This is a genomic window from Collinsella sp. HCP3S3_E5, from assembly GCF_052067635.1.
Lineage (GTDB): Bacteria > Actinomycetota > Coriobacteriia > Coriobacteriales > Coriobacteriaceae > Collinsella.
Genome location: NZ_JBQHQF010000011.1, coordinates 1 through 57,671 on the forward strand (window position 1 = coordinate 1; position 57,671 = coordinate 57,671).

At 60.3% G+C, this 57,671-nt stretch carries 46 protein-coding genes (1 of these 46 running past the window's edge); 9 read left to right on the forward strand and 37 right to left on the reverse strand.

Going from position 1 to position 57,671, the window contains the following annotated elements; all coding sequences use genetic code 11:
- Positions 1 to 252 precede the first annotated feature (252 nt).
- The 4 genes from pyrE to ACTM82_RS04760 all read right to left on the reverse strand — a co-directional run bounded on the left by pyrE (position 253) and on the right by ACTM82_RS04760 (position 5,869).
- Positions 253 to 936, reverse strand: a complete 684-nt coding sequence (gene pyrE / locus ACTM82_RS04745) for an orotate phosphoribosyltransferase (protein WP_154518188.1) — start codon at positions 934 to 936, stop codon at positions 253 to 255.
- A gap of 121 nt (positions 937 to 1,057) precedes the next feature.
- The gene (locus tag ACTM82_RS04750) at positions 1,058 to 2,593 is read right to left on the reverse strand and encodes a LuxR C-terminal-related transcriptional regulator (protein WP_441054710.1); all 1,536 of its coding nucleotides are present in this window, start codon (positions 2,591 to 2,593) and stop codon (positions 1,058 to 1,060) included.
- A 324-nt stretch (positions 2,594 to 2,917) separates the two neighbouring features.
- On the reverse strand, positions 2,918 to 4,231 hold the full coding sequence (locus ACTM82_RS04755; RefSeq protein ID WP_441054712.1) for an apiosidase-like domain-containing protein: 1,314 nt from the start codon (positions 4,229 to 4,231) through the stop codon (positions 2,918 to 2,920).
- Between the two features lie 210 nt (positions 4,232 to 4,441).
- Positions 4,442 to 5,869, reverse strand: a complete 1,428-nt coding sequence (locus tag ACTM82_RS04760) for a PTS transporter subunit EIIC (RefSeq protein ID WP_441054714.1) — start codon at positions 5,867 to 5,869, stop codon at positions 4,442 to 4,444.
- 490 nt (positions 5,870 to 6,359) lie between these two features.
- On the opposite strand from ACTM82_RS04760, the gene ACTM82_RS04765 reads away from it, so the two are divergent.
- The 6 genes from ACTM82_RS04765 to ACTM82_RS04790 all read left to right on the forward strand — a co-directional run bounded on the left by ACTM82_RS04765 (position 6,360) and on the right by ACTM82_RS04790 (position 13,976).
- A complete protein-coding gene (locus tag ACTM82_RS04765) occupies positions 6,360 to 7,694 on the forward strand; it encodes a prolyl oligopeptidase family serine peptidase (protein ID WP_441054716.1) in 1,335 nt (444 codons plus the stop codon).
- A gap of 264 nt (positions 7,695 to 7,958) precedes the next feature.
- Positions 7,959 to 9,470, forward strand: coding sequence for a nucleoside hydrolase-like domain-containing protein (locus ACTM82_RS04770; RefSeq protein ID WP_441054718.1), 1,512 nt, complete (start codon positions 7,959 to 7,961; stop codon positions 9,468 to 9,470).
- A 208-nt stretch (positions 9,471 to 9,678) separates the two neighbouring features.
- On the forward strand, positions 9,679 to 10,416 hold the full coding sequence (locus ACTM82_RS04775; RefSeq protein WP_154518194.1) for a DUF4428 domain-containing protein: 738 nt from the start codon (positions 9,679 to 9,681) through the stop codon (positions 10,414 to 10,416).
- A gap of 24 nt (positions 10,417 to 10,440) precedes the next feature.
- A complete protein-coding gene (locus tag ACTM82_RS04780; RefSeq protein ID WP_441015342.1) occupies positions 10,441 to 11,763 on the forward strand; it encodes a hypothetical protein in 1,323 nt (440 codons plus the stop codon).
- Between the two features lie 48 nt (positions 11,764 to 11,811).
- Entirely contained in the window at positions 11,812 to 13,053 is a 1,242-nt protein-coding gene (locus ACTM82_RS04785) for an SPFH domain-containing protein (RefSeq protein ID WP_441041545.1), read from the forward strand.
- 80 nt (positions 13,054 to 13,133) lie between these two features.
- Positions 13,134 to 13,976: a hypothetical protein gene (locus ACTM82_RS04790; RefSeq protein WP_441054720.1), complete on the forward strand. Its 843-nt coding sequence runs from the start codon at positions 13,134 to 13,136 to the stop codon at positions 13,974 to 13,976.
- 192 nt (positions 13,977 to 14,168) lie between these two features.
- On the opposite strand, the gene ACTM82_RS04795 is transcribed toward ACTM82_RS04790, so the two are convergent.
- The 13 genes from ACTM82_RS04795 to ACTM82_RS04855 form a co-directional block, all read right to left on the reverse strand.
- Positions 14,169 to 14,792 (reverse strand): response regulator transcription factor, encoded by a 624-nt coding sequence (locus ACTM82_RS04795; RefSeq protein ID WP_441054721.1) that lies wholly within the window; start codon positions 14,790 to 14,792, stop codon positions 14,169 to 14,171.
- Positions 14,789 to 16,288 (reverse strand): sensor histidine kinase, encoded by a 1,500-nt coding sequence (locus tag ACTM82_RS04800; RefSeq protein WP_441054723.1) that lies wholly within the window; start codon positions 16,286 to 16,288, stop codon positions 14,789 to 14,791. The genes ACTM82_RS04795 and ACTM82_RS04800 overlap by 4 nt, the downstream gene beginning before the upstream one ends.
- A complete protein-coding gene (locus ACTM82_RS04805; protein WP_441054725.1) occupies positions 16,285 to 18,084 on the reverse strand; it encodes a histidine kinase N-terminal 7TM domain-containing protein in 1,800 nt (599 codons plus the stop codon). Before ACTM82_RS04805 ends, ACTM82_RS04800 begins: the two co-directional genes overlap by 4 nt.
- A gap of 226 nt (positions 18,085 to 18,310) precedes the next feature.
- Entirely contained in the window at positions 18,311 to 19,741 is a 1,431-nt protein-coding gene (locus ACTM82_RS04810; RefSeq protein ID WP_441054727.1) for a 6-phospho-beta-glucosidase, read from the reverse strand.
- A 344-nt stretch (positions 19,742 to 20,085) separates the two neighbouring features.
- Positions 20,086 to 20,730: a DUF4867 family protein gene (locus tag ACTM82_RS04815; protein WP_441054729.1), complete on the reverse strand. Its 645-nt coding sequence runs from the start codon at positions 20,728 to 20,730 to the stop codon at positions 20,086 to 20,088.
- Between the two features lie 143 nt (positions 20,731 to 20,873).
- The gene (locus ACTM82_RS04820) at positions 20,874 to 21,362 is read right to left on the reverse strand and encodes an S-ribosylhomocysteine lyase (protein ID WP_427727273.1); all 489 of its coding nucleotides are present in this window, start codon (positions 21,360 to 21,362) and stop codon (positions 20,874 to 20,876) included.
- A gap of 150 nt (positions 21,363 to 21,512) precedes the next feature.
- Positions 21,513 to 23,003 (reverse strand): FGGY family carbohydrate kinase, encoded by a 1,491-nt coding sequence (locus ACTM82_RS04825; protein ID WP_441054731.1) that lies wholly within the window; start codon positions 23,001 to 23,003, stop codon positions 21,513 to 21,515.
- Between the two features lie 170 nt (positions 23,004 to 23,173).
- A complete protein-coding gene (locus tag ACTM82_RS04830) occupies positions 23,174 to 24,112 on the reverse strand; it encodes a transketolase family protein (RefSeq protein WP_427718099.1) in 939 nt (312 codons plus the stop codon).
- Positions 24,105 to 24,941 carry a transketolase gene (locus ACTM82_RS04835; protein WP_427718096.1) on the reverse strand — a complete coding sequence of 279 codons (837 nt, stop codon included), beginning with the start codon at positions 24,939 to 24,941 and terminating at the stop codon, positions 24,105 to 24,107. The genes ACTM82_RS04830 and ACTM82_RS04835 overlap by 8 nt, the downstream gene beginning before the upstream one ends.
- 2 nt (positions 24,942 to 24,943) lie before the next feature.
- Positions 24,944 to 26,344 (reverse strand): L-fucose/L-arabinose isomerase family protein, encoded by a 1,401-nt coding sequence (locus ACTM82_RS04840; protein WP_441054733.1) that lies wholly within the window; start codon positions 26,342 to 26,344, stop codon positions 24,944 to 24,946.
- A 254-nt stretch (positions 26,345 to 26,598) separates the two neighbouring features.
- Positions 26,599 to 27,609, reverse strand: a complete 1,011-nt coding sequence (locus ACTM82_RS04845) for a LacI family DNA-binding transcriptional regulator (RefSeq protein WP_427793677.1) — start codon at positions 27,607 to 27,609, stop codon at positions 26,599 to 26,601.
- Between the two features lie 219 nt (positions 27,610 to 27,828).
- A complete protein-coding gene (locus ACTM82_RS04850; protein ID WP_441054735.1) occupies positions 27,829 to 28,803 on the reverse strand; it encodes a nucleoside hydrolase in 975 nt (324 codons plus the stop codon).
- Positions 28,804 to 28,807: 4 nt separating this feature from the next.
- On the reverse strand, positions 28,808 to 29,803 hold the full coding sequence (locus tag ACTM82_RS04855; RefSeq protein WP_441054737.1) for a ribokinase: 996 nt from the start codon (positions 29,801 to 29,803) through the stop codon (positions 28,808 to 28,810).
- Between the two features lie 186 nt (positions 29,804 to 29,989).
- On the opposite strand from ACTM82_RS04855, the gene ACTM82_RS04860 reads away from it, so the two are divergent.
- On the forward strand, positions 29,990 to 32,182 hold the full coding sequence (locus ACTM82_RS04860) for an acyltransferase family protein (protein ID WP_441054739.1): 2,193 nt from the start codon (positions 29,990 to 29,992) through the stop codon (positions 32,180 to 32,182).
- Between the two features lie 189 nt (positions 32,183 to 32,371).
- Here ACTM82_RS04860 and ACTM82_RS04865 read toward each other — a convergent pair whose 3' ends face one another.
- The 20 genes from ACTM82_RS04865 to ACTM82_RS04960 all read right to left on the reverse strand — a co-directional run bounded on the left by ACTM82_RS04865 (position 32,372) and on the right by ACTM82_RS04960 (position 55,887).
- On the reverse strand, positions 32,372 to 33,568 hold the full coding sequence (locus tag ACTM82_RS04865; protein WP_427747655.1) for an Nramp family divalent metal transporter: 1,197 nt from the start codon (positions 33,566 to 33,568) through the stop codon (positions 32,372 to 32,374).
- A gap of 74 nt (positions 33,569 to 33,642) precedes the next feature.
- Positions 33,643 to 35,487, reverse strand: a complete 1,845-nt coding sequence (locus ACTM82_RS04870; RefSeq protein WP_427718082.1) for a magnesium transporter — start codon at positions 35,485 to 35,487, stop codon at positions 33,643 to 33,645.
- A gap of 320 nt (positions 35,488 to 35,807) precedes the next feature.
- Positions 35,808 to 37,214 carry a polysaccharide deacetylase family protein gene (locus ACTM82_RS04875; protein WP_441054741.1) on the reverse strand — a complete coding sequence of 469 codons (1,407 nt, stop codon included), beginning with the start codon at positions 37,212 to 37,214 and terminating at the stop codon, positions 35,808 to 35,810.
- Positions 37,215 to 37,287: 73 nt separating this feature from the next.
- On the reverse strand, positions 37,288 to 38,043 hold the full coding sequence (locus ACTM82_RS04880) for a PRC-barrel domain containing protein (protein WP_441054743.1): 756 nt from the start codon (positions 38,041 to 38,043) through the stop codon (positions 37,288 to 37,290).
- Entirely contained in the window at positions 38,043 to 38,432 is a 390-nt protein-coding gene (locus ACTM82_RS04885) for a YtxH domain-containing protein (protein ID WP_441054745.1), read from the reverse strand. Before ACTM82_RS04885 ends, ACTM82_RS04880 begins: the two co-directional genes overlap by 1 nt.
- A gap of 136 nt (positions 38,433 to 38,568) precedes the next feature.
- Positions 38,569 to 39,396: a cyanophycin synthetase family protein gene (locus ACTM82_RS04890; protein ID WP_441054747.1), complete on the reverse strand. Its 828-nt coding sequence runs from the start codon at positions 39,394 to 39,396 to the stop codon at positions 38,569 to 38,571.
- 24 nt (positions 39,397 to 39,420) lie between these two features.
- Complete coding sequence (locus ACTM82_RS04895) at positions 39,421 to 40,794, reverse strand: hemolysin family protein (protein WP_427793690.1); 1,374 nt, start codon at positions 40,792 to 40,794, stop codon at positions 39,421 to 39,423.
- Between the two features lie 114 nt (positions 40,795 to 40,908).
- On the reverse strand, positions 40,909 to 41,592 hold the full coding sequence (gene trhA, locus ACTM82_RS04900) for a PAQR family membrane homeostasis protein TrhA (protein ID WP_441015314.1): 684 nt from the start codon (positions 41,590 to 41,592) through the stop codon (positions 40,909 to 40,911).
- 851 nt (positions 41,593 to 42,443) lie between these two features.
- Positions 42,444 to 43,862, reverse strand: coding sequence for a 6-phospho-beta-galactosidase (lacG, locus tag ACTM82_RS04905; protein ID WP_441054749.1), 1,419 nt, complete (start codon positions 43,860 to 43,862; stop codon positions 42,444 to 42,446).
- Positions 43,859 to 45,373 (reverse strand): glycoside hydrolase family 1 protein, encoded by a 1,515-nt coding sequence (locus tag ACTM82_RS04910; RefSeq protein WP_441054751.1) that lies wholly within the window; start codon positions 45,371 to 45,373, stop codon positions 43,859 to 43,861. The genes lacG and ACTM82_RS04910 overlap by 4 nt, the downstream gene beginning before the upstream one ends.
- A 2-nt stretch (positions 45,374 to 45,375) precedes the next feature.
- Positions 45,376 to 46,716, reverse strand: a complete 1,341-nt coding sequence (locus ACTM82_RS04915) for a PTS sugar transporter subunit IIC (protein WP_441054783.1) — start codon at positions 46,714 to 46,716, stop codon at positions 45,376 to 45,378.
- Between the two features lie 81 nt (positions 46,717 to 46,797).
- Positions 46,798 to 47,106: a PTS sugar transporter subunit IIB gene (locus ACTM82_RS04920; RefSeq protein ID WP_441054753.1), complete on the reverse strand. Its 309-nt coding sequence runs from the start codon at positions 47,104 to 47,106 to the stop codon at positions 46,798 to 46,800.
- A gap of 47 nt (positions 47,107 to 47,153) precedes the next feature.
- On the reverse strand, positions 47,154 to 47,468 hold the full coding sequence (locus tag ACTM82_RS04925) for a PTS lactose/cellobiose transporter subunit IIA (protein ID WP_441054755.1): 315 nt from the start codon (positions 47,466 to 47,468) through the stop codon (positions 47,154 to 47,156).
- Between the two features lie 11 nt (positions 47,469 to 47,479).
- The gene (locus ACTM82_RS04930) at positions 47,480 to 49,360 is read right to left on the reverse strand and encodes a BglG family transcription antiterminator (RefSeq protein WP_441054757.1); all 1,881 of its coding nucleotides are present in this window, start codon (positions 49,358 to 49,360) and stop codon (positions 47,480 to 47,482) included.
- 659 nt (positions 49,361 to 50,019) lie between these two features.
- Positions 50,020 to 50,220: a hypothetical protein gene (locus ACTM82_RS04935; RefSeq protein WP_441054759.1), complete on the reverse strand. Its 201-nt coding sequence runs from the start codon at positions 50,218 to 50,220 to the stop codon at positions 50,020 to 50,022.
- Positions 50,221 to 50,235: 15 nt separating this feature from the next.
- Complete coding sequence (locus ACTM82_RS04940) at positions 50,236 to 50,436, reverse strand: hypothetical protein (RefSeq protein WP_441054760.1); 201 nt, start codon at positions 50,434 to 50,436, stop codon at positions 50,236 to 50,238.
- A 631-nt stretch (positions 50,437 to 51,067) separates the two neighbouring features.
- Positions 51,068 to 52,273 (reverse strand): DUF362 domain-containing protein, encoded by a 1,206-nt coding sequence (locus tag ACTM82_RS04945; RefSeq protein WP_441054762.1) that lies wholly within the window; start codon positions 52,271 to 52,273, stop codon positions 51,068 to 51,070.
- Positions 52,274 to 52,559: 286 nt separating this feature from the next.
- Positions 52,560 to 53,765: an ABC transporter permease gene (locus ACTM82_RS04950; protein WP_441054764.1), complete on the reverse strand. Its 1,206-nt coding sequence runs from the start codon at positions 53,763 to 53,765 to the stop codon at positions 52,560 to 52,562.
- Positions 53,752 to 54,939, reverse strand: a complete 1,188-nt coding sequence (locus tag ACTM82_RS04955) for an ABC transporter permease (RefSeq protein WP_441054766.1) — start codon at positions 54,937 to 54,939, stop codon at positions 53,752 to 53,754. Before ACTM82_RS04955 ends, ACTM82_RS04950 begins: the two co-directional genes overlap by 14 nt.
- A gap of 9 nt (positions 54,940 to 54,948) precedes the next feature.
- Complete coding sequence (locus tag ACTM82_RS04960; RefSeq protein ID WP_441054768.1) at positions 54,949 to 55,887, reverse strand: ATP-binding cassette domain-containing protein; 939 nt, start codon at positions 55,885 to 55,887, stop codon at positions 54,949 to 54,951.
- 166 nt (positions 55,888 to 56,053) lie between these two features.
- On the opposite strand from ACTM82_RS04960, the gene ACTM82_RS04965 reads away from it, so the two are divergent.
- Positions 56,054 to 57,199, forward strand: coding sequence for a sensor histidine kinase (locus ACTM82_RS04965; protein ID WP_441054770.1), 1,146 nt, complete (start codon positions 56,054 to 56,056; stop codon positions 57,197 to 57,199).
- Positions 57,196 to 57,671, forward strand: the 5' portion of a protein-coding gene (locus tag ACTM82_RS04970) for a response regulator (protein ID WP_441054772.1). 154 nt of this gene lie beyond the right edge of the window; only the first 476 of its 630 coding nucleotides appear in the window; its start codon is at positions 57,196 to 57,198; the stop codon falls past the right edge of the window. The genes ACTM82_RS04965 and ACTM82_RS04970 overlap by 4 nt, the downstream gene beginning before the upstream one ends.

Here is a 57,671-nt window from a genome sequence, read left to right on the forward strand (position 1 = left end):
CATGCCGGGGGCGGACCGGGACGGGTTAACGGCAGGCCCCGCCGACCGATTGCAAGCGGTCGGCGGGGCCATTGTGGCTCTTGACAGCGGATTGGGTCATATGAGCGAGCGACGTCCAGGTCGAACAAGTTGGCATGAAAAAGGCGAGGCATTGACCTTTTGGTCATACCTCGCCTTTTGAATGACAAATTGTCGCCCTGGGCGGCGCGCAGCGTCAACTGGTTGCGCGGGTTGGTAAACCCACGTAACTACCTACTCCTGTGCTCCGTACTGCTCGTAGTAGGCGTCGATGGCAGTCTTAAGTTCGTCATCGATGACGACCTTGCCGTCGATCTCGTGATTGTAGAGGGTCTCGACGACCTCGGCCATGGAGACGATGCTCGCGACGGGGAAACCGTACTTTGCCTCGATCTCCTTCTGCGCGGTGGTCACGCCGCCCTTGCCGACCTCCATGCGGTTGAGGGACACAATCAGGCCCTTGATTTCGACGTCGGCGGCAGCCTTAACCTTGGGATAGGTCTCGTCGATGGACTTGCCGCTGGTGGTAACGTCCTCGACCATGACCACGCGGTCGCCGTCCTGGGGCTCATAACCCAGCAGGTTGCCCTTATCGGCACCGTGATCCTTGGCCTCCTTGCGGTCGCAGCAGTACTTGACCTCCTTGCCGTACAGCTCGTGGTAGGCAATTGCGGTCACGACGGCCAGCGGAATACCCTTGTAGGCCGGTCCAAACAGCACATCAAAGTCGTCGCCAAAGTTATCGTGGATGGCCTGGGCGTAATACTCGCCCAGCTTCTTGAGCTGATAGCCTGTCACGTAAGCGCCGGCGTTCATAAAAAACGGGGACTGACGGCCGCTCTTGAGCGTAAAGCTGCCGAACTTAAGAACGTCGGACTCAACCATAAACTTGATGAACTCTTGCTTGTAAGCCTCCATGCGGGCTCCTCTCGTAATCGCGTACGTGCCCTCCAGTTTAGCGCAGGCGAAGCGTCGATGCGGGTGCGCTTTGGAGCCACATCCCCCCGTTAGAGTAAGGAACTGGGCGGCGCCTCATACGCTAGTCCTTGGGTGCCCAGGACCAGAAGAAGTTGATCAGGGCCACACGCGAGGCCGTACCGGTCTTTTTGTTGATCGAGGAAATGTGACGATAGAGCGTGGAGCGCGAAAGGAAAAGCGTTGCGGCAATGTCCTGAACGCTCTGGTCCGAAACGACCAGGGCCTCAAGAATATCGCGCTCGCGCTCTGTAAGCCCAAAGGTGGCGACGAAGGCGTCGAGGCGCTCATCAGGCGTGAGCTCCGCTGCCTCCACGAGCGCGGGGTCGGAACATGCGGGCGCAAGATCTCCACCAAGATTGTCGTCAGCAAGCGCCAGCCCGTCCTGCATCACGGCATCATCGGTTCGTTGCCCCAACTGTCCCAGCAGCGTAATCGCAATACCCACAAACATCACGAGTGCCGCGCCGACTGCAGCCAGCACGTTTTGACTCGAGATAATCGCCACCGCCGGCGCCGTCACGAGCATCGAGCACACGTTATTGACGACGCGACCCATGCACGGCCAAAAATATGACCAGCGCGCATAGAGCGAGATAGCGGCGAATTTTGTGGTAAAGAACACCACAAAGAAGCCCGAGCCCAGATAAAAGATGATCGTGGCAGCAAGCTCGTTACCGCCATTGCCATCGATGATGAGCACAAAGAACGAAAGCGTGGACAGCATGGCGACACATGTCATGCCGATATTCATATACGAACGGCCATGCAGGTCAAATAGGGCGCCGGCGGCCAACGAGCTCGCAACAAGCAGCAGGCGCGGCCAGTCACCCAAATCAACGGCTCCGGTAGCATGCAGGGTTGTGAGGCCCGCGTTAAGAGCGGCGAATACGCCGGAAAGATACGCCGTCGCCACGGTCAGGCGAACTACGGCGCGGCGGAATGCCGCCTTTGCCTCGGGATCGTCATGCCACTTGGCGCCATATTCCAAGGCATCTACCGAAAGCCCGGCAGCACTGGGTTCAAAGTTTGGATCGGACTCGTCGCGCAGCTTGGCGCGTCGGACCCCATGAAGTAACGCTACCTGCGCGATCGTACAGACAACCAGAACAGCCTGCTGAGGAATGCCGGCAGGCATCACCATATGGTTGAAGACCTGCACCAGAACGCCCATGGCGTAAGAAAGTGCGGCGGCGCGCGCCAAGCAGGGCGTCCGCGCAAAGCGCCGCGCAAAGTTTGCATGGGCAGTCGATCCGCAGTAGCCCAGCGCGCAGCACGCCACCAAACCGCCGGCGATTACCACCTCAGTCCGAACCGCCATAATCAACAGCAGGAATGCCGCCACCAGCAAAACACCCGTGATATCGCTCGTTGCGTCGATGACATGGGGACGGCGATAGTACAGAACGGGACGCACAAAAAAGCCAATCACGCTCGCGCCGAGGACAAGGCTCTCATAAATAACGACCTCGTTCGGAGACACGAGCTCGGCCATGCGAGTATCAAAGAGATACTCGCACGCCAAAAACGTGAAGAAGAACAGCGCCAGGCATATAATCTCCCGAATGCCCCGACGCAAATATGCGGTTGTGTCTCCCATGCCCCTCATGGTTAACCCCCAGCCGCTCAATTGTCTGGAATTCCATTTTAATAAAGAACCAGTCTCAATATCGAAGCCAGGCTCGAAATGCCGCTCATTTCGACCCCACCGTCCACATCACGCCGCGATTTTGAGCCGCATGGACCAGAAGGGACACGCGAGACCTCTAGCTCGGCTAGGAGCGTCTCCAACTACCACTCATTTAAGTACGTCCCCAATGAGTGCGACGGAATGGCTCCCTTGGCAGCTTAAAGCTGTCATGCACGAACCATTCCGTCGCAACCTCATGAAAGGGACTGGATTGTAAATGTTGGAGAAGAGCCGTTAGCGCCCGGGAGCCAAGATCACCAGCGCGTCGTGCTCAAAGGGATGCTGAGCCACGCGCACGGTACCGTCACCGTTGTCGCGAACGGGCAGCTTGGCGATGCGCTTGTCCTCCATGTCGAGGACCGTCGCCGTCCAGCCGCACGCGCCGTCGAGCTTAAACTTGAGCGCCGTAGTGCGCGGCAGGTACGTGACGACACGGTCGCCAACGCGCGCCACACGAATGGCCTCGCGCGCGTCATCGAGCAGCTCCTGCGCCGGAACCACGGCAAGTGCGTCGTCGCCAGCCGTAGCGCCCAGACCGGCAAGCACATGCTCGATCGCGCCAAAGTCCCAAACACCCGCAAACTGCAGGCACTCCTGCCAGCGGAACGGCATGTCGAAGCCCTCGCCCAGCACCGAGCCCTGGCTCTTGCTGGTCTGCCAGTTCCAAACGCCGTGCGCGCCATAGGTCACGCCAGCGCTCGCACCGGCAAGGATCGACGACCACACGCTCGCGCGGCAGTCCTGCGCGGTGAAGCGCCAGTACACGTTGCGCGACGCGCCCATCTGCTCGTAACAGGGCTCAGAGTTGACCATCGGCTTTTTGGGGTAGTTGGCGGTAAAGTCCTGCGGCAGGCGCCAGGCCTCGGGCTGGCCCTCGTAGTTGTGGCCGGGCTGGAACATGTAAAAGTCCAGACGGTCCAGGTACTGTGCCGGAATGGTGCGGTTGCCGCGGTTGATATGCATAGTGCGCAACGCCTCGGGCGCGCGTTTGACGACTTCGTCGAGAGCATCCTCGTAGTAGGCGATCGCCTCGTCGCTGGTAAAGTCGGTATCGCCCGTCACCACGTAGACGGGGTCGAACTCGCCCAGGTTCTCGACGACGCGGGCAACGTGGGCACGGACTTCCTCGCGCGGCATAACCTCGGCACCGCAATGCTCAGCGATCTTGGCGCCCCAGGTGCCGGGCACGTAGTTGCACCACATAAGCACGAGCGCCGGACGGATGCCGTGCTCGACGGCAGCGCGACACATGGCAGCGGCGCGATCCCAGTACGCTTGGTTGGGGCGGGACCAATCAAAATGCACGCCATCCTCGCTGGCATAGGGCCAAATGCCCAGATCGGGGCAGCAGCGATCCCACTGCGGCAGCGTGTTGATCTGCAACACGTTCATGCCCTGCTCGGAGCGACGGGTCAGATAGTAGTCCCAATCGGCCTCGGTAATGCTCGTAAACGCGCTCCAGCACGTATCGGCAAACCAAAAGAACGGTTTGCCCTCGCACAAAAAGCCGTCCTGGCGACCGTTGACGGTCAGCTTTCCCAAACTCATCTGCATGTCCTTTCGTTTGATAAAGGAGTTGCGAACCGGCAGATTCTTTCGCGGTAACCCCGCGCGAAAGCCCCTGGCGCTTAGCAAGCCCCGGCGAGCAGGCGCCACGCGCCCCCAATCAGTCTACCTTGTAAAAAGGGCCCCGCCGGGCTTGCGCCTGACGGGGCCCTGTCGTGTAGGTAAGGTCGTATGTGACCGAATGGTTTGGCCTTAGGCCTCCATCTCGGCGAGCTCCTCCTTGGAGAAGCCAGTGGCAAAGACGACGGCAGCGGCGATGGCAAAGGAGATTGCCATGCCGACGATAGCCCAGACGGTGTTCATCTGGCCACCCTGCAGATAGTTGGTGAAGACCAGGAAGTTGGAGGCACCGCCGGCCAGGTAGTAAGTAACACCCATGAGGCCGGAGAACACAGCGCCGATGGCACCGCCGATGAACATACCGAGCATGGTGCGACGGAAGCGCATGAGGATACCGAAGAGTGCGGGCTCGGTGACGCCGCCGGCGATGGCGGAGATGACGTAGCCCAGGGCAAGACCCTTCTCGTCGGGGTTCTTCATCTTGAGGAAGGCACCGAAAGCGCAGCCCCAGACGGCGGCCATAGCGCAGTTGGTGGAAACGAAGACGAAGGGATCGTAGCCGGCGGCGATGATCTGAACCTGAGCGAGCAGGATGACGGGCATGTGCATGCCGCAGACCACGAAGAGCTGCCAGAAGGCGCCGAGGACGGCCATGACGATCAGGATGCCGATACCGCCAAGGTCGGCGAGACCAAAGAGGGCGTTGGCAATCAGCGTACCGAGCTCGTTGCCGATCGGGGCAAGGACGATGAAGGCGATGGGGATGGTGACGATCATGGTGCAGAACGGCGTGAAGACCGTGGACAGCACGTCGGGCATGACCTTCTTAAAGAACTTCTCAACAAAGTAGAGGACCGGCACCGAGAGGATAATCGGCAGGACGGACTGCTGGTAGTTGGCAGCGGTGATCTGGATGCCATAGACGGAGATGATTCCGCCACCCTCCTGAGTCGCGACACTCACGACGGACGGGGCCATGAGTGCGCCGCCGAGGAGCATGCCCAGAACCGGAGAGGCGCCGAGCTTCTTAGCAGCGGCATAGCCCAAGTAGATGGGGATAAAGGTAAACGTGGCCTCGTACAGGGTGGTGTAGAGGAACGTGTAGGTCGGATCGGTATCGGAGATAACGCCGAGCATGGTGGGACCAAGAACCGCAGCGATGGTGCGGAACAGACCGCCGGCCATGAGCAGCGGAATCAGCTGGGTCATGGAACCCGACAGGTAGTCGAGGATGATGTTGGGCAGGTTCTTGAGCTCGAACTTCTCCTTAGGAGCGTCGAGGTTCTCGTCGACCGCGGCACCCTGCTTGACGCCGGACATGGCGACGAACTCGGCGAGCACCTTGGGCACGTTCTGGCCGATGATGACCTGGAGCTGGCTGCCGGCGAACTGGCAGCCCAGAACACCCTTGACCTTCTTGATCTTCTCCACGTCGGCCTTGCTGTTGTCCTTGAGCGTCAGACGCAGGCGCGTCATGCAGTTGGTGGCGACGGTGACGTTTTCCGCACCGCCCACGAGCTCGAGGACATCGGTGGCAATCTGCTTGTTATCTACTGCCATGGGACCCCTCCCCATATCGTCGTGTGCCTAATCGCTTGGGCGCAGGCACGCCTTTGGCCCGGTGACTATAACCCCTTACGGTTACCGAACCCTTGGATACGCTGTCGTAAACAATCTGTTTACTGAACGTTTACAGCGCTTAGTTTACACTCAGCGTTGAATTTGTGGCAGTTTTGCCGTTTGCAGTCCGGTGAACGGTAGGAAATCGGGAGTGAACGTAATTGAATGCAGAGGCATTACATATAGTGCCATTTATTTATAAATGGTATTTTACGTGGGATTTTATATAATCTGGCACCTCAATGCCTTGTTGACTCATCAACAAAAGCCCTGCTAGATAGTAGTAAACGAGTGTTTAGTAGTTCATTGAACGTTTGATGCTACCGTTTACCGAGTTCATCCGCTTATTCTCAAATTCTGCTTTACACTAAACATGTTTAGATTGTATTGCCGCGATTGTTTAGCACGCGCGGCACAAGGGAGGCAGCTCATGGAACTCAAATCGTGCACCTACGCAACCGTCAGCACCTTGGGCGACTTTGGCCCCTGGATCAGCAAGGTCGTTCTCGACCTACCCTGCACCGTGCGCGCCAACGATGTCGATGCGAACACTTTCCATATATATGTAGAGCGTCACGAGCGCACGGGCGAGGTCCTGATGCGCAAGGAGCACGGCGCCGACCATGCCACGCCCTCCGTGGGTTACATCGACGTTCTCGCCGCGTATCCGAGTGACGAGAACGGCCGCAAGCTCGCCGTGGGCACCCATGTGGCACTCGAGGTCGCCGAGCAGCGCCTGACCAAAAAGATCGAAGGCGGCGTCATGGGCTCGCGCATGCTCGATAACCAGCTGCACGTCACGCAGCTCGCGGCTCTTCCCGGCGACGACGGCGAACCCACCTGCGGCCTGGTCTTCGATACCTGTCGCGGCGACATCTGCCCCGCGCTCAAGGGCTGGAGCAATGCCGTGCAAAAGACCGCCGTCAATGGCATCGCGCTCGAGTACGGCTTCTTTGAGCCCAGCTTTAAAGCCGAGGACTCGGCCTGCTTCAATCCCTTCGCGCCCGAGGCCACGGTCGTGCCCCAAAAGGCCCCGCTCGTGGTGTACCTACACGGCGCCGGCGAAGGCAGGGGTGCCACGCAGGGCGAAGGCGCCACGCGCGCCTATATCGGCAACCGCGTGACAGCCATTAGCCAGGCGCAAATCCAGCGCTACTTTGGCGGCTTTGCCTGGGTGCTCGTGCCGCAGTCTCCCACGTTTTGGATGGATAACGGCGTCGAGCAGCTCGGCCGCTCCAACCAGAGCATCTACTCCCCCGTACTCAAGGCGCTCATCGACGAGTTTGTCGCCGAGCATGCCGAGCGCATCGACACCGACCGCATCGTGGTCGCCGGCCTTTCCAACGGCGGCTTTATGACCCTGCGCCTGTGCGCCGACTACCCCGATTTCTTCGCCGCCGGCCTTCCCTGCTGTGCCCCGTGGTACAACGCCACGGACGAGGACGTAGCCGCGCTCGCCAAGACGCCGCTGTGGTTTACGCACTCCAAGGGCGACGAGCTCGTGTCGCCGCAGCAGACCGTGCTGCCGCTCACGGCACGCCTGCGTGACGCCGGAGCCAACGTGCACCTTACCTACTTTAGCCATGTCGAGGACCTAACCGGTCGCTATCGCGAGGCCGATGGCTCGCCCAAGAAGACGTTCAACCACGGCGTGTGGATCCACCAATTCAACGACCTGTGTTATCAAGACTTCGACGGGGGCAGCGTGCTCATCGACGGCGAGCCGGTGGGCTGCTGGGAGTGGTCGGCCAGAGTTTCGAGGTAGCCATCCCATCGGGGTCCCTGACCTTTAGTTTTGTAAACGTCCTCGCGCATGAGCCCCGCTTTTCCTGCTCCTTCGGAGCATCGGATAAGCGGGGCCCGCGCTGCGGAATGTTTACAAAACTAAAGGTCAGGGCCCCTAAGTTAACGTTGTTCGAAACGCTGGCCGGCCGCTTCCGGCAGCACGCCGGGTCGGCGGCGATGGGGACGGGGTCCCGTCTTGCCTTGCGCGTAACTGGCTGAATTGATTTTGATTGGAGCTGTTCCTATGTCCCAAGAGTTAACTCGGGTGATTGTTACTACCGATATGGAAGTCGACGATATGAACTCGCTCGTTCATTTGGCTCTGTATCTTAATGTGCTTGATGTTCAGGCTGTGGTGTATACGGCTTCGCAGTATCACTTTCTTGGGGATGGGGTTCATACGCTGGGCGAGGTGAATTCGCATTGGCGGACCAAAGGGCGTCGCTCTTATGAGTGGGATGTTGTGCCTCATGAACCCGATCCGCTGGCCGGCGAGCTTCGTGAGTATCGTCCGTTTCCCGAGCATTGGATTGAGAGTCTCTGGAGTAATGAATATGCCCAGGCTTGGCCGCAGTTGCAGGCGAATGCGGGCGCTGCCGGTGAGCCGCCGTTTCCCACGCCCGCCCAGATGATCGAGCGCACCTTTGTGGGAAATGTTGCCTTTGAGGGTGATGTGACTGAGAAAACTGAGGGATCTCGCGTAATTGCGCAGGCAATTTTGGATGATGATCCGCGTACGTTATGGCTGCTCAGCTGGGGTGGCATGAACACCATCGTTCGCGCCCTCATGAGTATTGCCGAGCGTTATCGCGCCACGCCCGAATGGCCTGCCGTGCAGCAGCGGGTCTATCAGAAGGTGCGCGTGATGGGCGTTGCCGATGGCGTGGGGCAGGACAACTCATGGCTCGACCATGGACGCGAGCTCTTTCCCGAGCTCATCTTTTGGTGTGTGCCCTATATGTATGGCGGCTATGTCGATGCCAAGATGGCTCAACCCGATACGCTGCCGCTGTTTAAGGCACCTTGGCCTGAGCAGAATCTCACGCAGGGTAACGGCCCCCTCATGGCACGCTACATGCTCTATGGCGACGGCAAGGTCTACGAAAATGAGCCCGAGCGCTTTCAGTTTGGCAAGCATGCCCGTCTGGATTGGGGTCTAGAAGGCATGCCCGCGATGCAGTTTGAGCGCGGCGACTTTATGGCCGAAGGCGACAGCATGACCTATATTCCGCTGCTGCCGTTTGGCCTGCGCGGTATCGACGACCGCGGCTTCGACACACTGCTCGGCCGCATGTTTCTTGATGGACATCCCGATACGGACGCACCCGCCGGTTTTGCCGCCATCGGCACGCCCGTAGACGGCAACCCCAATCCCTACCTGCGCGCCTATCAGGAAGACTTTGCCGCCCGCGCGCAATGGTGCGCCCATGATCCGGCAGCTTGCTCGCATCCGACACATGTTGTCGAGGTCACGGCCGACCGCAGCGCTACAGCCGGCGAGCGCGTCACCCTTGCAGCGACCGTCGTCGACCCCGACGGCAAGGGCTTTGATGCACATTGGGATGTCGCCGTGGACCCGTCGAGCTATGCAGGCACGCAGGATCTTTCGCTGTGGCAGGAATGCACGGTGAGCACCGCTTTTATCGTGCCCGCCGACGCGCAGCCCGGCGACCGCTTCGTGCTCACCCTTACCGTGCAGACGCGCGCCGAGCGCCCCTGCAGCCGCTACGCCCAGGTTGCCGTGACCGTGGCGTAGCAGGGACGGCGCCCACATTCGGCAGCCGCCACATTCGGCATGGACTGTCCCCAGCTGCCACTCATTTAAGTACGTCCCCAATGAGTGGCCGAAAATGGGCCATGTGTCCCAGTTGTGGAGACTCGTTGAGCCGTCTGGGTATCGTGAAAGATCGAGCGCTCACCCATCATCAAAAGTGACACACGCTACCTGTTGATGGGAGGCAGCCATGGGCTTCTTTGACAAGATGTTCGAGAAGAAAGAGTGCGCGATTTGCGGTACCGAACTGGGGATTTTGGGAAAGACCAAAATCAACGAAGGCTACCTGTGCAAAGAGTGCGCAGGCAAGCTCTCCCCCTTCTTTAGTGGTTGGCGCTCCAGCACCGCGGACGATATCCGCGAGCAACTCGCCTACCGCGAGGCCAACGCCGAGCGCCTGGCCTCGTTCAACCCAACGCGCACGCTCTCTGCCGGGCGCACCAACATCATGCTCGACGAAGACGCGGGTCTGCTGATCATCACTTCGCAGAGCCGCTGGCGCGACGCCAATCCCGACATCATCGAGTTCTCACAGGTACTCGGCTGCGATATGGATATCGACGAGCATCGCACCGAGATCTATCGCGAGACCAAGGACGGCGAGCGCGAGAGCTACAACCCGCCGCGCTACGACCTGGATTACGACTTTAACCTGACTATTCACGTCAACACGCCGTACTTTACCGAGATCAACCTGCGCGTGAACGACTCCACCATCGATCAGCGTGGCTCCATCGAATATCGCGAGGCCAAGCGCCAGGCAACCGAAGTCCGCGATGCGCTGGTACAGCTGCGTCAGGAGACACGCGACAGCGTCGTGGCCGCCAAGGCCCCCAAGACCGCGGTCACCTGCCCCTTCTGCGGTGCAACCACCATTCCCGATGCCAGCGGACGCTGCGAATACTGCGGCGGCGCCATCGGCGCATAGCCTCCGGCACGGAAAGGACCGATCATGGCCTTCGAGAGTGTCAACTATCAGTGCCCCGCGTGTGGCGGCCCCCTTCACTTTGCCAGTGCCGAACAAAAGCTTGTCTGCGACTACTGCGATTCGCGTTTTGAAGTCGAAGAAGTCGAGGCCCTCTATCGCGAGCGCCAGGACAAGGCAGATGCCAAAGCCGATGCCGCAGCCGCGGCCCCCAAACCTGCTGTCGACGATGCCGTGCAGGATCTGGCCCAAAACGCCGGCTACATCTGCTCGTCGTGCGGCGCCGAGCTGGTCTCGGACGGCACCGTCGCCGTTACCACCTGCCCATACTGCGGCAACTCCGCCGTGGCGCCCGGCCAGCTCTCGGGCGACTTCTCACCCGACCTGGTGATTCCGTTTAAGCTCGGGCGCGATGATGTCATGGCAGCACTCAAAGAGCATTACAAGGGCAAAATCCTGCTGCCCAAGAGCTTTGTCACCGGCAACCACATCGACGAGGTCCAAGGCGTTTACGTGCCGTTTTGGCTCTACGGCGCCCGCGTGGATGGCGAAGTGTACTTCGATGCGACCAACGAGACCGTGACCGAGGAATCCGACCGCACCGTCACGACCACCGACCACTACGACGCCTACCGTAAGGGCAAAATCTCGTTTGAGCGCGTGCCCGTCGACGGATCGTCCAAGATGCCCGACGGCCATATGGATGCTATCGAGCCGTTTGACTACGACGCGCTGCGCCCGTTCTCGGTCGCGTATATGCCCGGCTACATCGCCAACCGCTACGATGAGGATTGCGAGACCTGCAAGGCGCGCGCCGAGCGTCGTATGGAAGAAAGTACGATTTCGGCCCTGCGCGAGACCGTCGTCGACGAATATGACGATGCCAAGGTCGAAAGCAAGCAGCTCGACTACACCTGGGAAGACAGCAACTACGCTCTGTTCCCCGTGTGGATGCTTTCCACCTCGTGGAACGGCAAGAGCTACCTGTTTGCCATGAACGGCCAAACCGGCCGCATGGTCGGCGAGCTGCCCTGCTCCAAGCCCAAGCTCGCCATCGCCTCGGTGCTGTTCTTTGTAATCGGGTTTGTCCTCTCCCAGATTCTCTTTATGGGCGAGAACGCCTTCGATCCGGACTACCTCACCTTTGATATCGAGGGCATCCTCATCAACATCGTCGCACCGCTGATTATCGTAATCATCGGAGACGTGCTGCTGGTAGGCCAGCTCAAGACGGCCAACGAGGCCACCCACGCCGATTGCTACTGCGGCGAGCTCGACTTGACCGAGAAGCACGACACCTTCAGCCACACCGAGACCACCGTTGTCATGAAGGACAACAAGGACGATTAGCCATTCTGACCAATACCACCCGGCCTTTGACGAGAAAGGAAGATCACCATGGGACTCTTGAAAGCTGGATTGGGAGCTGCCGGCGGCGTCATGGCCGACCAGTGGAAGGAATATATCTATTGCGAATCGATGCCCGCTGACGTCTTGGCCTGCAAGGGCAGCAAGCGCACCGGCGGCCGCAGCTCCAACACGCGCGGCGAGGACAACGTCATCTCCAACGGCTCCGTCATCGCCGTCAACGACGGCCAGGGCATGCTCGTGGTGCAAAACGGCAAGATCATCGAGGTCGCGCTGGAGCCCGGCGAGTTTGTCTTTGACACCGGCAGCGAGCCGAGCGTCTTTAGCGGCAACCTGGGCGACTCCATCAAGGAGACGTTCGCCAATATCGGCAGCCGTTTTGCCTTTGGCGGCGACGCGGGCAAGGACCAGCGTGTCTACTTCATCAACACCAAGGAGATCATCGGCAACAAGTACGGCACCGCCTCGCCTGTGCCCTTCCGCGTGGTCGATAACAACATTGGCCTGGATGTCGACATCTCCGTTCGCTGCAACGGCGAGTATTCGTACCGCATCACCAACCCGCTGCTGTTCTACACCAACGTGTGCGGCAACGTGACCGATAGCTACACGCGCGATAAGATCGACAGCCAGCTTAAGTCCGAGCTGCTCACCGCTCTGCAACCCGCCTTTGCCAAGATCTCGGAGATGGGCATCCGCTACAGCGCTATCCCCGGCCACACCACCGAGCTCGCCCGCGCGCTCAACGAGGTTCTCTCCGCCGACTGGCGCGACCTGCGCGGCGTCGAGATCGTGAGCTTTGGCGTCAACTCCATCGCCGCCTCGCAAGAAGACGAGCAAATGATCAAGGACCTGCAGAAGGCCGCAGTCATGCGCGATCCCACCATGGCAGCCGCCAACATCGCCAGCGCCCAGAGCGATGCGATGCGCGCGGCAGCCGCCAACCCCAACGGCGCGATGGCCGGCTTTATGGGCATGGGCATGGCGGGCGGCATGGGCGGCATGAACGCCAGCCAGCTGTTCGCCGCCGGCCAGGCACAGCAGCAGGCCGCCCCACAGCCGGCTCCGGCACCCGCCCCCGCACCAGCTCCTGCCGCTGCCCCCGCGGCCGGCGCATGGACCTGCAGCTGCGGTGCCACCAACACCGGCAAGTTCTGCCCCGAATGCGGCAGCCCCGCACCCGCCCCGGCACCGGCCAAGTGGTTCTGCCCCAACTGCGGCAGCGAAAACGGCGGCAAGTTCTGCAGCAACTGCGGAACGCCTAGGCCCTAACCCCTCTATCTGGTAATTGGCGGGGGGTCCGCCACCCCCGCATTTGCTTCTATGGGTTTCGTTCGATAAAGGAGGACACCATGAAGACAACGTTCAAAAAGTCCGTACTCGCATTTCTGACATGCGTCCTGGCGCTCGCCTTTGCCCTGACGGGCTGCAGCGGCGGCGGCAAGGACCCCAAGGCCAACTTCGTCGGCAGCTGGGAACTCTCGGGTGGAACCCTGGAGGGCGAAGAGCTCACCGATGAGTACATGGATATGCTCAAGGAGTGGGGCCTCAACTGTATCCTGATCCTCGACGAAGACGGCACGGGCGTCCTCGACATGTTCCTTGAGGTCGCCGACCTGAAATGGGAGGCCAAGGACGCCACCACTGCAACCATCACCGCCGACGGCGATTCGCAGGACATGAAACTCAAGGACGGCAAGCTCGTCCTCGAGGTGGAAGGCGACAAGCTTATCTTTACGAAGTCCGACAAGGATCTGTCCGGTACGCTAAAAAAGGATCGCGAGGCGGCCGAGAAGGAAGAGGAGATCGATGAGGCCGTCGAAGACGACGACGTCCAGAGCGTCGAAATCTCCCCCGCCGTCACCGTCGCCGATGACGATCTGTGCACCATCACCATCACCGAGAAGTTTAAGGACGAATGGGGCGACATCGGCTTTGTCGTCAAAATCACCAACAAGAGCGACAAGGACCTGACCTTCTACGCTCCCTCCGGCAAGACCAACGTCAACGGCACCATGAAGGAACCCTGGTTCTCGGCTAACCTGATGCCCGGCACCAACGCCACCGAGGAATTCACATTCTCGAGCGGCGAGCTTGACAGCCTTGACGACCTGGTCAACACGACCATCGGCATCGACGCCTACCTGACCGATTCCTACGAGGACGTCGCCTCCTACACCGCAACCATCGCGTAGCGGCACGTAACATCAGCCACGGATTGGCGGACACATCCGCGCACTTGCCAGGCGGGGCCGCAGGAGTTGATCCTGCGGCCCCGTCGTTTTTATGCCGACAGCACAGCCGCACAAGCAGGCCGCCCGTCGTTTTCTGATGCAAAACGGCGGGCGGCCTATCTTTACGGCGCCGGAACACGGCGAGCGCGTCGATTACGGGCGCTCCATGTTGGGAACGATGCTGCCCTCCGTTACCGCGCGCACGGCCAGGCGCATGATGTTGTCGTAGCCGGTCTTGCTCAGAATCTCCGAGATGCGACGCTTGATGGTACCCTCACTCATAAACAGCTCGGCCGCGATCTCGCGGCGGCTTTTGCCCTCGCAGGCAAGGCGCAAAATCGACAGCTCGACATCGTCGAGTGCCGCCGTGCCCGAAAAAATGCTCTCGGGCGGCTTGGGAAACGTGCAATAGCCCGCCAGCGTGGAGCGCATCACGGCGAACAGCTCGTCGATACCAACGTTCTTGTACACAAAGCTATCGACGCCCGCCTCGCGAGCCTGATCGACAAAGGTGATCTCGGGCATGCCTGTCATGATGATGACGCGGCACTCGGGCAGCTGCTCCTTGATGCGCGCCGCCGCCACGATGCCGTTTGAATCGTGTTCGGTGCACACGTCCATCAATATCATGTCCGGGCGCTCCTTGAGCGCGGCACCCAAGGCCTCGGAGGCATCGGCGATCGCGGCGACGACGGTCATATCGGGCTGGTCGCCAACGGAGCGCGCCAGGCTTTCGCGCAGAATGGCCTGATCTTCGACAATTAACACGCGGATCATGAACTTCTCCTTTGGACCGTGGCGTTGGGGCTCAGCGGAATGGACACCGCAAGCGTAAAGGGCTGGGCGGCGTGGACTTCCAGGCCGCCGCCCAAATCTTGCGCGACATGCCTCATACCTGGGATACCCGTTCCCTCGCGATACGATACGGGGGCCGGGGACCCGTCGTTAGAAATCGTCATGCGCGCGACGGCGCTAGCATTCGTCCCCTCCTGCCACAGGCGCACGTGGACCTGATGCGCCTGCGCATGCCTGGTGGCATTGGTCGAGGCCTCGCGGATAATCTGCAAAAATGCGGCGGCGACACGCGCGTCCTCAGGCAGCGCACCCTCAACATCGATCTGCACACTCACCAAGCCAAAGGCGTGGACGATATCGCTCAGCTGCTCTGCAGGCTCGCTGGCACCGCCACTGCGCAAATCGGCGGCGATTGAGCGCAGCAACGGGTCAATCTGCTCGAGCGACTCATCATCCAGACGTCCCTCCTCCAAATAGCGATGAAGAATGGACAGGCGCTGGCCGATCACATCGTGAACGCGGGCACGCATACGTAGGTAGGCCGCATTGTCGGCAACCTTTTTGGCTTCTTCGATCTGGGCCTGGAGCTCTTGGCCAGCACGCTCAAGCAGGTGGTTGGCTTGCGCCAGACGGTCGTAGGCGTGTGCGTATTCCGTCACGTCCAGGCCGACGACGCGCTCGAACGGACGGCTCGAGACCGTAACGGAGTCACGCACGAACAGACGAATCTCGGAAGGAGAGATCTCGACCACGGCGCGATCCCTACCAAAGCGATCAAGGTCGATATGGGCGCGATTAGCGCTGCTTTCGGGCATTTGCATGCTCAGTTTGCGCAGATCGTTCCATGTGCTGCTCATGTCGCCCAGGTCGGTGGGCATATGGAGCTCTACGAGGTTTTTGCGCATGCAGCGGTTCATGAGCAGCGGACGGCCCCTCGGGTCTAGATACAGGATGCCCACGGGAATCACGTTGATGGTCTCGATCGTCGAGAACATGGTGATATCCTCTTGGCGGTTACGGACGTCCATCAAGAGCGCCGCGATGGAACGGAACAGGAAGAACGCTCCCTCTGCGATAAGGACAACGGTCCACGCCGAGCCCATGGCAAAAACCACCGGTGGTGTAACGGCGACAACAAGCAACAGCTCGACCAGCATGACGGGACGACGATAGTGCACCATAAGTACCACGCCATAGGCAAAGATTGCGGCATTGAGCCATAACGCTCCGCCCATTGCCCTGGCGCAAACGTCAAGCGGCGCCACCAGATACGAGCCAGACGACGTGAACAAGATGAGCGCCGAAATCATCAGGTGAAGCACAAGACTCGCCTCGTAGGCGCAAATCACCTTACGGTTATAGGACGAGCGGCGCGATGCGATGAGCGGGACGTGGATCGTCTGCAGACACGCAGCCAGGGCAAAGACAACATCGAGCGCAACGATTTGGGGAAGTATGAGCGAAATCTGCATCGTCACTCACCCGCCCTCGGCATCAAGACGATCATGCGCAGCTGACCGGACTCGCCCTCAAGGCGGTATGCCACGTTGCGCCCTTGCAAAGCGCTTTCGAGCTCTTGCGCAGCGGGCGTCTGCGAAAGATCTTCATCATCGTTGGAAAAAAGTGTGGCGCGCAGCTCGACGCTGCATCGGTCATGGTCGCCCAAGTGATACATAAGTGCCGGATGATCGGTGGCGTAGGCAAAAAACGCAAAGTCATACACGCAGTCGTACAGCGCGCTTACCGTACTGGCGTGCATCGGGCGCCGTATGGCAATAATCGAGGCGCAATCGACATCGATCGTGCGCAGGTCGCTTGCGAGCTCGTTGGCAATGAGCTGAATGCGGTCGCGGTCAAAACCGCTCTCCCCGTGCCGTGCCAACGTGAGCGACCCCTTCCGTTTGCAATAGGCAACGAGCAACTTGGCGCGCTGCAGCATGCGGTAACGCTCGCGCGAAGATTCCTCGTCAGTCAACGGCGGCAGCGAGCTCAACAAGTCGTACATCTCTTCGAGCGCGCGGGCAAGCGCCTGGTCCACGTCTTGGACTAGCAAGGTCTCGGCCTCTTGATCTGCCAAATGTGTCTTAAGGTCGTAGTCGGCGGCAAGCAGCTCGTTTTGGCGTTGCAGCTCCATGCGACGATGTGCCAGTTCGCGATTGAGCTCGTTGAGCTCCGATACGTCTTGGGCAAGCAGGGCCGATCCCCCCAGCAGCGGAAAAGCACGATACATCACATCGGGATCGGACGCCACGGTAAAGGCATGGGCGCGGCCGTGCTCCTGGGTCCGCAGCTCCTCGCGCACGCCTACCGGCATTGGCTTTGACACCGGCGTGGCATAGACCTCCTGCAGGTCGCGCGTTAGAACTTTGAGGTCAAGCGGCAAGGTGTCGAAGATGCCGGCGATATCGTGGTACGACGGAATGACACCGCAATCGAGACAGATTTCCATCGCCACCACGCACAGGATGCAATAGACGAGCGAAAAGTTGAGCCTCCATGCCCAGGGCACGCGCAGAGCATATGAGATGCCAAAGAATGCGCCGCCCAGCAGCACGAGCGCCGCCGTGCCCGAGAAACGTTGGATGCGAAAGGACGAGGACCGACCAACCAGGATAAAAAAGGCCACGAAGTTAGAGGCCGTCCACACGAGGAAGGCGAAATAACCCCGGCCGTACGTGTAATCGTTGCTCCAGGTGTCGCTTGTACGGTCAAAGCGGAAGACCTGCTGGTGAAAATCGTTGGTGAGCACAAATCCGATAAGCAGGATGGCCACAATCCACAGCGCAGCACGGTAGCGGCGACCCAGGCGGCGTTGCTCCAGGCCCGCAAGGCGCAGGCCGCAGAGCTGGTAGAGCAGCGGAATGAGCGTCATGGGCACGTAGTACAGGTACCACAGCAAGGTGGCATAGAACGGCGTGTACGACTTGTACTTGAGAATGACCTCGATCATCCACAGGGCACAGATGGTGGCGATGGCAACAAGGCGGCGGCGCAACACATAGTCCAAACAACGCAGATAGACCAACACGCCCCAAATCGAAAATACAATTGCGGCGACAAGCAGCAGGAGGGGGCTCGAATGGGTGAGCCCATCCACGACCTCTTCGGACACCTCGCTATAGGCGGGCACGGCGTTAGAAAGTTTGGGGTCGAAGGCGAACAGCACCGGAAAGATTGCCAAAAGCATGAGGAACAGCGCGGTGATGGCGCCGGCGATAGCAAAGACGCGGTGACGGTACACCTGATGCGTTATGCCAACAAGGAATCGCGGCATGGCGAAGAGCCTGCCGCCCCTGGGATCCGCAACCGGAGCGGTCCGGGCGGCCGCGTGGCCGATATGTCGCTCACGGGTACTCATAGTCCCTTTAGTGTACCGACAGGCGGGTCCAAAAAGCGGGCCGCATGTCCCAAAATCCGCAGACGGCAAGACCCCCGGCGAGCAATAACTACTCGCCGGGCGCCTTGGTTAGAAGGCTATGAAGTTGAGTGTCTCAGCTTCCTTAGGACAGGTCCTCACCATTAGAAGCAATAACCTTCTTGTACCAGTCGAAGCTCTTCTTTTTGGAACGCTTGAGGGTACCGTTGCCGGCGTCGTCGCGGTCCACATAGATAAAGCCGTAGCGCTTGGACATCTCACCCGTGCCGGCAGACACCAGGTCGATCGGGCCCCAGGTGGTGTAGCCCAGCAGGTCAACGCCGTCCTCGGTCACCGCGTCGCGCATCGCGGCGATATGCTGGCGCAGGTAGTCGATACGGTAGTCGTCGTTGATGGAGCCATCCTCCTCGACAACATCCTTGGCGCCCAGACCGTTCTCGACCAAAAACAGCGGCTTCTGATAACGGTCGTACAGGTCGTTGAGGGTGATGCGGAAGCCCAGCGGATCGATGGCCCAGCCCCACTGGCTCTCCTGCAGGTAGGGGTTCTTGGCGCCGGCGAAGGCGTTACCCTGGGTGCGCTCGACATCGGGGTTATCGGCACCGGCAGAGCAGCGGGTGCTGTAATAGCTAAAGCTGATGAAGTCGACGGTGTTAGCGGCCAGGATCTCGCGGTCCTCGTCCGTCATGCCCACATCGATGCCTAGACGCTCGAGCTTCTTGACGGCATATGCCGGGTAGTAGCCGCGGCTCTGGACGTCGACGAAGAAGTAGTTGTCCTGGTTATCGAGCTGCGCCTGGCGCACGTCGCCCGGACGGCAGCTGTAGGGGTAGTAGCTACCCGCGGCGAGCATGCAGCCGATCTTGATCTCGGGGTCGATCTCGTGGGCGATCTTGGTTGCCCAAGCGCTGGCGACGAGCTCGTTGTGGGCGGCCAGGTACTCGACGGCCTCCTTGTTCTCGCCCTCCTCAAAGACCAGACCGGCACCCATAAACGGCAGGTGCAAGATCATATTGATCTCGTTGAAGGTGAGCCAGTACTTCACCAGCCCCTTGTAGCGGGTAAAGATCGTGGTCGCGAGGTTCTTGTAGAAGTCGATGAGCTTGCGGTTTCGCCAGCCGCCGTACTCCTTGATGAGGTGAATCGGGCAATCGAAGTGCGTGATGGTCACGAGCGGCTCGATGCCGTGCGCCTGACACTCGCGGAATACGTCCTCGTAGAAGGCCAGGCCAGCCTCGTTGGGCTCGGTCTCGTCGCCGTTGGGGAAGATGCGGGTCCAAGCCAGGCTCATACGGAAGGTCTTAAAGCCCATCTCGGCAAAGAGAGCGATGTCCTCTTTGTAGTGGTGATAGAAATCGATGCCGGTCTGCGCGGGATAGTAATAGCCGTCCTCGAAGTCGAGCATTTTACGCTGGCCGGAGACCACCGCATAGCGCTCGGGGCCGTGCGGAGCCACGTCCACGTTGGCCAGGCCGCGGCCGTCCACGTCGTAGGCACCCTCGCACTGGTTGGCAGCCGTTGCGCCGCCCCACAGGAAGTCATTACGGAAAGCCATGTATCAATCCTTTCGCACGCTGTTGTCATAGGCTCAGTATCTCTATAAACGGCACGTCGCTCAACGGCGGTGGCACAGGCCGATACTTCTTTTCGCGTGCAGGCGCCCGGCAGCCACCCCGCCTGACACTTTTTGATACCCGCCTGCCCAATTCACCACCAAGGGGACAGGCACCTTTGTGGTGGTTTGGGGCGATTTGTCTCGATCTGTAACAGGTAGGCCGCCAAAACCGGGCCAGGTGTTACAGATTGAGATTATTCGGCCAGTCCCTTGCAGTTTGTCTAAATCTGTAACAGGTAGAGACGATTTAGCCCGCTAGATGTTACAGATCGAGACAGAAGATTCTAGTCGCAGGCGATGTCGAGGTTTTTGCCGATGAGACCTACGTAGCCGCCTTCGGCTGCCTTGGGGCTGTCAGCATGGCAGAGAACCCACTTGTCGGCCTTCCAGTAGCAGTAGCTGTCGCCGGCAGCAGGCATATCGGCCGCAGCCTCGGGACGCGGACCGTTGGTGCCGGCGGGCAGCGCCACCATCACCTGGAAGCCACCGTCGTCGACCATGCACGGCGTGTAGTGGAGCGTGGTGTTGAAAACCTCGACGACCTTGCCTGCCGGCACGCGGAACGCCTTGACGCACGCGGTATCGAGCTTGCCGCCCTCGATCTCCCAGCGATGCGCCACGAGCAGGATAAAGTCACGCGCCCCCAGGTTGAACTCGCTGGCACGGTGGTACTCCAGGCAGTTGAGACGCGTGTTGTGCCCGTTGCACCAGCCGAGCTGGAAGGGACGGCCACCAAACATGAGAAAGCCCAGTTTATCGGCACCCTTAACGCCCTCGAGCTCCGGCGTACTCGCTACGTACTTACTGCCCTCGGGGATGGGCGTAGCGGAGAGTGCCTCGACGAGTGGAGCGGTCAGGCCGGACGGGACGTCGTCCCACACGCGGCCATAGGACTTGAACTCGAGATCGTTGACAGAGTAGATATGCATGTTCACTCCTGTTCGTAAATGTGACTATACGAACATTCTAGAACAAACATGAGCGATTTTGAACGCTCGTCCAGACCACTCAACAAAAAGGCGCCCCCGCATAAGCGAAGGCGCCCAATGTGCGTGTTTTGGGCGATAAGCCCTTACGCCTGCTGATAGTGCAGGTGCTTCTCGTCGATATCGGCCAGGTCGCGGTCGAGGTAGCGGCGCGCGAGCCAGTTTGCCATGGGAAGGTTCTGGTCCAGGTAGTTGCCGCACTCCTCGGGAGCGGCTCCGGGGACATCGCCCTCAAAGTCGGCGACAAACTCAAACAACTCACGCACGAGCGGCAGGATCTCCTCGCTCGTTACCTCACCAAAAACGACCAGGTAAAAGCCCGTGCGGCAGCCCATGGGGCCAAAGTAGACAATGCGGCTCGACCACTCGGCATGGTTGCGAAGGAATGTCGCGCCTAGGTGCTCGATGGTGTGGCACTCGGCCGTGTTCATGACCGGCTCCTTGTTGGGCGTGGTCAGGCGCAGGTCAAAGGTGGTAACGACAGCGGCGGTCGCCGGATCGCGGTCGATGCGGCTCACGTACACGCCGGGCTCAAGCTGCAAATGGTCAACGGAAAAGCTCGCGATGCGCTCCATGGCAGATCCTCTCGATAGTCAATTTGGGACGGGGCTCTTTTAGCTGGTTCGAATGGTCGCACCAATCATACCAGTCAAAAAAGCCCCGTCCCAAATGAGCTGCCCGGGACGGGGATCAATGAGTTTTTAATCCCGTCCTAAAAAATCATGCTAGGCAGTGTATGCAATTGTTGATTTGACAGCGTGGCGCCAGCCGGCGATCTTTTTGGCGCGTTCGTCAGCGGGCATCGACGGTTCCACGATGCCGCGGGCGCCGTAGACATCGACGACATCGCGCGTGTACATGCCCAGCGCGATGCCGCAGGCCCAGGCCGCACCCAGGCCGCTCATCTCGTCGTTGCTCGCGATGCGGATGGGCGAGCCAACCAAGTCGCTCTCAAACTGCATCAGGTACGCGTCGCGCGTGGGACCGCCGTCAACACGAAGCTCGGCCAACGTTGCACCCGAATCCTCGACCATCGCATCGATCACGTCAAAGATCTGATAGGCGATCGACTCGTCGGCGGCCTTCACGAACTCCGCGCGGCCCGTGGTGCGCGTCATGCCAAAGACGCAGCCCTCGGCGTCACTCGCCCAGTGCGGCGCGCCCAAACCGGTAAACGCCGGCACAAAGTAGACGCGGCTCGCCGGATTGGCGGCGTAGCACAGGTCGGTAACTTCCTCGGGGTTATTGATGAGTTCCAGATCGTCGCGCAGCCACGTCTTGACGGCGCCGGCGTAGCTCACGTTGCCCTCGAGCACGTACTCGGCCACGCCTTCCATACGCCATGCGAGCGAGCTCGAAAGCCCGTGCGAGCTGGCAACGAACTCGTCGCCGACGTTCATCATGACCGAGCTGCCGGTGCCATAGGTCGCTTTGGCCATGCCGCGGCTATGGCAGCCCTGCGCGAACAAAGCGGCATGGCTGTCGCCCAGCACGCCGTGAATGGGCACGGGTGCCGGCAAAAAGCCGCCCAGGTCCGTCATGCCGAACAGGCCATCGGAATCGGTCACCTGCGGCAGGCAGGCCGCATCGACGCCAAAGGCCTCGCACACCGGCTCGCTCCAGCAGCCACGGCGCAGGTCAAAGAGCTGCGTGCGGCTGGCGTTGGACCAGTCGCAGCGAAACTCTGCGCCGCCCGTGAGCGTCCAGACCACCCAGGCATCGATGGTGCCCAGGCACAGCTCGCCTGCCGCGGCAGCCTCGACAGCAGCGGGAACGTTCGCGATGATCCAGGCCATCTTGCCCGCCGGGTAGTAGGGCGAGAGCACCAGGCCCGTCGTGTCGCGCACCAGCTCGGCCACACCCCCGCGCGCGGCCAGCTTGTCGCACAGCTCGCGGGCGCGGGCGCACTGCCACACTACGGCGTCGCACAGCGGCTCGCCCGTCGCGCGGTTCCAGGCAACGGTGGTCTCGCGCTGGTTGGAGATGCCGATGCCGGCGATGTCGGCAGGGTCGACCCCGGTCTCTTCCACCACGGCACGCGCCACGGCCAGCACATTGGCGGCGATCTCGGCCGGATCATGGCTCACCCAGCCGGCCTCGTTGACAATCTGGCGATGCGAGCGATCGGCACGATGAATCAAATGGCCGCCCTCGTCCACCAGCAGCGCCTTGGTGCCCTGCGTGGATTGATCGATTCCGATGATGTATTTGCTCATGTACTCTCCCATTCCTTCCGCCAAATCAAAGACGACTGGCGGACAAGGAGCGAGCGGCCGTCAAGTGCCGCAGATTGCCGTGAAAGAGGAGCGCCGCGTACTTTGCGTACGCAAGCGACGGTTTGAACGGCAAGGTGCGGTGCTTGGCGGCCGCGCAGCGTCTGTATCTACTAGTTGCCGAGGAACTCGGCGACGGTCTGCGCAATTCCGGCACCCGTCAGGCCGTAGTGTGCGAAGACCTCGGGGCTCGTGCCGGTGATGACCGGTGCGTCGGGCAGGGAGAGGCACTTGACCGGACGCGGGCAATGCTCGCCCACCACCTGCGCGACCATAGAGCCCAGGCCGCCGAAGGGGCTGTGCTCCTCGACCGTCACGACGGCGCGCGTGGCACCGGCAGCCTCAATCACGGCCTCGGCGTCAAGCGGCTTGACGCAATACATGTCGAGCACCGTTGCCGAGATGCCCTGCTCGGCCAGCAGGTCGGCAGCGTCCACGGCATGGCGGACCATCTCGCCGGTGGCGACGAGCGTCACATCGGTGCCGCGACGCACCCAGGTGGCGCGATCCATCTGGAACGGGCACTCGTCCTCGGTGTACACGTCCTCGACCGGGTTGCGGCCCACGCGAATGTAGGCCGGCTTGTTGTCGGCGACCAGGGCCCGCACGAGCTCGGCGGTCTGGAAGCGGTCGCTCGGCAGATACACGCGCATGTTGGGAATCGCACTCATGGCGGCGATATCCTGCGCGGAGTGATGGCTCATGCCCAAGGCGCCATAGGACACGCCGCCCGAGATGCCGATGAGCTTGACGTTGGTGTTGGAGTACGAGACATCAACCTTGCACTGCTCATACGAGCGCGTGGTCACAAAGGACGCCGGCGAGGCGGCCCAGGCCTTCTTGCCGCACGAAGCCATGCCGGCGGCGATGCTCACCAGGTCCTGCTCGGCAATGCCGACCTCGACGGACTGCTGGGGATACTGATCAAAGAACGGCGTGAGCGATGCGGAGCCGCGGGAGTCGGAGCACAGGACGACGATGTCCTTATCGGTCTTCGCGGCCTCGAGCAGCGTGTCGCAGATAACCTTGCGATTGGCGATCTTGTTAGCCATTGACGGCCTCCTTATGGGCAGCGAAATCGGCGATGATCTGAGCATATTCCTCATCGTTGGGCAGGTGATGGTGCCAGGCGGCCTTGTCCTCCATAACAGGCGAGCCATAGCCCTTCACCGTGTTGAGGATGATGACCGTGGGCTTGCCGCAGGTCTCGGCCGCAAGCGTCAGCGCGGCGTCGATGGCCCGGACGTCGTTGCCCGGAATGGAGAGCACGTTCCAACCGAAGGCGGCCCAGCGCTCCTCCTGCGAGTCCTGCTTCATAACGTCCTCGGTGCTGCCGCTGATCTGCAGGCGGTTGCGGTCCACGAGCGCGCACAGGTTATCGAGCTGGTAGTTGCCGCCGCTCATGGCGCCCTCCCAGACCGAGCCCTCGGCAAGTTCGCCGTCGCCCATGATGGTGTAGACGCGGTAGTCGCGGCCGTCCATCTTGCCGGCGAGCGCCATGCCCACGGCCACGGGCAGGCCGTGACCCAGCGAGCCCGAGTTCATCTCGATGCCCTTGAGCTTGTTGTTGGGGTGGCCGATGTAGGGGCTGCCGAACTTGGAGAAGCGGGCCTTGACGTCGTCGAGGTCAAGATAGCCCTCGTGGCAGAGCACCGCGTAGTAGGCTTCCATGGCGTGGCCCTTGGAGAGCACGAAGCGGTCGCGGTTGGGATCGTCGACGGTCTCGGGCGAAATGTTGAGGTGGTTGGCGTAGAGGGTCATGAGGGCGTCGATCACCGACATGTCACCGCCGATGTGGCCGCCAGCGCCAGCCATGATGATATCGACGCAATCGCGGCGAAGGTCCCAACGCAGGGACTCAAGCTCTTCGATAGTTGCCATTTCTACTCTCCTCGCAGGTAGGCTTTAACGTCTTCTTCGATGGGGTCGTACAGGTCGGGGGCAATGCCGAGGTACTTGCACGCCTCGTAGAGCACCGGCACCACGTTGGCGTGAATAGCGACGCAGTGGTGGATGTAGGGACCCTCGACGATTTTGGCCTCGAGGCGCTTGAGGTTGTCGACCTCGACCCATAGATAGGTGCCCATGCCGGCCGGGCCGTCGATGCCGCGGGCGTTGCCCAGCAGCAGCGAGTACTCGCCGTTGTCGCCGTCAAAGCGGGCAAGGGTGAGGTCGCCATGCTTGGCCTCGGCCGTCAGCGCGCCGGGATGATCGAAAGCCAGCGGATAGGTGAGCTTGGGCTTGACGGCCGCGCAGCTGCAGGGCCAGGGGCCGCAGTGCTGCAGCAGCTCGCCGTTCTCGTTATCGGGATGGCGCACGGTCCAGTCGGCGAACATGCCGCGGTGACGGCCCAGGTCGGCGGCCTCGACCATCAGCGCGGTGATGGCGCCGTGGATATCGGTCTCGCATACGATAGGAATGCCCATCTCGTTGAGAATGGCGTTGGCGGCGCAGGGCATAATGCCCAGCTCGTCCTGCAGAGCGTTCCAGCACTGAATGGCGCCGGCGTTGCAACCGTACTTCTCGACCAGGCGCTTCATGGCGATGGCAAGACCGGCGACCGCGGTAACCTTATCCTCGGGGATGCAGATCTCAAAGCTGTCGTTGATGTGGGCAAGCATGGTAGCCATGGCCTGCTCGTCGGCCTGGGCGTCGCGCACGGCCTGGACAAGGTCGGTCATGGGAATGGGCGAAAGCTGGATGTTGAACTTCTCGAGCAGCTCGCCCTCGTTGCACATGGTCGACCAGAAGTCGAATGGACGGGTGGCCATCTGCAGGATGCGGGTGCGCTTGAAGGTCTTTACCACGTTGCACACGGCCAAGAAGTCCCAAACGCCGCGCTCGAACTCGGGATCGGTCAGGCGGCAGTTGGTCATGTAGGTGAAGGGAACCTGGAAGCGGCGCAGGACCTTGCCGGTGGCGAACAGGCCGCACTGGCTATCGCGCAGGCGAGTGCCGTCAGGCTCGGGGCGCTCGTCGCGCGGGCCCCACAGCAGCACGGGTAGGCCGAGCTCGCGGGCAAGGCGAGCGCAAACGTACTCGGTGCCAAAGTTGGCGTGGCACAGCATAATGCCATCGACGCCCTCGGCGCGGAACTTCTTGACGATAGGCTCAATGTGGCTGTCGTCGAACAGCAGGCCCTCGTCATTGATGTCGTCGATATCCACGATGTCGACGCCGATCTCACGCAGGCGATCAGCCGTCAGGCCGCGATACTTGATTGCGTCCGGCGCGCTAAAGATACTGCGGCGCGTGGGCACAAAACCGAGCTTGATCTTGTCCATGTACGTCCTCCCCTAATCACATGTTCAGTAAACAGACGCATGTTTCGTTTTGTTCTGTTTACTAAATATTTATTCAAGTGTTTAGAAGTTTAACGCGAAATACCCGTGGGCGGTAGAGAAATCAGCCTAAACGGTATGTAAACAAACTGAACATACAAGGGCAACAAAAAGAGGGCCCCGAAGGACCCCTTTTGGTTGACGTTATTTTCTGCCTTAGCGAGCTTTGCCGCCCTGCGGCCCGGCGTTGCCTTTGCCTAGATCTCACGCACGCTCTGACGCTCGACAAAATAGGTCGATACGGCTGTCTTGCAGGTATAGCTCTTGGGATTGCGGATGTTGCCCACCAGGCGGCGCACCGCGATCTCGCCCACCTCGTGCTTGGGAACGTGCACCGTGGTGAGCGGCGGGTTGGAGAAGGCACCCAGAGATAGGTCGTCAAAGCCGATGATCGAGACATCCTCGGGCACGCGAATACCGTGCTCGTTGAGCGCGCGCATGGCACCCACGGCGAGCACGTCGTTTTCGGCAAAGAAAGCCGTCGGCAGGTCGTCGCGCGAGACGCTGTCGAGCCATGCGCCCATGTCGCGATAGGCGCCCTCGAGCGTGGTGCCCAGCGTAACGCGCCATGTCGGGTTGGCCTCAAGGTCTGCGTCCTCAAGCGCTTGGCGATAGCCGCGCTCGCGATCCTTAAAGTTGCGGATGCGAAGGTCGCCTGCCAGATAGCCGATCTGCCTGTGACCTTTCTCGATGAGGTGATCCACGGCGCGCAGCACCGAGTCGGTGTTGGCAATGACTACGGCATCGAAGTATTGACGATCGCTCCAGCCATCGAGCACGATCAGGTGGGCGGCAGCGTTGGCAAACAGGGCGTAGTCTTCCTCGCCCAGCTCGGTGCCCATCAGCACGATAGCGGCGGACGGATCGGCGATCAGGCCCTCGACCTGCGGACGCACGGCGTCCAAGTCGCTAAAGTCGAGCGAGACAAAGCTCGTGCTCATGCCGTGACGACGCGCCTGGCGCTCCACGCCCTCGATGACCGCGGGATGGAAGGTGCTCTCGTCCAGAATGGCGCCCGTCTTGCGCGCGAGCACAAACTGAATGCTCTCGAGCTGCGTCGACTGCTGATAGCCAAGCGATTGCGCGCACTCCAGGATGACCTTGGCGGTCTCTTCACTCACGCTGCGCTTGCGGTTGAGCGCGTTGGACACGGTCGCAGGCGAAAAACCGGTGATGCGGCTGATCTCGCGAACACTTGCTTTGGCCATTGTTCCCCCTAGCAACGGCCGTGGCGGAGCATCGCAACTTGATGACTCGACAACTAAACGACCGCAAATTCAATCTAAACAGAATAGTAAATGTTTATGAGCTAGTTTAGCCTGTTGTCAAGCGAAGTGGCACGACTATTCCCCCAACGGGCACATTTACTCGGTAGCTAAAAAAGCCCCGTCCCAAATTGACTACATGGGGCGGGGCACGGAAATCATCTAGCCAAGAACACGGGCCATGCGCGTCTTGAACTCGGACAGGAAGCGCGGGGCATCCACGGTCAGCGCCACAAGCGCGCTCTTGTCCGGATCGGACAGGCGATGCTCGTCGCAAATGGTGCGGCCGCGATACTCGCCCAGCAGATCAACACGCAGGTTGCAGCCGAGCGCACCCACGAGCGTGGGGTCGATCGCCACGGCGACGGCCAGCGGATCGTGCAGCGCACAACCACCCAGGTAGGGTGCGTTCATCTCGTACGAGCCAATGTAGTGCTCGACCATGCTCGCAAACGCGCAGCCGGCCATGGTGCCCGAGCCCGTCCAGCCGGCAATGTCGCGGCGTGTAAGCACCACGCGATGCGTCACGTCCAGACCCACCATGGTGAGCTTGCGGCCCGAGCGCAGCACGGCATCGGCCGCCTCGGGATCGCTTGCCATGTTGGCCTCGGCGCCCGCGCTCACGTTGCCGGGCACGGTCAGGGCGCCGCCCATCACCACCACGCGGCCGATAGACATCACCGCCGCCGCATCGCGCTCCAGGGCAAGCGCCAGGTTGGAGAGCGGGCCGGTCGCTACGTAGACCAGATCGGGACCATAAGTGCGCGCGGCATCGATTAGATAATCGACTGCAGCGTTGCCATCGACCGACGTCGCCCCCACCGGCTCGTAGGGCGACGCGGGCACGCTCGCGCCGCCGATGCCGTTCTTGCCGTGGATGAGCGCTGTGGACGCCGGCGGCGTATAGGGCTCAGTCGCCTGCAGAGGACGGTCGGCACCCAGGTACACCGGTACCTCGGGACGGCCCAACAAGTCGAGCACCGCCAGGCAGTTGCGCGCCGACTGGTCGACGCGCACGTTGCCAAAACACGTGGTAATGCCCACGAGCTCAACCTCGGGGCTCGCGATGGCATAGGCAAGCGCCATCGCATCGTCCACACCCATATCCAGATCAAGGATCAGCTTCTTGGTTGCCATTGTTCTACTCCGCTTCTCCGTCTTGTACTAAATCGTCTAAATCAAACACGCGCTCAACTTCGGCACGCGTGGGAATCGACTGCTGCGCGCCCAGGCGCGACACCGTCACTGCCGAGGCGCGAGCACCCGCGGCCATGCACTCAAAGAGCGGCAGGCCCTCCAGACGAGCCGCGGCAAGCGCACCGATAAACGTATCGCCCGCGGCCGTCGTATCGACCACCGCGCTCGAAAGCGCCGGCATGCGCAGCAGCTCGCCGTCGTCGCCGAGCGTAACCGAGCCGGCGCCGCCCAGCGTGATGACCGCGGCGCCGGCACCCTTGGCGAGCAAGGCATTGAGCGCCGCGACGCAGCTCGCATCGTCTGCAGGCAAGATGCCCGTCAGTACCTGGCACTCAGTCTCGTTGGGACAGACCAGGTCGACCGCAGGCCAGACCTCCGCAGGCACTTCGCAGGCTGGCGCTGGATTAAAGACCGTATAAAACCCCAGCTCGTGAGCGCAAGCAAGCGCCTCGGCCGTCGCTGCAAGGTCACATTCGCCCTGGGCGATAAAGACGCTTCCGGCAGCCGGGGCAATCTCGCTGGCGTTACTATCGAGCTCATCGGCCACCAGACGCCTCAGCGCTCGGGCAACGTCCTCGCCCGCAAGTGCATGGTTGGCGCCCGGCGATAGCACGATGCGGTTATCGCCCTCACAGCGAATGATGGTCGCCGTTCCCGTCTCCACGTCGTCGCGACGCGCCACAAAGTCACAGTCCACGCCAGCATCTTGGAGCCCCGCCACGAGCGACGAGCCAAACGCGTCGCGGCCGACCGCGCCGATCATGCGCGTGCGCGCGCCCATGCGCGCAGCTGCTACGGCCTGATTGGCGCCCTTGCCGCCGGCGTTGGTGATAAACCCGCTGCCGCCGACGGTCTCGCCCGCACGCGGCATGCGCTCGCACGCCACCGAAAGGTCCATGTTCATGCTGCCGAACACCGCAACGATGCCGCAATCTGCCATGAAAACCTCCTCGTCCGCGGGCTCTGCACCCGCTGTCGGCCGTCAATCGTGCACTCTCGCACCTCTATAACTTTAGTTCACTTTGATGTGGACGCGCGCTTGAGCTTACGCCAGCAGCAAGCATTCACAGGAGTAGGCGGCTACAATGAAAGCGTGCTGATTATTCTCGTCATTGGATGATGTTTTATGGAACAATTCCCGCGATCGAGCTCGCGCAGCTCACGCCATGCGAGCGATCAACAAGCGCCGCACGAACGTTCGCGCACTAACCGCCAAACCACCGAGCCGCGCCGCGCTGCAGGCTCCCATCGCTCGCCCGCCAACAAGGGCGCCCGCACCGACAGCGCCGCAAAAGAACAGGCGCCCACGCGTCCCAAATCTCGCTACATCCCCGCCCTCGACGGCCTTCGCACGCTCGCCGTTGTCGCGGTGGTGCTCTATCACCTCAACCTCACGTGGGCTCAGGGCGGCCTGCTCGGCGTCACGATCTTCTTTGTGCTCTCGGGATACTTGATCACGCGCCTGCTCCTCAACGAAATCGCAAAGACCGGTCGTATCGATCTCAAGAGCTTCTGGATCCGCCGCATCCGTCGCCTGTTCCCCGCCGTGGTAACCGTCGTGGTGGTGACCTGCGCACTGTGCACTGTCTTTAACCATGTGATGCTCACCAAGATGCGCCCCGACATCCTGCCGTCGCTGCTGTTCTTTAATAACTGGTGGCAGATCATGCAGGACGTTTCGTACTTTAACGCCCTGGGCGACCCCTCGCCGCTCACGCACTTTTGGTCGCTTGCCATCGAGGAACAGTTCTATCTTATTTGGCCGCCGCTGCTGCTCGCCATGGTGTCGGTGCACATGAGCAAGCCCAACACGCGCCGCGTGGTCCTGGGCCTCGCCGCCGTCTCCGCCGTCGCCATGATGGTGCTCTACAACCCCGCCACCGACCCCAGCCGCGTGTACTACGGCACCGACACCCGCGTGTTCTCGTTGCTGCTGGGCGCCTGGATGGCCTTTATCCCCGACCGCGACCTGGCGCCTGCGCGCCTTGTCCGCCATCTGGGGCTCGACCGACTGGCCGGCGCCGCCAAGCACGGCAAGTCAAAGAGCGACACCGCCGAGGCCGCCACGACAAAGCCAAGTGAGCTCGCACGCTTTTGGTCCTCCCCCGCATCCATCGATTTGATGGGCGTCGTTGGCCTGGTCGGACTCGCCGCCATGGTCGCGCTCACCAACGGCTATACCGCGTTTCAGTATCGCGGAGGCACGCTGCTGTGCTCCATCCTCACACTGATGGTTATCGCGGCATGCGTGCAGCCCCAGGGCATGGTCGCACGGGCCTTGGCCGCCGAGCCGCTCGTATGGATCGGCAAGCGCTCCTACAGCATCTACCTGTGGCATTATCCGCTGCTGCTCCTCATGAACCCGGTCGCCAACATTAACGACACGCCCTGGTGGCACTACATTTTGCAGGTGTTGTTGGTGGTCGCCGTGGCCGAGTGCTCCTATCGCTTTATCGAAACGCCGTTTAGGAAGGGCGCTTTTGGGCGCACTGTTTCCGAGCTCCGCGACGGCACCACCACGCCCGCCGGCTGGGTGCGCGCACATGTCCCCACCTGCGCCGTTTGCTCCGTCGCGCTTGTTGTGGCGCTGGGCGGCCTGGTCTTTGTGCCCGACACATCCGCGCTGAGCGGCAAGGGCGCCGAAATCCTAAACAAGGAGGCCAAAAATGCAAAGCCTCAAGATCAACAGGCGGCCGATGACACCGACAAAGATGACGACGGCTTCCCCGACGGAGCCTACGACCTGCTAATGATTGGCGACTCCGTGTCCCTGCGCGCCGTCGATGCCTTTGACGGCGTGTTCCCGCACAGCCACATCGATGCCGAAAAGGGCCGCCAGTTTGATGCGGGCCGCGCGACATTTGAGGGCTATATCCAGCAGAACCTTGCCGGCAAGATCGTGGTCTTTGCCCTGGGCACCAACGGTTTGGTAACGGACGCCCAGGTCGACGCGATCATGGCCGACGCCGGTGATCAGCGTATTGTCGTGTTTGTAAACACGCGCAGCCCGCAGCCGTGGGTCGGGTCCACGAACCAGGCCATCGCCAACGCCGCTACGCGCTACAAGAATGTACGCGTTATCGACTGGTACGGGCACAGCGCCAACCGCAACGACCTGTTCGATGGCGACGGCACGCATCTTTCGACCGCCGGCGTGACCGAGTACCTTAAGCTCATCCACAATGCCGTCAAGAAGGACCTACCCGTGCACCCCGAGGACCACGTTAACGATCCGCAGCCGGCGGCTGTCAAATCCGCTGCCGAGGCACTCGTCAACGCCCTCGCCTACAAACCGCACAAGCTAGGCACCGACAAGTAACGCACCGCCAAATCTGCTTACAATCCGGCACTTGGGACCACTTCCGCGACTTACAAAGCCGCCTCTGGGCTGTTAATTCACCCCAGAGGCGGCTTTATAGCTGCACATCGGTATATAACTAGCACCCTATAGCAGACAAAAACAGGCCGCAGCCCATGGCGGCGGCCTGTTTAGAGTCCAAGAGAGGTGCTACGCGCTGTAGCCCATCGCTTGCAGAACAAACATAACGACCGTCAGCACCGTAATAACGCCGATAGTCGCCCAAGTGAGCACATTCCACACACGGCCGTTGCGGTTGGCACCCATAATGTGTCGATCGGCGGCAATAACCACCTGGAACACCAGAACCACGGGCAGCAACACGCCGTTGATGACCTGCGAGGTCATCATAATCTGGAACAGGTCGACGCCGGGCATGAGCACCAGCACGGCAGAAATGCCAATGATTGCCGTAATGATGCCGCGATAGACCGGGGCCTCGTCCCAGCTGCGATCGGCACCGCGTTCCCAGCCAAACGCCTCGCAGATAGCGCTGGACGTAACGCCCGGCAGCACACAGGCGGCCAAGAAGCTCGCCGCGACCAGGCCCGAGGCAAACAGCACCGTGGACCACTGGCCCGCAATGGGCTCCAGCGCGCGGGCAGCGTCTGCAGCATCGCTAATCTGAATGCCCGCGGGGAACAATACCGTACCGGTCGTGATGATAATAAAACCGGCAATGACATCGGCGGCAATCGAGCCGCTCACGGTATCGATGCGCTGCAACACGATATCGTCCTCGCCCGCATTCTTATCGACCACGTTGTTCTGTGCCAAGAAAATCATCCAGGGCGCGATGGTGGTACCGATCGTCGCGACCACAAGCGACACGTAGCTGGGGTCATTTTGAATGTTGGGTACAACCAGATCGACCGCCACCTCGCCCCAACTGGGACCAGCCATAATTGCAGCGACAATGTAGGTCACAAACACGCAGCTCACCAGCAACAGAATCTTCTCGATGCGCTGGAAGCTACCCGACATGGTAAGCATCCAAACCATCAGCGCCACAAGCGGCACCGAGATGCTCGCCGGCACGCCAAAGAGGGCAAGGCCGCTCGCGATACCCGCAAACTCCGAAATGGTCACGGCTGTGTTGGCAATCAGCAGCGCCGCCATGGCCAGCACGCTCTTGCGCACGCCAAAGCGCTCGCGAATGAGCGAGGCCAGGCCCTTGCCCGTCACGCAGCCGCAACGTGCCGCGGTCTCCTGCGTCACGATGAGCAGCACGGTCATGACGGGAAGCATCCAGAGCATCTTGTAGCCATAGCTGGCACCGGCGCTGGAATACGTGGCGATGCCGCCGGCGTCATTGCCCGAAAGCGCCGCCAGAAGGCCAGGACCCATGGCACCAAAGATGGCTGCGATGGTCAGCTTTTGCTTGGTGCCCTGCTTTTGCTTGCTATTTTGCACGCGACCACCTAACCCATGACCGACATAGTGAGCAGCACCGCAGCGGCACAGTACGCCACGCACGAGATCATGACGGCAATGACGTTCATGGCGGTACCCGACGTATTGAGGTCGTGCTCGTCGCGCCAGAACAGCACCATCAGGTAAATCACAGCGCTCATGTTGCCAATCAGGCAGACGATGGCCGCGATGTTAAAGCAGCCGGTAAAGAGCTGCTCCTCAAGCATGGGCGCGTCGGGGAACGCCGTGGTGCGCACCAGCTGAGCGCACAGGTAGGTCACGAGCGACAGGATCAGGCCCATGCCCGTGCTCTGGAAGAAGAATCCCAGATACGGCTTGGGCTCATCGTCATGGCCGTCGTACTCCAGGAAGTAGTTCTTGACGAACGACACCATACGCGAGGCAGCCAGCAGCACGAGCGGCATGGCGCACATGGGGAACACCACCAGATGCGCGGAGCCCAGCGCCGTCCCCAGCACTGCCGCCATGATGCACGAGGCAATGCCCCACACGACAACCCAGTACTGGCGATGCACAAACCAGCTGAGCACATTCGTCGAGTCGTCGGACGCGCTATCGCCCGAGCCGACGCCTGCGATCTGCAGGTCCTCCTGGTGCTCCTCGGCGATAACGTCCATGGCGTCGTCGAAGGTCACAATGCCCAAGATGTGGCGGTTCTCATCGCAGACGGGGATGGCGACCAGGTCGTACTTGGTCATCTCATCCGTTACGTCTTCCTGGTCCTCGTCGGGCGACACATAAACCAGGTCGCGGTAGGCCAGCTGGCCCAGCGTGGCGTCGCGGTCGGCCACGATCAACGTGCGCAGCGAGAGCACGCCGGTCAGCATACCGCTCGGATCCTCGGTATAGACGTAGTAGACGCTTTCGAAATCCTCGTCGAGCTTGCGGATCGCCTCGATGGCGTCACCGACCGTCGCCGTGGCAGGCAGGGAGACAAACTCCGAGGTCATAATGCGGCCGGCAGTGTTTTCCTCATAGCCCAGCAGGTTACGAATCGCCTTCTCCTCCTGAACGCCCATCAGGCGCAGGAGCTTCTCGGCCTTCTCGTAATCGAGCTCGTCGATCAGGTCGGCGGCGTCGTCCGGGTCCATCATGGCCAGCATCGACGACGCATCCGTGTCGGACAGGCCCTCGAGCATCTCGGTCATGAGCTCGTCGTCATCGAACTCCGAGATGGCCTCGGCGGCCTGGGCGGTGTCGAGCTGCGCGAACACCTGCGCGCGCAGGCGAGGATCGAGCTGCTCGATAATGTCGGCAATGTCGGCAGGATGCAGCTCGCCGAGCGTCTTATGCGACACCGACAGCTGGATGTTCTTAGTCGAGCGATCGAGCAGGTCCATGTAGGACCAGGCGATGATGTCCTCGCCGAGCGGTTTGCCCAGGTGCTTCATAAAGCCCTCGACGACATGTTCAAGAGCGGGGCTGATTGCACGCAGCAGACCGCGGGCACCGACTTCGGCACCCAGCAGGCGCAGCTGATTTTCGCCCGACATGGAAAACTTGATGTCGTTTACGCGCACGACCTTCATGCCCTGCGTGTCGACGATTTGTTTATTGAGCACGTCGCGCGCGAGCAAGAGTTCGGTCGGCTGCAGGTACGAAAAACGGATTTCGGTGGCCGACGTCTTAAGGTATACGCCCGTCTCGTCGATACGGTCGACCCATTTTCGCCAGCTGATCATAAACGGCGTCTTGCCGGGACCGCGGAACGCGAGCGACGTCACGTGCGGAAAAACTTCGCCGGTAGCAATGCCAAAATCGTTCACAACGCCGAGCTTTTCGCCATCGACGTCCAAGACCGGCAGCTTGAGCATCTCACTCAGATAATTCACTGGTGCTCCCCATCATTATTCCTTCGGACCGTGGCCATGCCGGCACGCCATCCGTGGACTTTTAGATATGTATACGCATGCGCGGGCGGCACACCGCTCGGCGCTCACACCCCGTGCATGCGCAAGAAGCACCTGCAAGGGGTCATCGACTGTATGGTCGAGGTTTGGATTTCACCTGCAACCTTTCTCTTGACCCTTGTTATCCGCAGTAACTATAGCATCAGCATCGCGCCGTGACGCCAAATTTATGCTCCAAACATCGCAGGCATATCAAACGCTGACGTATCCGTGACATAGTCGTTTAAGAACGTCCCCCATGACTAGTCTGCGGTGTCGTTATCTTCGGCGAGCTGGGGAAACACGGCGTTCTTGGGCATGGAAGTCTTCGTTAGCGAGGTGAGTTTTTTGCTCAGCGACGTATCCGTCTTCACCAAATCGCTCAGCGTCACGATCTTGTAGCCCTTGGCGACAAGGCCATCGATGATCTGCGGCAGCGCTTCGAGCGTCTGTTCGGAGCACTCGTCGCTATCGGTGAACAAAACAATGTTGCCCGGAGTCACCGATTCGAGCACTGTCGAAACCTGTTCGTCGGCGCCGTTGAGCAGCCAGTCGCCCGAATCGACATTCCACGAGACCACGGCAGACACCAGGTCCATCGCATCGATCCAGTTTTGCTCGTCAAACGCGGCGTAGGGAGCACGCAGCAACATCGTCTCGACGCCGGTCGCCGACTTAATCGCCTCGGTGCCCTTCGAGATCTGCTTGCGCACCGCCTCGCGATCCCTGCCCTTGAGCGAATCATCGCTGTAGCTGTTGGAGCCGATCTCGCATCCGGCATCGACAATCGCTTTGGCAGTAGCGGGCGAGGCTTCCGCAGCATCGCCCGAAAGGAAGAACGTCGCCGTGACGCCCTTTTCCTTGAGCACCTGCAAGACCTGCTTGGTCGCGCCGCTCGGACCCTCGTCAAATGTCAGGGCCACGTACTTTTCGTTGCCCTTGGGCGCTACGCTCGCGCACTCGACTACGCAGTCGGTGGCGGGCACGACCTCGCCGCGGTCCTGCGTCTTGCCCGACTGTTCGCCGACCCATACCTCGGAGCGGCCCTGAACGCCCCAGGTTTTAACGTATTCGATAGCGCCCGTGCCCTCGACCTTCAACTTGGGCTCAATGGTCGTGACCTGGACCTCGTGCTTCTCGTACGTGTCGCGGCCGTCTTTGACCGTCACTTTCTCGCCGCCCGTTAGCTCGCGGCTATTCCACTTGCCCTGCTTCACCCGTTTGCCGTCCACCTTCACCGACAGCTTTTCGCCGCCACGGCGGGTAAGCACGCTATCGTCGACAGCCAACAAGTCGCCGGCATCGTAGGTGTCGGTCAGGCCTTGATCATCGATAAGGTTCTGCAACGTGGAGCCCACGCGCACCGAAGCCTGCTCCCCATTGAGCACAATGTCCACGCTGCGATTGACATAGCCCACGACGGCAGCGATAAACAGCACGAGCGCACAGCCGACAGCGATGAGCGCATAGGGCAGGCGGGACGGTCGGCGCGGTGAGCGCCCGTTGCCGATGCGCGCGCTGCGATCGCTAAACCCACGGCTATGGTTGAGGTACATCGCGCCGGGTTTACGGCGACGTCGACGCTGACCGCTGGGCAGCTGCCCCAGGTCGCGTCGCGCCGTCGGACGCGCACCCGAGCGCCCGTTTAAGTTAGATCCGTTTTGGCGCATGTGCCCTCCCCCATAAACACAGCGAGCCGGAGCAACATGTCTCCGGCTCGCCCCCCCGTCATTTGGTACGTCGCTATTTGCTAGCTTTTGACGAGCCCCCGCTCGCCTTTTGATATTCGTCCTTAAAGGCCTTGAACATACCGCGCGTCTTGCCGAGCTGCTTGCCCAGTGCGCGACTGCCCTTGTCCACGGCGACCGATCCCTTGTCATCGAGCACCTTGGCGCCCTTCTTGACCTTATCGCCCACCACGACACTGGCCTCGGCAGCCTTGGCGGCCGCGCCACCCGAATACCCGAGCGACTTGACCTCGTCCGAGACAATCATCGCGCCGTTCTCGTAGCCGCGCAGCATCGTCGGCGGCATCTGTGTGTCGCCCACCAGCACACTCGAGGCAGTGCCGGCGGTCACGTAGAACGTCTGCACGATACCCGAACGCGGCTTGAACTCAACGTCCGAGCAGTAGCCCACGACATCGCCCGATTCCGTGCGCACGTCCATGCCAACCCAGATGATGCAGTCGTCCAGGTTGATATCGAGGCGCTTGGCCGCGGCGGCATCGTAGGTGCCCTTGACGTCGTCGACCACGACAGCACCCTCATAGACGCCGATGGCATCGAGCGCCACAAATCGATCGGGGCGCTCGATCATGCCCGCGATATCGGACTGGCGAACCATAAAGCCCACCACGCGCGTACCGCCCGGGGTAAAGACCGGAAAGTGAATCTTGCCGAGCTTTTTGGGGCTGCGCGGCGTGCCGTCCTTTTTGGTGCGCTTGTCTTCGGCAGGCTTACGATAAACCTTGACGCCGACAAAATCCCCTGCGCGCATTATGCCTCGGTCGAGGGCTCCGTGGCCTCGGTGTCGGCCTCAGTGACGTTCTCGACCACGACGTCGGCAGCGGGCGTCACCTTGCCGCCCGAGATGGCGTCGTTGAGCTGCTCGCGAAGCTGGTCCATGCGCTCGCGGGCCAGGTCGACCTTGGCGCGCAGGTCATCGGTCTTGGCGTCGACCATCGGACCAAAGTCGTTGACCGCGGCACGAGCCTCCTCGGCACCGTGCTCGTAGGTGTCGCGCATGTTGTCCCAGGCATCGTTGGCGATATCGGCGGCCATGGCACGGGTCTCGGCACCCGAGCGCGGGGCCAGAGCAACGCCGATGATAGCGCCGGCGGCAGCGCCAAAGAGCGCACCGGAGACAAAGCTGAAAGTCTTTCCCATGATCATTCCTCTCCTGCGGGCACCTCGATGCCCACCGTTTGAATGCTGTCCATTATACCCGCAGCGCAACACTTGCCGTCGCGCACATCTGCGTACGGTAAAAGCGCAGGTACATGATAGTGATAAGCGAGTGATCCTACTCCTGCGGCATGGCAGGCATGGCCACCGTGGCCGCCGGGTCCTCGCCGGCGCCATCAACGAGCGGAAGCGCACCTTCCTGTGCGGGGCCTGCCGGAACCGTCGCCGCGCCACCGTAGACGGCAGCGGGGGCCTCGTGGCTCTCGGCGGTCGCGCCCTCGGTATCGATTGCCTCCTGCAGCTCATCGTCAAAGCTCGGAACACCCTGGGTCTCCACGGGCTCGGACTCAACAGCTTCCTCAGCAGCTGCCTCGACGCCGGGTTCGGAATCGGCAGGAGCCTCGCCTTCGGCCCCGTCCTCGGCGTTTGCGGCGGCGATGGCCTCGTGCGGATCCTTGCCCTCGGCCTCGGCGCGCATACCCAGCACCAGGTTGCGCAGGCCCGCGACCGTGCCCTCCACGTCAGGGGCAGGCTGGTCGGCGTGCAGATAGGCCCAGTCCATCATAAAGGTCGCCGAAGACAGCGCGCCGATGGCCAGCGCGTCATCGGGGCATGAAAGCTCAACCTCAAAGACACGCTCATCGTGCTCGCTTACGCGGGTACGGCCGCACGAAATGCTGCCGGCGAGACCGGTCTCGTTCATGAGCTCCACTGTCACGTGCTCAAGCAGATGGCAAAGCTCGGTCTGGCCCATGCAGTCCTGGAATTCACGACCGGAATCGCCTAGGCACAGGTGCTTGGCAATCGCGGGCACCAGGTAGTACACGCGCGCCGTGGCCTCGATGTCCTCCGAGGTCATGAGCGGCATGCCGGGGTTCACCAGCACATGCGCGCAGATCTTGTCCTCGCTGACGGTGACCTTAAGGATGTTGAACAGGCCTGCCATAACTCTCCCCTACTCTTCCTTGCCCTACTCGTCGCCGTCGTGCGGGTCCGCAGAGCCCGCGCCCGGCGTCGCCGGCTTATCTGCCGAGGACTCGGAATCCTTCTTATCGGTTTCGGCCGGAGCGATCACGCGAATAAGCGAGATGCGCTGGCCACGCATCGACTGCACCTTGAACTTGTACCCTGCAACCTCAAACACCTCTCCGATGTCGGGCACCGAGTCGCAAAGTTCCAAAATCCAGCCGGCGATGGTCTCATAATCATCGCTTTCCTCGAGCGGCCAACCAAGCTCAATCGCATCATCGCACGAAAAACGCCCATCGACGAGCCACTCACGGCGCGAAAGACGCGTGAGGTACTTGTTGTCAGGGTCGAACTCATCCTCGATCTCGCCCACGATCTCCTCGACGATGTCCTCGATGGTAATGATGCCGGCCGTGCCGCCGTACTCGTCCACGACCACCACGATCTGGTCGTGCGAAGTCTGCATCTCGGACAGCAGCGGCAGGATGTCCTTGGTGTCGGGCACAAAGGTGGCGTCGCGCAAATAACCGGCGATGGGCTGGTCGCCCTCGCCGTCGAGCGAGGGCTGAATCAGGTCCTTAATGTGCGCGATGCCCGCCACGTTGTCGGGATCTTCGTGATAGACGGGGATGCGGCTAAAGCCGGTCTGGCGCATAGTGGACAGCACGTCGGCGACCGTCTCGTCGTCCTCGCACATGGTGGTGTCCACGCGCGGCACCATGACCTCGCGGGCAACGGTATCGCCCAGGTCGAAGATCTCGTGGATCATACGCTTTTCCTCGTCGAGCAGGTCGTCCTGCTCCGAGACCATGTACTTAATCTCTTCCTCCGAGACGTTTTGGCGATCGTCGGCGCTCTTGATGCGCAGGATGCGGGCCAGACCATCGGAGCAAGCACCAGTCAGCCACACGAGCGGACGGGCAATCTTTTGGAAAAACGACAGCGGCCCCACGACCTGCTTGGACACGCCTTCGGCATTGGCCAGACCAATGCGCTTGGGCACAAGCTCGCCAATCACGATGGACACGAAGGCAACCGCAACGGTGATGATGACCGGTGCCAGTCCGCGCGCGATGGCAGAGAGCGGCGCGATGCCAAAGCTCATGAGCCACGTGGCGAGCGGGTCGGACAGGCTCGTCGAAGCAACGGCGGACGAGGCAAAGCCCACGAGCGTGATGGCGACCTGGATGGTGGCGAGCAGCTGGTCGGAGTCGGCAGCCAGCTTAACGGCACGCTCGGCGCGTTTGTCGCCTTCCTCGGCCTCGTGCTCCAGCACGGCGCGCTTTGCCGTGGTGAGCGCCATCTCGGACATAGAGAAGTAGCCGTTGATGAGGGTCAAAACGAGGGTGGTGATAAGGGAGATGGTTATGTCCATCGGGAGTTTCTCGAACCTCCAAGATTCGGGACGTTAGGTAGTAAGCGTAGATAACGGATAGGGCAGTTGCGTCCGGCGGCCGCTTGGATGGGTCCGCAGGCACAGACGTGATCGCTAGATTACGAAGAGGATCACCGCCATGAACTGGAAGATACTGCCGGCGAGCACCCACAAGTGAAACACACTGTGCAGGTAGCGCACGTTTTTAGCGATGTAGAACGGCACGCCCACGGTGTAGCACACGCCGCCGACAGCGAGCAGGGCAAGTGCCACGGGGTTGAGCAGCGACACGAGCTCGGGCAGCTTAAAGACAACGAGCCAGCCCATCAGCAGGTAGACCAGGCCGCTTACCCAGTGCGGTTGACGCTCGCGCATAAAGCACTCGAGGGCGATGCCGATAATGGCGATGGCCCATACGGCAAAGAACAGCATAGGGCCGCCGTCGTTTGCCAGTGTGATGAGGCAAAACGGCGTATAGCTGCCGGCTATGAGCAGGTAGATGCAGCTGTGGTCGATGATGCGAAACACGCGCTTGGCGCGCGCGGGCTGAATCGCGTGGTAGAGCGTAGAGGCTAGGTATTCGAGGATAATACTGACACCATAGACAATCGCCGCGGCCATGTGGGCTGGGCCTCCGCCGCGAAGAGCGGCAAATACGATCAGGAGCACCAGGCCCGCGATGCCCAGCAGGCAACCGACACCATGGGTGACGGAGTTCATGATCTCCTCACCCACCGTGTAATGTGGAACGGCCGCGGCCTTGGGTCGCGGCTTGGAACTGTCGCTCGAATCGGACATGCCGGTTACATCCTCCAAGTAAATAGTTCTCAACACTATATCAAAGCGTCTGGGTACGTGCGAAATTTGCACCATACGTGACCCCTTGTTTACCCATTCTTTGCTTGTTGACGCATCAACGGCGAACAATCATGGTTGATTACAGCGCTGGAGGACCGTTTTGGCTCCCGCCTTCGGAAGTATGCGGCAAAATCTGGAACTTCCGGCCAGACCGCAGTTTTACCAACAATTTATCAGGGGTTTTATTGCCAAAAAATGTCGTGTGCTCGGCGGTCTCGAAATTTGCCGCATACTTCCGGAAAACCGCCCGCGAGCGCTGTACTCACGGGCGGCTTTTACTAAATGACAAGCTAGGACATATGCAGCCACACAGCCTAACTATTTTTGGAGGCGCGATGCCCGGCCGGTCGTCTTGCGGGTCGTGGACCATGTACCAACTGTTTTTGTAATGGCGAATCTCGCGGGCAGTGTCGTTTTTGAGAACCACACGACAAGATTCGCAAACATGGTCGTTTCCCATCGCCCAGGAGCGCGGAGTGTACGATTCGATCTCTTTGAATGGATAGACGGCGCCGTCGTACCACTTGATGCCCCAGGGGACGTACTCGCCGTCGGGACGGCATTCGACCAGGGCCGTGACTAGGCGGATGGTTTTAGCGTCTGCGGACAAAGGCACCTCCCGTGCAATACGAACTTGTGTTCTATTATTGCAAGGGAGGCTTGTTGGGGCTGCGGGTTCTTCGGCGTACCGCGGTAATCTGGAGGTCCTGAATCAGATCAGGCAGGGAATGGTTACGCGAAGCTAGACCGAAGAAATTCACAAGGTATCGGTGATAAGGTCATCACCGGCTCTAGTCAATAGTGCTTGCGATCTCCTTCGACCATAGGGCACTCTTCTTGATGACACGACGTTGTGTCTCGAAATCGATATAGAAAAGGCCGTAGCGTTTGTTGTATCCATTCGACCAAGAGAATTGATCCTGGAGAGACCAAACGAAATAACCTCTCACGTCTACGCCGTCTTCACGAGCTTTCAGGAGAGCATCCAAATGCTGATCGATGAAGTCGATCCTATCATCGTCATCGACGAAAGCGCCGGCTGCGTCCAACACGTCTTTGCTGCCAAGGCCGTTTTCCGTAATGTAAATTGCGGGATGAGCGGGATAGTTCGCATCGACCTGTCGAAGAATGTCGTACAGACCTTGCGGGTAGATATTCCAATCCCAGTCGGTCGTCGGAACATCAGGGTTCTTGACAAGTTCCGCAATGCCCTTCATGCGGAGGGTCGTCGTTCCCTTTTCGCCGGTCGCGTTGTACTTGGAACGATTTTCACCTGCATAGGCCTGTACGAACTGCGGCTGATAGTAATTGATACCGAGGTAGTCGTTGAGACCAACAGCCGCCTGCATCTCATCGTAATCTCCGTCTTCTACTGAGAACGAAGCCTCCTGCACCCCACATATCTCCTCAATGAGCGCGCTGGTGCGATCCGTGAGTTTGCCGAAGAACGTTAAATCAAGCAGGAACCTATTCAGATAGGCATCCCAAAGCTCGGCGGCATGTCGGTTGTCGGGTGTATCAACGATTGGATACACGGGCTTAAGCGCGTGTATGACTCCAATGCGTCCTCGATGTCCGCCTTCCTTGAAAGCCTTGACAACGCGAGCGTGGGCAAGCGCCATGTTATGCATAGCTTGGAAAGACGACGAGAAATTGAACAGATCGGCTGGGGGGAATTCAGCTACAACATATTGGAAAAACGCCAGGCTAATCGGTTCATTGATCGTGAACCACTGGGAGACCTCTGTGAACTCCTCGAAGCAGAACTGTGCGTAGTTTACGAAGGAATCGATATTGGCGCGATTCAGCCAATCTCCCCGACTGAACATTCCGATTGGGGAATCGAGGTGATGTAGCGTTACGTACGGCTCGATTCCATGTTTGCGGCATTCAGCGAACAACTCGTGATAATACTTGACGCCCACGGGATTCGGGTCACCATCAGTATTCGGAAACACGCGTGCCCAGGAAATCGAGATGCGCAGCGCCTTGATGCCATGCTCGGCAGCGAGGCGGATGTCTTCTGGGTATCGGTGATAGAAGTCGCTTGCGGGATCAGGCAGGAAACGGCCCTTCGAAACGAGAAAATCGTCCCACATGGTCTTCCCCATGCCGTCTTTGCCCGTCGACCCCTCTACCTGGTAGGCGGCAGTGGCGGCCCCCCATACAAACCCCTCGGGCAACCGCTTGACGCGCTTGAGCAGCGTCATCGTTCATCTCCTCCATCCTCAAGGAACAAGCTGGCACCGTTTGTCTCGATCACTTTCCGATACCAGTAAAAGCTCTTCTTCTTGGTGCGATCGTAGGTACCTTTTCCGTCATCATCTAGATCGACATAGATGAAGCCGTAGCGCTTTGACATCTGATTCGTCGACGTCGACACGACGTCTATGCAACCCCATGAGGTGTATCCCATGACCTCGACGCCATCGTCAATCGCCTCCGCGATAGCCCGGATATGACGGCGGAAATAATCGATGCGGTAGTCGTCGTTGATGGAGCCGTCCTCCTCGACAACGTCACGGGCACCCAGGCCGTTCTCGACTATGAACAGCGGCTTTTGGTACCGATCGTACATATCGACAAGGGCGTAGCGCAGGCCATCGGGATCGATCTGCCAACCCCATTCGGAAACATCGAGATAGGGGTTCTTAACGCCCGTAGCCAGATTGCCGCATACCTTTTCTCGGTCATCCGCATCAACAGAATCGACGAGCGACATGTAGTAGCTGAAGGAGACGAAGTCCGCCGGATAGCACCGCAGAATCTCTTCATCACCCTGCTCGAATCTGACATCGATGCCATGCTTGTCCCAGTAGTCGAATATGAATGCTGGATATGCTCCACGGGCCTGAACATCGGAGTAGAAGTAGTTCTCGCGATTCGATCTCTGGGAAAGCAACATGTTCTTAGGATTGCAATTCTCAGGATAGGTTAGGGTCCGCGTGATCATACATCCCATCAAGGCATCAGGATCGATCTCGTGTAGCTCTTTCGTCGCGAGTGCGGCTGCGACAAATTGATGGTGGACGGCTTGGTATATCACCTCTTCGAGGTTGGCATCGGCGAAACGGTCTGGAACGATCCCCGCGGTCACGTAAGGGTGCCTGAAAATCGAGTCGATCTCGTTGAACGTGATCCAATACTTCACAAGGCCCTTATATCGCTCGAAGCACACGCGCGCGAAACGGGCGAAAAGGTCGACAAGACGGCGGTCGTACCACCCTTGATAGTGGTCTGAAAGATACAGCGGCATATCATAATGATGGAGCGTTACAAGCGGCTCGATTCCATGTTCGCGCATTGTTTTGAACATGTCCTCGTAGAACGAAAGCCCGGCCTCGTTCGGCTCTTCCTCATTGCCCATGGGAAAGATTCGAGCCCATTGAATGGACACGCGCAGGCACTTGAAGCCCATCTCGGCGAATAGAGCGATGTCCTCGCGATAACGATGGTAAAAATCAATGCCGTGTCGTTTCGGATACATAAGCTCGTCATCCGTTTGCATCGCCTGGGCGATCTCCTCGGATGTAATTCCATGCTGGGCGCTGTAATCGCTTGGGTCGATGCCGGGTTTATAGCGGGAAACATCCGCGACGGTAGGGCCCTTGCCCCCTTCTCGCCAAGCGCCCTCGCATTGGCACCCGGCGATGGCGCCGCCCCAAAGGAAACCTTCGGGGAAGGGAGACTCGAGATGATGGAAAGCGATACTGGTGTCCATGGCTAATTGACTCCGCAGGTAGCGTCGACTTCTGCTTCCTCGAGGGCAGCAGCGTCCTGTTCTTTCTTCTTCTCCTGCTCCAGCTTGGCCTGGCGGTTGGAGATGAGCACAAATGGGACCCAAATCGCAGTCGTGACGGCGATGCAGATGATTTGCACCACAACACCCTGCCAACCGTGGCTGATGAAGGGAGAGATCAGAACAGGGAGACCCAAGGGCACGTCAACGGTATTGCACGGCAGGAATCCGATGTTCGTGGCGAACATGGCAATCGCGGTCGAGATGGGCGATGTGATGGCAAGGGGGATCGCGAACGTCGGATTAAGCACGACGGGCAGGCCGAAGTAGACGGGCTCGGGGATACCGCAAATGGTCGAGGGAAGTCCGAACTTCGCGACCTCACGATAATCGTCGCGTTTTGAGAACAGCATGATCGCGATGATGAGGGAAAGGATGCAGCCCGCTCCACCGGGGACCACGAAGTTCATCCAGAAGCCGTAGGTGACCGGCTGATCGGGCACTGCGCCAGAGCTGGCGGCAGCGATATTCGCCGCGATGGCGGCGGCCATCAGAGGATTGCGGATGGGCGAGATGACCAAGCCGCCGTGAATTCCCAACACCCAGAAGATCTGCGAGATGAGAACCACGAGAACGATACCGACAGGGCTCTGGAACATGATCTCCAGAGGGGTCTGCAGGAACGTATAGATAAAATCGTTTACATACGTACCCGTCAGGCTCTTGAATGCGATTCCGAAAATCGAGGAGCAGAGCAGCGTAATCAGAATCGGAAGCAGGACGTTGAAGGAAGTCGCGATCGCGGGAGGCACCGAGTCGGGCATCTTGATCTTGATGCGATCGATCTTCGTCAGCTTGCCGAACAGCTGAGAGTAGACGACGGCGCTGATCATGCCGATGAACAGCCCCTGAGCGCCCAAGATGCCCGTTACCAGTCCAGACACCGTCGTTCCATCGGGACCCGGTATGACGTTGGGCACCATGCTGATGTATGCTGCGATGCACACGATGCCCGTGATATGCTCGGGGACTTTGTCTCGGCGGGCGAGATTGGTCGCTACCAGGAAAATGATAGGAACCGTCATAAACGACATCGTGCAGTAATTCAGAAGCGTGAACGCCGGACCGAGAGCCGTCAGTGACGGAATCCACTGAGCGAGCCCACTTGTCGGTGATGCGATCAGGTTATTCAACAGTGATCCGAGAGAACCGACGATTACAAAAGGCAGAAAGGTTGTGAACGCGTTCTTTATGCTTGCGAGATACTTGTTGTCATCAACCTTTTCCGCAACAATAAGAATTGCATCCTCAAATTTGTGTGACATTGCCACAGAAAGCACCTTCTTTCACGAAATGGCGTGTTGCGTCCGCCGGTAGTGCCAGCTGCCGGCGGGTCATTTTTTTAGCTACTTGGACGACGCCACCAAATCCTCAGCTTGCTTGAGAACCGCCGCTCCGTCACAGCGTCCATAGGAGACGGGATCGATAACGCCAACCGGAGCACGCCCTTCAACAATCTTCGTCACTTTGCGTAAAATATGACGTACTTGTGGACCAAGCATCAAGACATCGAAATTACCCAGCTCATCGGAAATCTGGCCCTGCTCAACAGCCCAGATTTTATAGTCCTTACCCTGGGCCTTAGCAGCCTCCTGCATCTTGGTCACAACGAGTGATGTGCTCATTCCAGCACAGCAGGCAAGCATGATATTCATGTCTCTCTCCTTTGTTCTCACGCACTTGCGCACTTATGGACAAATGCTTAGTTAGTACCGTTCTTGTACAGATCGATGAATCGCTCGGCAAGATCGCTTGCGAGTATCGCCATCGTTAGATGGTCCTCTGCGTGCACCAAGATGATGTTCACCTCAACGGAGTTGCCGTTTGCTTCATCGCGTATAAGGTTGAACTGCACTTCATGGGCTGCATGCATCTCGTCCCGAGCCTCTTTAAGTTGGGCGTCGGCAGCTTCAAAATCGCCGTCGGCGGCAGAGTCGATCGCCATAAGGGCGGCAGACTTTGCGTTGCCGGCATGCAAGATAATCTGCATCGCATCCATATATTTATCCTCGTCCATTGTCCCTCCTCCTACAGATCGCAGTGTCCGTGCAATAGCTCCATCAGTGTCGAGAGACTCTGATGGCTGATCAGCGTGTCGATGTCGTGTTCACTGGTGAGCAGCTTGGCCGCGCGCTGATAAAAATCTTGGAGGTTTTTATCGCGCTTCTTGGATATGCTCAACAGAAAAACAACCTGGACATCATGAGTGTTCCAAGAAACAGGTTTATCAAGGATTCCGATGCATACGAACGTCTCATCCGTCACCGCCTCAAAGGGATGAGGAATGGCCACGCGATTTCCGAAAGATGTCTCAGCCAGTGATTCGCGCCTCAGTACCGAGGACTCAAATGAATCAGGGATTGGTTTAACGTCGGCGATTCGTTGACAGAGTTCAGAAATGACCTCTTCCTTGCTCTCGCAGTGCATGTGGGTGAAAAACAGATCCTCAGAAAAGAACGAGTCGATGACGTCATCCTGAATGCCACTGTTCAGGATGTGCTGAACGTTACCGATTTCACTCTCGTCGAGAAAAGCGCTCACGTGGAAGACAGGTATATCGAGCTTCTGTCGAATCGGCACAGTGGTAAAGACATAGTCGATATTGTGCAGGCTTGCCGCGTTGAGACTTCCGGCGTCACAGGTCCTAATCGTTCCGAGCATGCCTCCAAAAGCACTTCGGTATTGATACTCCAGCAGATGCGCGCTACCGGCACCCGATGCGCAAACAATCAGGATGTTCTTCTTGCTCTGTCCGTTTTTCTGTCGCTCAAGTGCGAGAGCGAACGCAAGGGCGATATACCCTATCTCCTCCTCAGAAGGTTTTTGCCGATACTTATCGACCAGCACGGAAGAGCTGTCCGACGCCATGGAATACGCCAATGGAAACCGTCTTTTTATATCGCCCAGCAGAGGATTGTCGAGATTCATATGGCACTTCAGTCGCACAGAAAGAGGAACGATATGGCGAGCCAGATTGAGGCACAGTTCGAAGTCTTCGCGAAAATCGAAACGGAATGATTCCCATACGCGCTCAATCATCTGGGCGGCAACACCCCAGGCTTCGCCTAAGATTTCGAAACCTTCATCATCCTTCCCGTCTGTATCGACAGTCTGTTTGCCAGCGAGATGAATTGCGATGTAGGCCACCTCTTCAACCGGCATCCCAATATCAAATTGAGCTGCCACTTTTCTCGCGATGGTCTCGGCTATGGCGTATTCGCGCCGCGTCTTAATATCCTTGATCTGAAGTTGTTCCATTGGCACATAGCAGTTGTTTCTTATGCGTTCGATTGCCACGGCGATATGAACAAGAAGATTCTGGTGTGCGACCGCATTGATATGGAATTCGTTTTGCTCAAGAGATTGATCGACACACTCTGCGATTTCAGCGAGGTCATCCCCGAAAGGAGCATCCATTGCAAGGCTTGCCAAACAAAGACGGTGCATAAACTCGGGACCGATGACTCGAATCCCGTGTCTTGGCTTTCTTTCGATCTGCAGCCCGAAACGGCCGATATAGTCCTCGGCGGCCTTGAGATCATTCGAAATCGTCACCCTTGAAACATATAAGGTGTCGGCAAGGCGGTCTAGTGTGACCCACCCGTTTCGATAGAGCAGTTCATTTAAAATGAAACGAATTCGACCCCTAGACGTGTCTGGCAGGGCATGGATACTATCAGCGTCGGCTTTGATAATCCCGTTGAACGCGTCGTTATCGCGAATCGATAACTCATATCCCTCGCCGCGTTTCATATCTATGCGCGCCGCATCATGGAAAAGCTGGTTCAGCTGAGAGATATACGTACGGATGGTACGAGTGCTCACCCCAAGTATCCGGGATAAATCACTTGCAGGAACCGACGGGCTACGCCTGAGCTCCTGAATGATGCACAACAACTTATCGTCCACGGTTCCTCCTCTCGCTATTGATAATAGGAAGGAACGTTACGCGATTCCACAAAGGATATTTCCTTCCAAACGGAAGATGTCCTTATGATTGAGTAGGCGTGTATGCAAGACAAAATGCCCAAGCAGCTCTCCAGCACGGCGCATCCAGTTATACGCCATACCCATGCTTTGCAAGAAAGCGCGCCACCAAATGCGCCCAACATAGGTGCCACCTTGTCGATATTCCCGGAAAGATGGATCGTCCCGGCTGGTAAACCTGATGCTTTATACGGTATGCGTCAGTATATCTAGCGCGCAACAACTTTCCGTGCATAGGCCGGCGGCACCCTGACACCATCCGGGAGATCTGACTGACGGACAGATATTGGGAATTGACATTCGGGGGCCACTTTTCGCGAGCCTTGTTATCGGCGAGGACCACGCGCCAGGATTCGCAAGCGCGATCGTTTCCCAACGCCCAGGAACGGGGTTTGTATGACTCGATTTCTTTGAAGGGATAGACAGTGCCGTCGTACCACTTGATGCCCCAGGGAGCGTATTCTCCGTCGGGGCGGCACTCCACGATGGCAGTGACCAAGCGGATTGATTTGGAATCTTTAGACAACAGGGCCTCCCGTGCTGTGCGAACTTATGTTCTATTATCGTACGGGAGGCCTGGCTTAGTCCTCGGGAAACTCGATGGGGTAGTGGGCGGCCAGGCTGCGGTACTTGCGGTAGAACCCCGACAGCAGGTCGGCCACGCGGTGGCGCTGCCTGTCCCTCGCCTCGGCCTTCGCGCCGAAACGCGAGCCGGGCGGCATGACCCTCGTCACCGCCGTGCCCTCCTGCGGCACGCCGCCGACCTCGAACGCCTCGCGCATGAGGTCGCGGATCTGCTAGGCCTTCAGCTTCTCGGCCTCGGTGATGCCCGACATCTCGTCCTCCATGGAGTCGGCCACGAACTTGCGCCAGTTGCGCTCGGACTCGGGCGCGGCCGAGTCGATGTCGAACTGAGCGTCCGCCTCTCCGAAACCGGCGATCTCGAGGAACCGCTCGATGAGTTCGGACTTGTCACGCAGCTCCGGCGATGCTGCCACCGAGAACATGATCCGCGCGGCGATCTCCGCCGTTCCTTCAACTGGGAAAACGGCGTCCCCGGGCCCCGGAAGGGACCGCGGGGGCGTTCGGCTAGGTGCGGGAACGGCCTATTTGCTCAATGTGTTCGGCTGAGACCGGAAATCAACCCTGACTATCAAAGTTCATTCATTCATCGTTCATGTGATGTGAAGCACAGCGACAGAAGCCGCTCGGGACAGTTTTCTGAGAATCGAATAAATCGCCGTTGTCGAGCGAGCGCCAGTTGGTTATCCACCGCTCGCGGTTCCAAACTGACCACTCGCAGTGAACGGCGGCAGCGCCGAAAAAATCTTTTTGAACCCTCGCGCGATGGCTCGTTTTAGCTGGAAAACTGGACTTTTTAGGCGAATATCGACATTTGCAGCTCTAACTGACCCTTTTTTCGAAAGTGTGGGGAAAATGTCGGGAACCCCGAGCAGACCGCACTTTTACCAACAATTTATCAGGGGTTTTGTTGCCAAAAACGCCTTGTGGTCGGCGGTATTCGATTTTCCCCGCACTTCCGAAAAGCCGCCCGTGAGCGCTGTGCTCGCGGGCGGCTTTTGCCCGAATTACTCCACAAAGGCGCTTGTATTGTCCAATAGCTAGGCGCTATTTGACCTCGATAAGCTCGTACTTGCTCGTGCCCAGGCCGATCTTCTCGGCGTGCGCGATGCACGCGCGCCAGTCGGTGTCGGGATGCGTGATGCAGAAGGGGTCACGCGCCTGCTCGCCCTCCAGATGCTCGTGGTTATGCTCCATTTTGGCCGCGCTATCGGTGAGCTCGGTGTTGGGCAGCGGCTCGGACGCCATGACGGCGTCGGCGCAGGCCTGGTCGATGGCGACCGGGTCGAAGCTCGCGAACATGCCGATATCGTTGACGATAGGCGTATCGTTTTCGGGATGGCAATCACAGTTGGGGCTGATATCCATGGCAAGCGAGATGTGGAAGCTCGGGCGGCCGTCGACGACGGCCTTGGTGTACTCGGCGATCTTGCAGTTGAGCACGTCGGCCGCGGCGTCATAGACGGGCTTGATGGCGTCCTGGTTGCACACGCCGATGCAGCGTCCGCAGCCCACGCAGCGATTGTGGTCGATGGCAGCCACGTGCACCGTGCGAGTAGCGCCGCTGGCAAGCTCGCGCTCGCGGGTGTCGTCGAACGAGATAGCGTTGTGCGCGCAGATCTTTTCGCAGGCACGGCAGCCAATGCAGTGCTCGGTCGCGACGTTCGGCTTGCCGGCGGCATGCTGCTCCATCTTGCCGGCACGGCTGCCGCCTCCCATGCCCAGGTTCTTCATGGCGCCGCCAAAACCGGCCTGCTCATGGCCCTTAAAGTGGGTGAGGCTGATCACGATATCGGCATCCATGAGCGCCTGGCCGATCTTGGCCTCGCGCACGTACTCTCCGCCCTCGACCGGGACGAGCGCCTCGTCGGTACCCTTGAGGCCGTCGGCGATGATGATCTGGCAACCCGTGGCATACGGGGTAAAGCCGTTCTGATAAGCGGTGTCGATGTGCTCGAGCGCGTTTTTGCGGCTACCGACATAGAGTGTGTTGCAGTCGGTGAGGAAGGGCTTGCCGCCCAGCTCCTTCACGACATCCGCGACGGCGCGGGCGTAGTTGGGGCGCAAAAAGCTCAGGTTGCCCAGCTCGCCAAAGTGAATCTTGATAGCGACGAACTTGTTCTCAAAGTCGATCTGCTCAATACCGGCGCGGCGGATGAGGCGCTTGAGCTTGTCGAGCTGGCTCTCGCGAGCATGCGTGCGCAGGTTGGTGAAGTACACCTTAGCGGGTGCTGCGGGTGCAGTTGCGGTCATAGATCTATCCCCTCGGTCTATATGGCGTTACAGACATAGAGGATGGTACCCGTTAAAGCGGGGTCAATGTCAAGTACGGCGCCTAGTCATTGGGGACAGACTTAAATGACCGAAACCACTCATTGGGGACGGACTTAAATGAGTGCCTCGCCACCTGGAAGCTAGGGACGTTCCTTTCCTGCCGGCAGCCAGGGACAGTCCTTTCCAGCTGGCTGGCGAGCCGGCGAATCGGCAAAGACTGTTCCCCGTGACTAGTCGTTTAAGAACGTCCCCAATGACTAGGTAGCTAGGCGTGGGATTTGGCGCGTGCGAGGGCTAGGCCTACGGCAGCGATGGCCGCGGCAAAGAGCACCGTGACGCCCAGATCGCAGGCGATGTCTCCCAGCACGGCGGACGTCAGGTCCGCGGCGAGCGCCTTGCCGATCGCGTCGTTCACCCAATATGTCGGCACAAAGTGCGCTACGGTCTGCACGGACGGGCCCATCAGCGACAGCGGCATCCAGGCGCCGCCCAAAAACGTCATGAGCATGCCAAGCAGGTTGCCCACACCGTTGAGCAGCTCCTCGCGCGCGCCCAGGCTCGACAACGCAAAGCCAACGGCCAGCGGCGTGCACGCCAGGGCAAACGTCGCCGCTAGCGCCAGACACACGCGGTCCACGCCGACCTCGGCGACCGCGCCGGCAAAGCCCACGACGCCCATCATGCTCGACACAAACCAGATGCAGACGGTGATCACGGCAGCGGCCGCAAACACGGCAAGGGAGCGCTGGCGCTCGGAGATTGGGCCGGCCTCCATGCGGCGCACGCGCTCGGGTTCGTTCATGCCCGAGAACACCAGCCCCACCGACACGATGACCGACGAGATAATCGCGTACGCGCCAAAGTTGAAATACGACTCAAGCGTGGCGGCGGCTGTCGAGCCGACCTTGACCTGCTCGATCTCGACCTCCGCGCGCTTGGCGGCGGCATGCTCGGCGGCCTTGGCGACGTCACCGTCGGAGGCAGTAGGATCAAGTGCGGCCGTAGCGCCCGCGAGCGAAATCCAGCGCGAGGCCTCGGCAGACGAAAGCGCCGCCGCCATGGTGCCGGCACCGTAGGTCACATCGAGCTTGGGCAGGGACTCCCCCGCACGGGCGGCTGCAACGAGGTCGCCCTCAAACCCCTCCGGGATAAAGAACACGCAGTCGGCGCTGCCCTTGGCACTGTTGCTCTTGGAGAGCGCGTCCGCAAGGTCGTAGGTGTCGTCACCAACGCCCGTGACCAGGTCAAAGCGCGAGCCCAGGTGCTTGGTAAGCGCACGCGAAAGGTCGCTGTCGTCGCGGTCGACCACGATCACGTTGGTGTCGTAGGGCTCGTACTCGGTGAGCTGCGACGAGTTCCAGCTCACCGATGCCGCGATGAATACGCCCATGAGCGAGATGAACACCGTATAGATGAGCAGGTAGAACGGGTGCGCCAGCGCCATGCGAAGCGCAGTCTTAAAGGTGCTCATAGCGGCTCCTTCCAAAGATCAGCGTGGCGGCGGCAACGAACAGCAACGCCATAAGGACCAGCGCGCCAGCGCGAACGGCAAAGGGGCCCAGGTCCTCAAAGAAATACAGGCGGTTGAACATGTCGCAGATAAGCTTGACGGGGTTGAGCCAGCACTCGGCCGGACAGGCGCGGGCGACGTCGTCGGCAAGCGCCATCGCCGGCTCGCCGTAGAGGCCGGCGAACAGGGCGCACGTGGTGGCGAAGCCCGTGAGGATGCCCGACTTGGATGCCTTGCCGCCCTTAACGGGAAGCGTGCCCACAAAGAGCCCCAGGCCCGTCGCGGCAAGCGCGGAGGCAGCGCCACCCACCAGGCAGAGCCCCTCGCGCCCGCCAAAGCCGACGCCCACGACCAGGCGCACGTAGCCGATCGCGATCGTCATCGAGGCAAAGGAAACCAACCACGAGCCCACAAAGATGCCGGCCAGCGACGCCGTCTTGGAAAGGCCGCCCACGCAGCGACGCGCACCAAGACCAGACAGATTGGGCTGCAGGTCGACGACGCTCAAGGCAGCAAACTCGGCAGACATCATCGCGACCAGGCCAAAGAGCGCGTAGTAGTAGATGACCGTGCCATCGGGCGTGGCACGCGTCAGGCTCACACGGCGAGTGCCGCCCTCAAGCGACAGGGCGCGCGCAACCGCCTCCGGGTCGGTGAGCGCCGCCTGGTTGTCTTGGGCAATCTGGCGCATGAGCTCGGCATTTTGCGTATACGAGCTTGCCACCGTCTCCAGGATGCTGCGGTCGGTGAGCACCGACGTCGCACGCGAGCTGTCATAGCTCGAAAGCAATGTGAGTTTGGGCGTGCCCGCGGCATCGACCGCATAGATGCCCGCGACCTCGCCAGCCTTAAGCGCACGGTTCGCATCGACTGCGTCGTCGAACTCGTGGATCTCGAGCAGTTGGTCGTCGCCTTCCTTGGCAAGCGACGTCGCCACGTCCTTAAAGGTTGAGGCGCCCCAGGCCTCATCCGCCACGACGGCCACCGGCACCGGGTCGACCGTGCCGTCGGAGTTCAGGTTCGCAAACATAAACATGAACATCGTGGAAAGCGCGACGGGAAAGATCGCGCCCCAAACCCACGTGCTCGGCCGGCGCAGCAGCGTCTTGACCGTGATAATAATGGTGTTGAACATGGCCGCCCCCTAGTCGCGCAGCTCGCGGCCGGTGATCTCGAGGAACACGTCGTTGAGGGTCGGCGGCTCGCTCCACACGCGGCCGAGCGCAACGTCGGCAGCGCGCAGCGTGTCGAGGATGTCGACCAGATTGTGCGGGCTCGCTTCGCAGGTGCAGACGAGCTCGCCGCCGGACAGCTCGACGCTGAGCACGTGCTCGAGGGCGCGCAGTCGCTCGACCGTGGCGAGATCGACGGCGCCGACCTCGACGGTCACGCGCTCACCCATCTGAATCATGCGCTTGAGCTCGTCGTTGGTGCCCTGCGCCAGCACGCGCCCACCGTCCATGATCATGATGCGGCTGCAGATCTGCTCGACTTCCTCCATGTAATGGCTGGTATACACCACCGTGGCGCCTTCGTCGCGCAGGCGGCAGATGCCCTCCAGGATGGCGTTGCGGCTCTGCGGGTCGACCGCCACCGTGGGCTCGTCGAAGAAGATGAGCTCGGGCTTGTGCGCGACGCCGCAGGCGATGTTGAGGCGACGCGCCAGACCGCCCGAGAGCTTGCCGGGGCGAAACTTGGCAAAGTCGCCCAGCCCGACAAAGTCGATGGCCTCGTCGACCAGCTCGCGACGGCGCTTGCGGTCGTTGACGTAGAGGCTGCAGAAATAGTCGATGTTCTCGCGCACCGTGAGCTCGTCGAACACCGCCACCTGCTGCGGCACCACGCCGATGCGGCGCTTGAGGTCGTAGCGGGCGGGCGTCATGGGCTCGCCGAACAACTCGATGGTGCCTTTGTCGTAGGCGAGCAGCTGCAGAATGCAGTTGATGGACGTAGTCTTGCCCGAGCCGTTGGGGCCCAGCAGGCCAAAGATCTCGCCGGGGGCGATGCTCAGGTTAAAGTGGTCGAGCGCGATAAGATCGTCATAGCGCTTGACGAGGTTTTCGACGTGGACGATGTCTGTCATGAGGTGGCCCTTCCGTTGATTTCGGCCCGGTACGATTGCATCATCGCAGGTGCGGGCGGCGCGCACCAGTGAGCTTTGTCACGAGTGCGGCGGGGGCGGGCGGGAGGAATGTCACGGTTGCGGCACCTGAGCAATCGTCGCGCGCACCATCGCGTACAATACCCGTATGAACAGGCTTTTCGACAAATCGATCGTGCTGGCGTGCTGTATTGCGGCCGCCATGGGTCTTGCTGTGGACGCTCGCCTGGTCGCGGCGTTTTGCCTTGGCGTTATTGCCACCTCGCTGGCCGAGATGGCGCAGGACAAACGCACGCGCCGTGCAAGCGAGGCAGCGAGATACGCTTACATTATGGTGACCGTCTTTGTGCCGTCGTTTGTGCCGTTTACGCCCCTCGCCCTCTATGACATCGCGCGATACGTGCGCCGTGAACACGTTTGGGTCGCGCTGGGCGCCGGCGCCATCTTTGTCTGCGCACTCGTCGCATATGCCCACGCTGGCGCGCTTCCCACCCGTGCGCTGCTGTTGACCGCCATCCTTTCAGTCGCCGCCACCTTGCTGTCTCTGCGCACCGCTCAGCTGGAGCGCGAGCAGGAGCGCATGCGTCGCACCCGCGACGAGCTGCAGGAGCGAGCCCTCGCGCTCGAGGCGCGCAACCGCGACCTTGCCGACTGCCAGGACTACGAGGTCGAGCTCGCAACGCTCGCCGAGCGCGCCCGCATCGCACGCGAGATCCACGATAACGTGGGGCACCAGCTCACGCGCGCCTCGCTGCAAACCGAGGCCCTACGCGTGGTCCACGCCAACGAGCCCGGCGTCGCCGCCGACTTCGCTGACGTCAAGCGCACCGTGGACGAAGCGCTTCAGCTCGTGCGCTCGAGCGTCCACGCGCTCAACGACAACGCGGCGAATCTCTCCGTACAGCTCGAGCGCATCGTGGAGGGCGCGCGCTCAGATGGCGGGCCGCAGATTGAACTTGAGGTTTTGGCCGAGCATGCGCCCGCAAATGTCGCCAACTGCTTTGCGGCGGTCCTGCGCGAGGCGCTTTCCAACGCCATACGCCATGCTTGCGCCCATACTGTCACCGTACGATGCATGGAGCATCCGTCGTTTTACCAGCTCATCGTTACCGACGATGGCGCAGGCGGGGCTCAAGCAAGCGGCCGCAACGTCACAGGAGGCATGGGGCTCGGCTCCATGCGCGAGCGCGTCGAGGCGCTTGGCGGCACCTTCACCGCCGGCCCACGCGCCGGCGCCGGCGGCTGGCGTGTGTTTGCCACCGTTCCTAAACAGCAAGGAGATGAGGGCCGATGAGGCTCATCGTTGTCGACGACGACCGCTTGGTGGTCGATTCGCTCAAGATAATCCTGGGCGCCCAGCCGCAGATCGAGGTGGTGGGTACCGGCGCCGACGGCAACGACGCAGTGGCTCTTTATGCCGAACACGCACCCGATATCGCGCTGCTCGACATTCAGATGCCGGGGCGCGACGGACTTTCGGCGGCCCGCGAGATCCTTGAGCGCGACCCTGCGGCGCGCGTGGTGTTTCTGACGACATTCTCGGATGATGAGTACATTGTGTCGGCGCTCAAACTGGGTGCCCGCGGCTACCTGATCAAAACCGATGTCGCCGCCATCCCGCCGGCGTTGGCGCAGGTCATGGACGGTAAACGCGTGCTCGAGGGTAAGGCGATCGAGGATATCAACTTTGATGGGGCGGGCGTCGAGGTGGGCACGACCCGCCGGCCCGCGGCCTTCGTCAGCCTGACCGACCGCGAGTTCGAGGT

Coding starts and splice junctions, on each gene's coding strand:
- pyrE (WP_154518188.1), bottom strand. CDS start 936: ATGGAGGCTTACAAGCAAGAGTTCATCAAGTTTATGGTTGAGTCCGAC.
- ACTM82_RS04750 (WP_441054710.1), bottom strand. CDS start 2,593: ATGGGAGACACAACCGCATATTTGCGTCGGGGCATTCGGGAGATTATA.
- ACTM82_RS04755 (WP_441054712.1), bottom strand. CDS start 4,231: ATGAGTTTGGGAAAGCTGACCGTCAACGGTCGCCAGGACGGCTTTTTG.
- ACTM82_RS04760 (WP_441054714.1), bottom strand. CDS start 5,869: ATGGCAGTAGATAACAAGCAGATTGCCACCGATGTCCTCGAGCTCGTG.
- ACTM82_RS04765 (WP_441054716.1), top strand. CDS start 6,360: ATGGAACTCAAATCGTGCACCTACGCAACCGTCAGCACCTTGGGCGAC.
- ACTM82_RS04770 (WP_441054718.1), top strand. CDS start 7,959: ATGTCCCAAGAGTTAACTCGGGTGATTGTTACTACCGATATGGAAGTC.
- ACTM82_RS04775 (WP_154518194.1), top strand. CDS start 9,679: ATGGGCTTCTTTGACAAGATGTTCGAGAAGAAAGAGTGCGCGATTTGC.
- ACTM82_RS04780 (WP_441015342.1), top strand. CDS start 10,441: ATGGCCTTCGAGAGTGTCAACTATCAGTGCCCCGCGTGTGGCGGCCCC.
- ACTM82_RS04785 (WP_441041545.1), top strand. CDS start 11,812: ATGGGACTCTTGAAAGCTGGATTGGGAGCTGCCGGCGGCGTCATGGCC.
- ACTM82_RS04790 (WP_441054720.1), top strand. CDS start 13,134: ATGAAGACAACGTTCAAAAAGTCCGTACTCGCATTTCTGACATGCGTC.
- ACTM82_RS04795 (WP_441054721.1), bottom strand. CDS start 14,792: ATGATCCGCGTGTTAATTGTCGAAGATCAGGCCATTCTGCGCGAAAGC.
- ACTM82_RS04805 (WP_441054725.1), bottom strand. CDS start 18,084: ATGCCGCGATTCCTTGTTGGCATAACGCATCAGGTGTACCGTCACCGC.
- ACTM82_RS04810 (WP_441054727.1), bottom strand. CDS start 19,741: ATGGCTTTCCGTAATGACTTCCTGTGGGGCGGCGCAACGGCTGCCAAC.
- ACTM82_RS04815 (WP_441054729.1), bottom strand. CDS start 20,730: ATGCATATCTACTCTGTCAACGATCTCGAGTTCAAGTCCTATGGCCGC.
- ACTM82_RS04820 (WP_427727273.1), bottom strand. CDS start 21,362: ATGGAGCGCATCGCGAGCTTTTCCGTTGACCATTTGCAGCTTGAGCCC.
- ACTM82_RS04825 (WP_441054731.1), bottom strand. CDS start 23,003: ATGAGCAAATACATCATCGGAATCGATCAATCCACGCAGGGCACCAAG.
- ACTM82_RS04830 (WP_427718099.1), bottom strand. CDS start 24,112: ATGGCTAACAAGATCGCCAATCGCAAGGTTATCTGCGACACGCTGCTC.
- ACTM82_RS04835 (WP_427718096.1), bottom strand. CDS start 24,941: ATGGCAACTATCGAAGAGCTTGAGTCCCTGCGTTGGGACCTTCGCCGC.
- ACTM82_RS04840 (WP_441054733.1), bottom strand. CDS start 26,344: ATGGACAAGATCAAGCTCGGTTTTGTGCCCACGCGCCGCAGTATCTTT.
- ACTM82_RS04845 (WP_427793677.1), bottom strand. CDS start 27,609: ATGGCCAAAGCAAGTGTTCGCGAGATCAGCCGCATCACCGGTTTTTCG.
- ACTM82_RS04850 (WP_441054735.1), bottom strand. CDS start 28,803: ATGGCAACCAAGAAGCTGATCCTTGATCTGGATATGGGTGTGGACGAT.
- ACTM82_RS04855 (WP_441054737.1), bottom strand. CDS start 29,803: ATGGCAGATTGCGGCATCGTTGCGGTGTTCGGCAGCATGAACATGGAC.
- ACTM82_RS04860 (WP_441054739.1), top strand. CDS start 29,990: ATGGAACAATTCCCGCGATCGAGCTCGCGCAGCTCACGCCATGCGAGC.
- ACTM82_RS04865 (WP_427747655.1), bottom strand. CDS start 33,568: ATGGGTCCTGGCCTTCTGGCGGCGCTTTCGGGCAATGACGCCGGCGGC.
- ACTM82_RS04875 (WP_441054741.1), bottom strand. CDS start 37,214: ATGCGCCAAAACGGATCTAACTTAAACGGGCGCTCGGGTGCGCGTCCG.
- ACTM82_RS04880 (WP_441054743.1), bottom strand. CDS start 38,043: ATGCGCGCAGGGGATTTTGTCGGCGTCAAGGTTTATCGTAAGCCTGCC.
- ACTM82_RS04885 (WP_441054745.1), bottom strand. CDS start 38,432: ATGGGAAAGACTTTCAGCTTTGTCTCCGGTGCGCTCTTTGGCGCTGCC.
- ACTM82_RS04890 (WP_441054747.1), bottom strand. CDS start 39,396: ATGGCAGGCCTGTTCAACATCCTTAAGGTCACCGTCAGCGAGGACAAG.
- ACTM82_RS04895 (WP_427793690.1), bottom strand. CDS start 40,794: ATGGACATAACCATCTCCCTTATCACCACCCTCGTTTTGACCCTCATC.
- trhA (WP_441015314.1), bottom strand. CDS start 41,592: ATGTCCGATTCGAGCGACAGTTCCAAGCCGCGACCCAAGGCCGCGGCC.
- lacG (WP_441054749.1), bottom strand. CDS start 43,862: ATGACGCTGCTCAAGCGCGTCAAGCGGTTGCCCGAGGGGTTTGTATGG.
- ACTM82_RS04910 (WP_441054751.1), bottom strand. CDS start 45,373: ATGGACACCAGTATCGCTTTCCATCATCTCGAGTCTCCCTTCCCCGAA.
- ACTM82_RS04915 (WP_441054783.1), bottom strand. CDS start 46,716: ATGTCACACAAATTTGAGGATGCAATTCTTATTGTTGCGGAAAAGGTT.
- ACTM82_RS04920 (WP_441054753.1), bottom strand. CDS start 47,106: ATGAATATCATGCTTGCCTGCTGTGCTGGAATGAGCACATCACTCGTT.
- ACTM82_RS04925 (WP_441054755.1), bottom strand. CDS start 47,468: ATGGACGAGGATAAATATATGGATGCGATGCAGATTATCTTGCATGCC.
- ACTM82_RS04935 (WP_441054759.1), bottom strand. CDS start 50,220: ATGCGCGAGGCGTTCGAGGTCGGCGGCGTGCCGCAGGAGGGCACGGCG.
- ACTM82_RS04945 (WP_441054762.1), bottom strand. CDS start 52,273: ATGACCGCAACTGCACCCGCAGCACCCGCTAAGGTGTACTTCACCAAC.
- ACTM82_RS04950 (WP_441054764.1), bottom strand. CDS start 53,765: ATGAGCACCTTTAAGACTGCGCTTCGCATGGCGCTGGCGCACCCGTTC.
- ACTM82_RS04955 (WP_441054766.1), bottom strand. CDS start 54,939: ATGTTCAACACCATTATTATCACGGTCAAGACGCTGCTGCGCCGGCCG.
- ACTM82_RS04960 (WP_441054768.1), bottom strand. CDS start 55,887: ATGACAGACATCGTCCACGTCGAAAACCTCGTCAAGCGCTATGACGAT.
- ACTM82_RS04965 (WP_441054770.1), top strand. CDS start 56,054: ATGAACAGGCTTTTCGACAAATCGATCGTGCTGGCGTGCTGTATTGCG.